Raw genomic sequence first — 56733 nt, 5'->3', positions numbered from 1 at the left:
CAGCTCATTCTGAAACTTGAGGAAGGCGAACAGAACGGCCGGCAAATGCAAAACCGGAAGCAGCGTCTGGAAGCGGAAGAAAGACAGCTGCTGGCAGAAATCAGCCATTTCAGGCAAACTTTGCAATTGGGTGACGGCTTCCGGCCCGGACAGCTGCCCGATGCGTTCCAACTTTTGACGGACTTAAGCGGGAAGTTGCGCGAGCGGTCGCGTATCGAAAAGAAACTGGCGCAGCTTTCCGCCTCTCAGTCGGCATTTGAAGAAAGGATGGAAAACCTGTGGTCCCGGCTCCACGTCAACTGGCCATTGCGCCAGGAAGGTATCTTGCTGTTGCAGCAGGCGTGTGCGGAACAACAGGAAAGAAAAATCCGCCTGCAGGAATGGGAAAAGAAATGTGCCGAGTTGGAAGAACAAGTGCAGCTGCTTGAATCGGAAGCGGAAGCAACAGATAAGGAGATCAAAAAACTTTTTGCCCTTGCCGGTGCCGCGAATGAGGAAGATTTCCGGAAAGCCGGCAGCCTTTTTCAGCAATACGAAAAGTTGACCGGCCAGCTCGAAATCATAGATTTACGGATCAGCCGGGAAGACCTGGAACGGCTCGAAAGGGTAGAAGATGTATCCATATTGGAGCAGGAAAAGCAAAAGCTGGAAGAGAAAATTGCGGAAAAGGCGAACGCGCTTCGCAGCATGAGAAAAGAAGCGGCGGAAATCCGGTTTGAACTGGACAGGCTGGAAAAAGGCGGGACGTTTACCGAAAAACTGCATGAATATTACAGCGCGCTTTCAGATTTCCGGGAAGAAGCTTTCGAATGGGCACGGTTTGCCACGGCGAAACGTTTGCTTTCCGGCATGATGAAGCGGCTCCGGGAAACCCGTTTTCCGCAAGTCCTGAATAAAGCCGAAGCGTATTTGCAATCTTTAACAAACGGATCGTATGTCTCCCTCCATATGGGCGGGGAGGATGGCCGTTTTTACGTTAAACGGCGTGATGATGTGCTGTTTGCCGCAAATGAGCTGAGCCAGGCAACGGCGGAACAGCTGTATATTGCTTTGCGTTTTTCTCTTGCGGAGGCGCTCGGCGGGGAATTCCCGTCCCCGGTTGTCATTGATGACGGTTTTGTTAATTTTGATATTTACCGGACAGAGAAAATGGCCCGCTTGCTCGACCAGGTGAGCGAATCGAGGCAGGTGCTGCTTTTTACATGCCAGCAGCCGATGCTCCGGTTTTTTAAAGGCCATGAGGTGAAAACCTTGGGGGCTATACATGGTCAAGGGCTGACAGGATCCGGAAATATCAGCCGCATTCAGCCGTAAAAAAGAGGGGTGGGACTGACTGCCTGTATTTCAGCACGGCGGTGAAACGCACAGGTAAAGCCAGTTTAGATCAAAAGCGGATTCCGGCCGGATTATGGTATACTTTAAGACAAATCAATCAGGGGTTAGATCGGAGGATTATTATGGCAAAAGGGCTACTCTACTATGAGGTGGGCGAACAGTTTGACGCGTTTTTGCTCATCAAACACGCAACAAAAGGAATTGCGAGCAACGGCAAACCTTTTTTAACATTGATTTTGCAGGACCGGACCGGGGATATCGAAGCAAAACTCTGGGATGCGACCGAACAGGACGAACAAACATATAAACCGGAGACGATTGTAAAAGTAACCGGGGACATTTTAAATTACCGCGGGCGGCTGCAGCTGAAAATCCGCCAGATCCATCCGGCACAACCGGGGGACGGTGTCCGGATTTCCGATTTTATCGAAACGGCCCCGTTATCGCAGGAAGAAATGATGGGGAAAATCACCCAGTACATTTTTGATATGAAAAATCCAAATATCCAAAGGCTCACCCGGCATCTGCTGAAAAAATACCAGAAGCGGTTTCTCGTCTATCCTGCTGCAACGAAAAACCACCACGAATTCGTATCGGGGCTGGCGTACCATGTTGTCTCCATGCTCGACCTTGCCAAGGCAATCGCGGGCCTTTATCCTTCACTCGACCGGGATTTGTTGTATGCCGGTGTCATTTTGCATGATTTGGGAAAGGTGCAAGAACTGTCCGGCCCGATCTCAACAACTTATACGGCTGAAGGGAATTTGCTCGGCCATATCTCGATTATGGTCACAGAAATTGCAAAAGCAGCGGAGGAACTTGGCATTCACGGAGAAGAAGTCATGGTGCTGGAACATATGGTGATCTCCCACCACGGGAAAGCGGAATGGGGGAGCGCCAAGCCCCCGATGATTAAAGAGGCGGAAATTCTTCACTATATTGATAATATTGATGCGAAAATGAATATGCTTGACCGTGCGCTCCGCAATGTCAAACCGGGCGAGTTCTCGGACCGGATTTATGCGCTTGATAACCGTTCTTTTTACAAACCAACGTTTCATCAGTGAGATTCATAGAAACGCAAACGTTTGGAAAGCGCCCGTCCGGTGAAAAACTTTTAAAATGCCTTTCAAAATGAAAGGCATTTTTTAATGGATTCTGCCATACATTATAGCAGGGACAAACCGAAAAGGAGGGGAAAACATGGATTTCCCAATCTGGATTTATTTTGTTGTGGCAGGCATTGTCATATGTGCGTTTATGGCGGTAAAAACAGCCCGGGAAGAACACGAACAGGAACAGGAATGGATTGAAAAAGAAGGGGAAGTTTTTATTGAAAGGATGCATAAAGAAAAAGAATTGCGCAGCGGTGAAGCTGAAAAAGCCCATGAAGCATAACGACCGCAAAAAAACCGCCCCTAACCGGAAGGGCGGTTTTTTGCGGCATTATTTGCTTGATGAAGTCCCGAGCAGGGGATCAAAAGTTGTTTTCAAATCATCATCTTTTACTTTTATGTCAGCTGCTTTTAATTCTTTCTTCAAAACAGACTGGATTTTTTCCGTTGTCACTTTTGATTCTTTATATTGTTTGACGACGTCTTTTTTCATTTCGCTGTACGGTTTTTTCTGTTTTTCGCCGGTCAGCTGAATAATATGGTAGCCGTAAGAAGTCTTAACAGGGCCGCTGATTTCATTGACTTTCAGTTTATAAGCAGCATTTTCAAAATCGCTGTCCATTTCGCCTGCACCGAACCAGCCGAGGTCTCCGCCTTTAGAAGCAGTTGCGGTATCGGTTGAATACTTTTTGGCCAGCGTTGCAAAGTCGGCGCCTTTATCCAGTTGTTTCTTGATATCTTCCGCTTTCGACTTGCTGGAAACAAGAATATGGCGCGCTTTGATTTTCGGTTTTATGTCGTTGTTATAATAATTTTTTAACTGTTTTTCCGTTGGATGGATGGTCGCCTCTGCCGCTTTTTGTTCAAGCAGTCCGACTTTCACGCTGTTGCGGAAATCTTTTTCACTTGCATAACCGTATTGCTGCAGCGCTGTATTAAATGAGCTGCCCAATTGTTTTTTTGTATCGTTTACTTGTTTGTCAACTTCGCTCTTTTTGACAGTGTATTTTTTGGACAGGACTTTTTCAATGGTAAGCTGCTGGAGCACAGTTGAACCATATTTATCCTTCATTGCATTATATAACTCGTCTTTGGTAACATTTCCGGCGTTCGTCTTCACGACGGCGCTGTTGCCGCTGTTGCCGCATGCTGCAAGTCCGAACATGCTGCCTGCCAAAACAAGGGATAGTACCCATTTCTTCATTCAAAAACAACTCCTATTCATTTTGTCGTGCAAGAGAGATTTACAACCACTACTATAACATAAATTGAAAGAGAAAAGAAAGGGATTGCCGGGTTTCTTATGGAATTTTCACACCATGCCAATCTTCTTTTCATATGGGGCAGGCGTTTGGAGAAGGCAGGATGGATGTTTGCTACATATGATATTGCATGGGGTTCCATTGTGAATTTGTGAAATTTAGGTCAGCAAATAGACGGGTGCCTTAACCAATACAGGGGCGGATGAATAATATACTGATGAAACAAGAGGAGGTGGATGGAATGAGCGGAGGAGCAGCTTACGGAGGCGGCTTTGCCTTGCTGGTTGTGTTGTTCATTTTATTGATCATTATTGGTGCATCCTGGGCTTGGTAAAATTAGGGGCCGGCAGCTGCCGGCCTTTCTTGTTGTGTTGTTATTGAGTGCCAAGGTAGGAGGAAAACAGTAAAATGGTCATGAGGATGTTGATCGTCCGAAAAATTCCCGGCTGGTGTTCTTCCGGTATTTCTTTTTTTGTACATAGATGGATTGTCAATACGTTGATAAAGTATAATATAAAGAAAGCGTAACTGTAAAAAAAACAAGCACATACATGCCGGCCGGCCCCCCTCCCGAAAATTTGCAGTAAAATAAAGGCGGAGCGCGCCGGTTTAGAATCTGGATTCGTAACGTTCCGCCTGTCTTTCGGATGGCAAATGTGTAATGCACGCTGGTCTTTTCCATGCAAGGTGGATGAACGATTATTCATTTTTAACAGGCACTGCCTTGCACCGCTCGTGGCGAATGCCACGGGGGAGTTTTTAAAGGCCGGCCGGACAATGGGTCTTGCCGGAAAACACGCCCCTGTCTAAAGCTGAAGCATCCCATGACCGGGGCCGCGCTGTTCTCAGCAGAATCATAAAAACATATAAACGAGGGAACTGAATGGAATCGATTGAACAAAAGCTGGAAAGACTGGAATTTTATCAAACATTGCTTTTAAAAATGATCGGGACCAGCCAATATCCGTTTTTCAGGCTGATTATGGAAAAACAGCTTTCAAAACAGGACATTGAACAATTTTATGCGTTGTGCGATCGTTTGAGCGATGAGCTGAAAGAACAGAAGGCGGACAAATTTGTATTTTTTTATCCGCTTTTTCAAAAGTTTAAGGATTCCCTGCATGAAAAACTGCAGCCGGCGGAAGTGATTGCCGCCTGTTTGCAGCAGGGGTTGTATCCTGAATTAATGAAGGCATTGAAACGGAATTTGTAGCTGCCCGAAACGGGTCAGAAGCGGTTCAGCGAAGGTTTTCCCAACAGTTCCGTTTCAATGACATCATCCAGCTCCCCATTGAAAATGGAATTTTCTACAATGTCCATAAAATCCTGACCATAAATCTGGCGTACGATCGCAGCCAGTTCCATCATATCCGGAAATTTACCGTAGAGATCGTAAAGCGGCATCGTGCCTTGTACGACGGTGCTTTTTTTCGGGTTAAACGCTTCCAATGACTTTAAAAAAATCTCTCTTCCTTTATTGGTTAATTGAATATACGTGTTCCGCTTATCGTTTTCCTTTTTCGAGAATTCGAGCAAGCCACGCTCCTCAAGCTTTTTCGAAAAATTAAAAGCTGTTGATACGTGCATCACCCCGAATTTTGCCACGTCCGAAATCGATGCGCCCTTTAAATGATAGGCAATCCATAAAATATGATGTTCATTGATGTTCAGATCGAAAGGCTTAATCCATTGCTGCCAGTCTTTTTCAATCGTTTTCCAGAGCGCTTTCGACAATTGCGTGACCCTTTTGCAAAATAGAAGATACTCATTGGTCGTCAACATTTGTTCCGTCATATTTTTCCCATCACCCCTTACCCTATATATTATCATTATGCCAGTAAAATAAAAAGTAATAAAAAACAATTTACTAAATTTTTTTGAAAAGAATAGCAAAGAAAAAGCCCGGAAAGCGGTTGTTGCTTTCCGGGCAGCGAAAAGTCAAGAAGATTTTTTCTCCATTTGTTGTTCCATGTTTTCAATCGTTTTCCGGATTTCTTTGATTTCATTTTGCAGGGCGTCTTTGTTTGGCTCAATGCTTTTTTGCCATTCTTCGATACAGTGTTGGATTTCTTCCATTACGTTCGTGGCGACTTTTTTGCCTTCTGTTGAAAAATCTTCGACGGATGCTTTTAAGTCTTTTACATTTTCAGCGATCCTTTTGGCCGATTCAATGAAATCACCGGAATTATTTTTGATGGCTTCCCGTATTCTTTTTCCGGAAGCGGGTGTGGTGAAAAGGACGGAAACAGCGCCTGCTGTTGCTCCAACCAGTAATCCGTAAAATAAACTGGATTTGTTCATGGAATGCACCTCCTGGAATGGTCTTTTATCCTCATGATATAGAATTTGCCATTCTTTTGCAAAGTTCTCTTTCTTTTTTGCCGGGCTCGTCCAAAGCGATATTCCAAGCCTGGCCGCGAGCGGTCCTTCACGGGCGGTATGAAGGACAAAAGAGCGGCCGCCACACATCCAACTGTCTTTCATAAACTCGATGAAAGACAAAACCCCGGCTCCCGCACCGTGGGATGGTCCTTCACAGGCGGTATGAAGGACAAAAGAGCGGCCGCCACACATCCAACTGTCTTTCATCAGCCCGATGAAAGACAAAACCCGGCTCCCGCGCTGTGGAATTGTCCTTCACAGGCGGTATGAAGGACAAAAGAGCGGGTTCTGCGCGTGTCTTCTGTTTGTTCTTTACCCGCATCTGGTACATGTTAATCCGCATCAGGGCATATGATGTAATAGTCCAGGCAGAAAAGAGGGGGAGTTCGTTGGGGCGTGTTGCTTTCTGCTTTTTAATGGCCGGCGTTGTCCTGTTTGCCGCGATGGTCCGGCACATGCTGCTGTACCAGAAAAGAAGAATTTATCCGCCGCGGAAAGTCATAAGAAAAAGGATTGCATTTTTCGGAACGGCCGGAATGGTTTTCCTGCTTCTCGCCGCTCTGTTTCATTTATTTTAGGCTGTGCAAGCGAAAAAAAACCGCCGGAAACCCGGCGGCCATTTTCACGCTTGCATGCTGTGGGCGGCATTTGTGCGCTTTGCAACGGTTGAGATGATCGGAAAAAGAATAAACATCGCAACTGCATTGAGCACGGTTGCCGGCAAAACGACGGTGCCAAACAAAATGGCAAAAGGCCCCGGCAACCCGGCAATAAAGAACGCGGATCCTAAGAAAATGATGCCTGAAATCAGTGTGCCGATGGCCGTGAATACAATCAGTGCCGGCAGCTTTTTTGCCAGTTTTCCGGAAGCGAGAAGCAAACCGTAAAAAGCAAAAGAAGTGATGCATTTATCGATGATGTTCGGGAAAAAACCGCCCGGGAAACTGGTGGTCAGGCCGGAAATGATGCCGGTCAGCACACCAAGCAACAGTACGTATTTTTTCTCCCTGAACAAAATAATGCCGATAAACATCATGGTAAGCATCATATCCGGTTTCATCCCGAACACAAAGCCCGGAATCACCGTGTGTAATACCGTGCCGATCCCAACGAGCAACGCCAAGCTGACAAGTGATTTTGTCTTCATCTGTCTCCACTCTCCTATTCTCATCTCATCTGGTGCTTTCCCGCCATACCCTCATGGCCGGCGGCGAAAGATTAACCTCATTATAGCATGCAGACGGAAAAAGTGGCGCATGTTTTGATCAAATTGGGCGCAACGAAAAATAGCAGCCCAAATGGCCGCTAAAAAAAATAAGCGCGAACCCGGCTGCAAAAACGCAAAAACGGGCTTTTTCAGTGGTGCTGCTTGGTGCGGCTTATATACTTTTGGAAATCTCCGCGGCGATTTGGCGGAGGTCCTCCTGGCTGTAATCTTTTTCATGTGTTTTCCAGACTGCCCCGAACCCGTCTCCTTTTCCATATCGCGGGATCAGGTGCATATGATAATGGAATACAGACTGGCCGGCAATCTCGCCATTATTGTTCAACACATTGAGCCCCACAGGCTGGAATGCCGCTTTCAATGCATTGGCTACGACAGGGACGGATTCAAAGAAATTGCGGGCAATCTCCGGCGTCAGTTCGTAGACATTCTCTTTATGTATTTTCGGGACAATCAGGGTATGGCCCTTTGTCACCTGGCTGATGTCAAGAAAAGCGTATACATGCTCATTTTCGTACACTTTTGCACTCGGGATTTCACCGTTTATAATCTTGCAAAAAATACACATTTTGATCAACCTTTCCATTTTTTTGATTTCATTATAACGGATGAAAAGGCGAAAGAAAAGGAAACGGGGCGGAAACCTGCGTTTCCGCCCCGTTCTGCAGGGTTTTTCAACTAGCCGAAAAGCGCCTTTGATCAACACTTCATTTACGAATGATATGGTTGATAATGGGCTTCCTCAACTTTTTCCAACGCGATCATCCCCTTATTGGGTAACGTTTAAAGTGCATCGCCTTTAAACAGATTCACCGCCAGCACCTCATGTAAAGGGTGCCTGGAAGTCGGTTATGGCTAATGTAAAGCATCGTTACTGGTCTTTGACAACCACCCCGATTGCTTGTTTTTCCCCTGCAAGTATAGGATGGACAAATGGTTGGAATCTATACATGCACATCGCAAAAATTTTTCAGGCGCGCAGTTGGCATTCAGTCACGAACGCTTTCATGGTACAATAACGGGTACAGATCAGAACTTTTGACACAAAGGGGTTCTTTAGATGACATTATTGGAAGTGGCGTCCTTAACAGGTGGATATACGAAAAAACCTGTGATTCAAGATGTTTCATTTACAGTAGAAGCAGGGCAGCTGGTCGGGTTGATCGGCTTAAACGGCGCCGGAAAAAGTACGACCATCCGGCATATTATCGGGTTAATGGAGCCGAAAAAAGGGCGGATCACGATCAACGGCAAAAACTTAAACGAGGATCCGGACGCTTATCGAAAGCAGTTTTCGTACATACCGGAAACCCCGATTTTATATGAGGAACTGACGCTGGAAGAACATTTGAAACTGGCGGCAATGGCATACGGCATCGATGAAAAAACCTATGCGGACAGAACCGCGCCTTTATTAAAGGAATTCCGCCTGCATAAAAAGCTCGGCTGGTTTCCGGCCAATTTTTCAAAAGGCATGAAGCAAAAGGTGATGATTATGTGCGCCTTTTTAGTCGAGCCGAGCCTGTACATTATTGATGAGCCTTTTCTCGGCCTCGACCCGCTCGGCATCCAGTCACTGCTGGATTTGATGGGCACGATGAAGAAAAAGGGGGCGGGAATCCTGATGTCCACCCACATTCTTGCAACGGCAGAACGGTATTGCGACGGATTCATCATTTTGCATAACGGGCGGATCCGCGCGAAAGGAACATTGGAAGAGCTGCAGCAGCAATTTTCGATGCCCGGCGCAACATTGGATGATTTGTATATCCAATTGACAAAGGAAGATGACGATGAACGAAATTGACCGCCTATGGAAAGAAAGATTTGCTTCCTACTTACAAAACTTAAGGCGCTATACACGGTATATTTTTAATGACCATTTGCTGTTTGTACTGATTTTCGGTCTTGGTGCCGCCGCTTTTTATTATAGCCGCTGGGTGAAGCATCTCAGTCCGGATTTTCCCGTTGCTCTTGTAATGGGCCTTTTGCTCGGGCTGTTTCTGGCGGCGAGCCCGGTGTACACGCTGTTAAAAGAAGCGGACCGGGTGTTTCTTATCCCGATGGAAATGCGAATGCGCCCGTTTTTTAAAAAAGCGATCCTGTTTTCCTTCAGCATTCAGGCTTATCTGCTTCTGTTTGTGCTTGCCGCTTTGATGCCGATGTATGCGGCTGTTACGGGGCACGGATTCGGCCATTTTTTTGGCCTGCTGATCCTGCTGCTCGCGTTAAAAATGTGGAACCTGCTTTTAAGCTGGAACGTGTATAAACTGCCGGAGCCGTATGCCCCTGTTTTCGACTGGCTCATCCGGTTTGCATTAAGCGCCGCGTTTGTGTTTCTCGTTGTCAATGAAGCAAATCTCATTCTTGTGGTCATTCTGGCTGCTGTTATGCTCGGTTTGTTTCTGTATTTTTACCGGCTCGCTCAAAAACGGACAATCAGATGGGATGTGCTCATTGAACGCGAAGAAAGGCGGCTGATGGGCTTTTACCGGTTTGCAAATCTGTTTGCCGATGTGCCGGAACTAAAAGGGCAGGTCAAACGGCGCAAATGGCTCGATCCGCTCCTCGCCGGCATCCGGTACGGCCAGGAACATACGTATCAATACTTATTTGCCCGCACGTTCCTCAGGACAAGCCAGTATTTCGGGCTTTTTGTCCGGCTGACCGCGATCGGGGCCGTGCTGTTGTTTTTCAGCCATGAACGGGTGCTTGTGCTCGTTCTTGCCGTCGTGTTTATTTATTTGACAGCTTTCCAAATGATTCCGATGATCGGCTCCCACGATTTAAAAATCTGGCTACGCCTCTATCCGGTGCCCCGCAAGTTGAAAGAAACGTCTTTTATCCGGCTGCTTGCAGTCTGTCTGTATGTGCAGACGGTCATTTTTGCAGCGGCGGCCGCATTGAACGGCTTGTGGATGAACGGTCTTCTCGTCCTTGTAGCAGGCGCTGTATTTTCCTGGCTGCTTGTCGCCTGGTATGTCCCCGGAAAAATTCGGCGCCAGTAACGCCGGCGTAAATTTAAAAATGGCGCAGGCTCTCCATGTAAGCGGCGCAGGTGGAGCCTTCCGTAAACATGAAAAAACGGCACAAGCTTGAGAGCCTGTGCCGTTTTTTCATGTCCAACCGTCCCATTTGAATGCGGCCCGTCTATGGCGTTTTCAGCCACTGGCCAAAAAGCCGCCCCTTGTCTTTAGAGATTGCAGGCTTTTTTAAAAACGAAACTCCACGCCTGCAGCGATTTTTCAAAACGTCCGGATTGCTGGGGAAAGAAAACCAGGCCGGCAACGCGGATGTTTGAGCATTTTCAGACGTTTTGGTACCGGATGGCTGCTGCACCCAAAGTTTTGGCGGCAATGAGCATCGCTTTTTCATGGATGTCAAAGCGCGGATGGTGATGCGGATAGGCCGGGTCGGCTTTTTCCGGGTCCGCCCCTGTAAAGAAAAAGACACCTTTTACATGCTGTAAATAATAGGCAAAATCTTCCCCGATCATTGACGGGTCGACTTCTTCCACATTGGTGACACCTTCGATTTCTTTTGCGCAGTCCGCCAAAAATGCTGTTTCAGCCTCATGGTTCACAACCGGCGGATATCCGCGGAAATAGTGGTAATCATATGTGCAGTCCGCCGCCAGGCATGTGCCTTGGATGATCCTTTCGATTTCTTTTTCCACCCTGTCCCGCACATCTTCGTCAAATGTCCGGACCGTGCCCGTGATTTTCGCCGTATCGGCAATGATATTGAAAGCATCGCCGGATGAAAAGGACCCGACCGTTAAAACCGCGGACCGGATAGGATTAATTCGGCGGCTGATGACTTGCTGAAGATTTGTGACAAGTTGCGCCCCGATGACAACCGCGTCTTTCGAAAGATGGGGCTGGGCGCCGTGCCCGCCATGGCCTTGGATCGTCACTTCAAACCGGTCGGCAGCCGCCATAAACGGCCCTCTCCGGTACTGGATATGGCCAACCGGGACCGTTGCCCATAAATGCGTGCCGAAAATGGCATCCACGCCTTCGAGGCAGCCATCTTCGATCATGGCTTTTGCCCCGCCTGGCGCGTATTCTTCGGCATGTTGATGGATGAAAACATACTCGCCTTCCAATTCATCTTTCAATTCATGTATCGCTTTGGCGAGCATCAGCAGTGTCGCCGTATGCCCGTCGTGTCCGCATGCGTGCATCACACCCGGCACCTGTGATTGATAGGGCACATCATTTTCCTCCTGGATCGGCAGCGCATCAAAATCGGCTCGGAGCGCGATGGTTTTCCCTGGCTTTGCGCCTTTTACACGGGCGACGACACCGTTTCCGCCGACATGTTCGCGCGGCCGGATGCCGAGGTTTTTGTAAAAATCAGCGATATAGCGGGCTGTTTCCACTTCTTTAAAGGACAATTCCGGGTGCATATGGAGATATCTTCTTGTCTCCACCATTTCCGGGTACAAACCGTCCAGTTTTTTATGTATTTTTTCCAACACTGTCATCTGCGATTCCCCCAACCAGTTATTTTTACTATTATACCATAATTGTGAAAAAATCTGCTGCTTTATCGCGGTAACAGCAAAAAGAAAGCGGCACCTGCAGATGCTGGCTGCCGCTGTTGACGCCTTACTACATCATTTACCGCACCGTGTCAAAACGGGCCGCTGTTGGCCTGTAAGCATGGGGAGATCGCAGCTTCAGCTGCCTCGTTTGCGGTCTGTCTGGACATGGACATGGCTCAGATTAGAAACATCGCGACAATGGTTGTCACAATGAGACCGGTGATGACAGGGATTAAATTGCGTCTTGCCAGTTCAAACGGATCGACATTGCAAATGGCAGCCGCCGGAATTAACGCCCACGGAATGATTGTTCCTCCGCCAACGAAAATTGCGGCAATTTGCCCGAGTGCGGTCAGGGTGGCGGCTCCCGAACCAATCGCATGGGCAAACAGCGCTGCAATTGACCCGGCGAGTGAAATGCCGGAAAACCCCGATCCGTCAAGCCCGGTAATGACGCCAACTCCGGCTGTTGTCAGTGCGCCGATTTCTTTTGAGACCGGCATAACCGATGCCAGGGCGCTGCCAAGATCATTCACAATTCCTTGGGAAGCGTCCGGCAGATCGGCATGGATCATCGTATGGAAACCGTCGCCGCCAAGATAGAAAAACGCGGCAATCGGAATGACGGGGCCGAACACCTGGAAACCGAACTGCAGACCGTCTATCAAATATTTTGTTACTTTTTCAAGGCCGTTTTTATGGGAACCGACCATTGTAATGAGAAGCAGGATCATGATTGAGGTGCCGCCAACGAGTGCGGTTGCCGCATCCCCCTGCAAATGAAAAAGAACCATGGCAACGATGTCAAGGATGAAAAAAACAGGAATGAAAAGAGCAAAAAGTTTTTTGTATACCGGCTTAAGCCTGGGGACTTTTGCATCAGGCGGTGCGGTGCGGCCGGCCGGTTTCTCCCCGGTAGCAAGCAAGCCTTTTTTCATATCGCGTTTAAGCAGCAGAAAAGCGGTAACGGTTGTCACCACGCCCATCACGATGACGAGTGGCACGCTTGCTTCTATTACGGACGATACAGGAATGCCGGCACCGTCAGCTGTCAGTTTCGGCGCCCCCTGGATGACATAGTCGCCGGAGAGGGCGATCCCGTGCCCGAACAAGTTCATTGCGACAGCTACACCGATCGCCGGCAGCCCGACCCGGAGTGCAACCGGCAAAAGCACAGCCCCCATCAGTGCGACAGCAGGGGAAGGCCAAAAGAAAGTGGAGATAAACAGCATTAAAAAGCCGATGACCCAAAAAGCGAGATTCGGCCCTTTTATCAGCTTTGCGAACGGGGCCACCATCACATCATTGATCCCGGTATCAAGCATGCTCCTGCTCATTGAGACGATAATGGAAATAACAAGAATGATGGGCAGCAATTCTTTGATCGCAAATACAAAGCTTGTAAAAATACCGCTGACAGACGCAGTGAACGATCCCGTTGCAATCCATGCAATGATGAAAATGCCGGCAATACATACAAGGGACGTATCCTTTTTCAGTACCATCATCAGGATAATGAAAAAAATAAACATCAAATATACAAAGTGAATGGCAGTCAGATCAATGCCCATTTCCATTGCCCCCTTCTTGATGCAGCATATGGCGGGGGTAAGAAATGGGTGACTGTCACGATCAGAGTGCTTATGGCAATATTATCTGCGTAAATCCGAATGGTAACAACAACAGATCCCGGCTGCCTGAGCAGGCGGCCGGGATCTGTTTATCCTTCCTCTTCATCTTGCGGGATGACATATTCTTTTGTAAAAGCAGGGGCATCGTATGTGCTTTTGTTTGTGCCGATTTCATCCAGATCCAGGCTATGGATAAGCAAATAGTCAATGGAACGCTTCCACTTTTCGAAACTTTCTTCGTCTTTCCAGCCGGTAATGGCGATATACGTATCCCCTTTTACCGGGCGGAGGAGCCGGTATGCTGCAAAGCCGGGCTTGCTTTCTATGGCCGGGGTGTTTTTTTTGAAGTGGAATTCGTAAACCGGTTTTCCTTCATCCGGAATCGGAAGATGGGTAAAAATGAAGAATATGCCGTCTTCCAAATTTCCGCTGGAGGCAGCCAGCTGATAACGGCGTGGCGAGGCAAAAACGGTTTTCCCCTCCGTTTCGTGCAACAACAGCGCATGTTCCGGGTTTTGCAACAGCACCATCTTTTCATCGGGATACTTTTCCTTTATTTTTAAGAGAAAAGCATAAGTACCCGTTGTGACGTAGACATTCATTTTGATCACCCCTCTCTACTTCCAGTTTAACCTATATCTTTCCGCTGTTCAATTTGTAAAGTTTTGCAAAATAAAGACGGCGGCCGAAAGCGAATAGAAATAGGAAGCGGCTCACGCCTTTTCATCTTTTCTGTCTGTGCCGGAGAGGCGATGGGGGAAGGAAGCGGCACAAAATGGAATAATAATGAAAAAACCGGGCAAAAATCGGACATAGCCTGTATTTCGCGTACAACCATAAGGAAAAGCAAAATACGGCAAATTTGTGACAGTTGAAAGAGCTGGCTGCACAATGCTTTTTAAAACGATTATAGTAAAAAAAGATATTACCCTTTCAGGATAAAATAGTTTTTATTTGAAAAGAATTATTATAAAATAAATGGTGACTGTGTGGCGTGAGGAGGATAACATTTGAAGAAAAAAATCCTAAACGATTCCCTTTTAAAAGCGGCAAGGGGAGAACAGACAGGCCGCGTCCCCGTCTGGTATATGCGGCAGGCCGGCAGATCCCAGCCGGAGTACCGAAAACTGAAAGAAAAGTATTCTCTGTTCGACATCACCCATCAGCCGGAACTGTGCGCATATGTGACAAGGCTGCCGGTAGAGCATTACGATGTGGATGCCGCCATTCTTTATAAAGATATCATGACGCCGCTCCCCGCCCTCGGTGTGGAAGTTGAAATCCTCAAAGGAGCAGGCCCTGTCATACATAACCCGGTTTCTTCGTTAAAAGATGTGGAAAAATTGGGGGAGTTGCATCCGGAAGAAGATGTTCCCTATGTTCTGGAGACGATCCGGCTGTTGACGGAGGAACAGTTGGCGGTTCCGTTGATCGGATTTTCCGGCGCGCCTTTTACTCTGGCCAGTTATATGATTGAAGGCGGGCCTTCAAAAGATTATAGAAAAACAAAAGCGTTTATGTATACAGAACCAAAAGCGTGGTTTGCGCTGATGGAAAAACTGGCGGATATGATCATCGTGTATGTAAAAGCGCAAATCAAAGCCGGAGCCAGCGCCATTCAAATATTCGACTCATGGGTGGGTGCTTTAAATGCAGCGGATTACCGCTATTATATGAAACCTGTGATGGAACGGATATTTACCGCGCTGCGAACAGAAAATGCCCCGTTCATCCTGTTCGGTGTCGGGGCCGGGCATCTGGCGCTAGAATGGAACAGCCTGCCAATTGATGTGGTTGGCCTCGACTGGCGGCTGCCAATCCAAAAAGCACGCGCGCTCGGCGTGACAAAAGCAATCCAGGGGAATCTTGACCCCGCCGTGCTCTTGGCCCCGTGGGAAGTTATTCAAGAAAAGGCGGCCGCCATACTGGACGAAGGCATGGCACAGCCGGGTTACATCTTTAACCTCGGGCATGGTGTCACCCCTGATGTCCGTCCGGAAACATTAAAAAGGCTGACAACGTTTATTCATGAATACAGCGAAAGAAAACAACAGGAGGAAGCATAATGGAAAAGAAAAAAATCGGACTGCTCGTGATGGCGTACGGCACGCCGTATAAAGAAGAAGATATTGAGCGTTACTATACCCATATTCGGCACGGGAGAAGGCCCCAGGATGAGATGCTGGAAGATTTGAAGCGCCGGTATAAAGCAATCGGAGGTCTGTCCCCGCTCGCCAAAATAACAGAAAACCAGGCATATGCGCTTGAAGCGAGGCTGAATGAACGGACGGACGGAGCGGAATTTAAAGCTTATATTGGCTTAAAACATATTGAACCTTTTATTGAAGATGCCGTCAAACAAATGCATGATGACGGCATTGAAGAAGCGGTATCGATCGTGCTTGCGCCACATTACTCGGCTTTTAGCGTGAAATCATACAACGAAAGGGCGAAAGAAGCAGCGGCAAAACTGGGCGGGCCCGCCATCCAATCGGTCGAAAGCTGGTATGATGAACCGAAATTTGTCGATTTTTGGGCACAGCAACTTCAGAAAACGTATGCTACAATGAGTGAAGAAGAACGCACGTCTTCCTGCTTGATTGTATCCGCCCACAGCCTTCCGGAAAAAATTCTGCAGTACGGCGATCCGTATCCGGAACAAATCCGGGAAACAGCTGATCTGATTGCGGAGGCAGCGGGCGTGCAGACGTATGCAGTCGGCTGGCAAAGTGCAGGCAATACGCCGGATCCGTGGCTCGGCCCCGATGTGCAAGACCTTACAAGAACGCTGTATGAAAAACATCATTATAAAGCCTTCATTTATGCGCCGGTCGGGTTCGTTGCGGAACATCTGGAAGTTTTATATGATAATGATTATGAGTGCAAGGCAGTTTGCGATTCAGTTGGCGCATCGTATTACCGCCCGGAAATGCCGAATGACAACCCGGCTTTTATTGATTCGCTGGCTGAGGCTGTTTTGAAAAAAACAAAATCAGGGTTGCTGCCGCAAGAATAGGCAGCCGCCTGAGATTTTTAACGGATTTCCATAAAACATGACATTATTGCCAAAGAAGGTGCTGACCATGGCCGGAAACAGAAAAAAAGTAGCTGTGCTTGGCGGCGGAATCACCGGCTTGACAGCTGCTTATTATTTGCGGCGCCTTGTTGAGGACCAACAGCTGCCGTTTGATGTGATATTGTTGGAAAAAGGGCGCCGGCTTGGCGGAAAAATCCAGACGGTCAGGCGTGCCGGATTTGTCATTGAACGCGGGCCGGATTCTTTTCTGGCAAGAAAGCAAAGCGCTTTGCATCTGGCAGAAGATCTCGGGCTGTCGCCTTCCCTCGTATCCAATGCGACAGGCAAATCTTATATTTTATTAAACCAACAGCTCTATCCGGTGCCAAGAGGTTCTGTGATGGGCATTCCGACAAGATTGGCGCCTTTTTTTGCTTCCCCTTTGTTTTCTGTTACCGGCAAAATCCGGGCGCTCTGCGATTTGATCCTGCCCCGGAAAAATACCGGCGAAGACCGGTCAGTCGGGGATTTTGTCCGCTACCGGCTCGGTGAAGAAGTGCTGGAAAACCTTGTCGAACCATTATTGTTCGGGGTGTATGCCGGAGATGTCGACGAGCTGAGCGTGCTGGCAACGCAGCCTCAATTTTTCGAGGCTGTCCAAAAACACCGAAGCCTGATCCTCGGCATGAAAAAAGTAGCGGCGGAATTTGCGCAAGACTCCAGGCCAACCCGGAATAAGGGGGCTTTTTTAACCTTTCAAAACGGCCTCGAAACGCTCGTTGAAGCACTTGAGGAAAAAATCGGCGCTGAGGCGGTCATGAAGGGCGTGACAGTGGATACGGTTGAAATGAGTACGGGCGGCGGGGATTACAGGATCACACTGACAAATGGAACCCGCATCACAGCGGATTATATTATCTCGGCCCTTCCTCATTTTTCGCTCCCCCATATTTTTTCAAAGTATGCTTTTTTTGCGCCGCTTGAAAAGGTGCCATCCACATCTGTTGCAACAGTCTCGATGGCGTTTCCGGAGAGCGCGGTGAAAAAAGACATTGACGGGACAGGCTTTGTGGTGACGAGAAACAGTGATTATACAATTACCGCCTGCACCTGGACGCATAAAAAATGGCCGCATACAGCACCGGAAGGAAAGGCGTTGCTCCGCTGCTATATCGGCCGGTCAGCGGAATCCGCGGTCGTCGATCTCGCGGATGACAGGATTCAGAAAATCGTGCTGGAAGATTTAAATAAAATCATGGAAATAACAGCAGAACCGGAGTTTACTGTTGTTTCCCGCTGGAAATATGCGATGCCGCAATATACGGTGGGCCATAAAGCAAGAATCGGGAAAATTTTAGCGGCAGCCAAAAACGAATTGCCGGGCATTTCTTTTGCCGGAAGCTCGTTTAACGGGGTCGGCGTGCCGGACTGCATCTCCCAGGGAAGGGCGGCGGTTGGCGAGATGCTCCGGTACTTCCGGCTTCGGGCTGAATTTTAATAGGTGATGAAGAAAGCGGCATGGTGCATTCGGCTGGCACCTGCCGTTTTTATTGTCACGGAAACGGGAATGAGGGATGTGTAAAATTTTTTCGTCGCGTTGCCATGCAAGTATGGCGCTTCGGGGCACATTCCCCTTTACTTGAAGAAGCAGGCATGAAAAATGCGCCAATGAAAAGCACTGCAGAGACTTGGCCGGAAGCATCATGGTTCCCGGATACAAATACTTGATGTTCAGGGGGAAACGTGGTATATTACTTTTTGTGCGAAAATGACCAAAAAACCAAATCAGTCACTCGTTCTAACGGGAGGTGGAAAGCTTGGAAACGGACCGCAGGCTGCAAATATTAAACGCTGCTACAAAATCTTTTGCCCAGTATGGTTATAAAGCGACAACAATGGATTTGATAGCCAAAATGGCCAATGTCGGAAAGGGGACCATTTATAACTTTTTCCGCAATAAAGAAGAATTATTCCGTGAAATCATTGCCCGCCTGATTGATGAAATGGAACAGGTGGCGGAAGCGTCAATGGATCCGGAAGCTTCTTTTTATGCCAATCTGCATTCCGCCCTGTTCAGCATTCTTGAATTCCGCAAAACCCATCAGCTGACGCTTAAATTATTCGAAGAGCAGAAAGAAATGGGAACGCCGGCCGTCAATGACATGGTCGAGAAAATTGAAGAGAAGATCATTGACTACCTGAAAGGAATGCTGGAACGGGCGATACAGGCGGGGAAAATCAAACCGTGCAATCCGGAGTTGACCGCTTTTATCATGTTTAAACTGTACGTCGCCATTATTTTTGACTGGGAAAAACACCATGATTCCCTGTCGAAGGAAGAAATTGCGGAGGCGTTTGAACTGTATTTGCTAAAAGGGTTGCAGAACTGATTTTTCGGCTGGAAAAGGAGGTATTTTAGATGGACAATTTATGGTTCGCGGAAATACGGAGTATTTTACGTTCGCCGAAAAAGCTGATTGAAACGGCAGCCATTATTCTTGTGCCAATTTTATATGCCGGCATGTTTATCTGGTCTTTTTGGGATCCGTACGGGCATCTCGAAAAATTGCCGGTTGCCGTTGTAAATGAAGACAAAGGGGCACAAATGGAGGGGGAACATCTCGCCCTCGGGGATAAGCTCGTCAAAAATTTAAAAGAAAAGGACAGCTTTGATTTTCACTTTGTCGATCAGCAAACGGCGGAGAAAAAACTGAAAGATAACCAATATTATATGATTATAGAGATCCCTGAAGATTTCTCTAAAAACGCAACCACTTTACTGGATAAAAACCCACAAAAATTGCAGCTGAACTATATTCAAAACCAGGCAATGAACTATACTTCTTCCAAAATTGAAGAATCTGCAATGACAAAAATAAAATCGAGCGTTGCGGAACAGGTGACAAAAACGTATACAGAAGAAGTATTCGGGAAAGTGAAAGAAATGGCAAACGGCTACCGGTCTGCCGGAAACGGGGCAAAAAGCCTTGCCAAAGGAAGCGGCAAACTAAAAGACGGCGCTGTTGTCTTAAGAAAAGGAACGGAAAATTTGTTGACCGGCTCCACCGCCCTGAACGACGGCATCGGCCGGGTCCATAACGGGGCGGCTGATTTAAACAAGGGCGCTTTGAAACTGTATAACGGTTCACGCACGCTCGGCGAAGGGATCGCCCAGGCTGACAGCGGCGCCGTTTCCTTGAAAAACCATTTGGCCCAATTGGCGGCAAGCTCGGTTACTTTTTCAAACGGGCTGTCGGAGGCAAAATCGGGTGCTGACAAGGTAGCAAACGGATCAAAATCGTTGGCCGCAGGCATGAACCAGCTGCAGACAGCAAGCGGCCAGTTGCTTGATGCGTCGAAACAGCTTCAAACAGGAGCCGGCAAGGTGGCAGACGGGAGCGCCAAAGTAAGTAACGGCTTAAATGGGGTAAACAGCCAGCTTCCGGCGTTAACGAGCGGCACCGCCCAAGTGCAAAACGGCGTGAAAGAGCTGCAACAACAGCTGCCTGAAAAGCTTGCAGCGGGCATTGCAACCCAGATGGAGAAAAACATGGAGACCAGGCTTACCGGCCTTCAGCCGCAAATCGATGCGATGAGCAGCAGTATGTTTGACCAGCAAAAAAAACAGGCGGAAAACCTGCTCAGCCAGTTAAAACAAGTGCTGCCGGCCGAAACATATCAGACGGTTTCCAACCAAGTCTTGAGTAATTATACAGATGAAAAGAAACAAACATTCCAGCAAGCATTCCGAGAGCAGGTCAAAAAGCAGCTTTCGGCCTCGTTAACCAGCGGGTCTGCATCTTCGCAAGCCGCTTTGCAAAGCCAGATTCAACAGGCGATTGCTCCATACTTTTCTGATCTGAACGAAGGGCTTGGAAAAGTAGGCAGCGGGCAGCAACAAGTGCAAACCGTTATTGGCGAACTCGCCAAAGGCGCCAATAGTTTGAATGACGGCGCACAGCAACTTGCAAGCGGCCAAAATGCATTCGTCAAAAATGCAACCATTTTTAATGAAAAACTGCAACAAGCTGCATCCGGCGCAAACAGCCTCGAATCCGGGGCAACGGCGGTTGCATCCGGGCTCGGGCAGCTTTCCGGCGGTTCAGGCCAGCTCGTAAACGGAACGAAACAACTGGCAAACGGTTCAAGCGCGCTTGCAGAAGGGACCGGAAAACTGGCAGAAGGTTCAAATGAATTGACGAACGGTACACAATCACTTGCGAACGGCTCAAGCGTGCTCGTAAAAGGCACGTCCCAATTGTTAAACGGCGCAGGCCAGTTGCAAAGCGGAAGCAAGCAGTTGAACAACGGTGCGGGCAGCCTTGTTTCCGGCACGGGCCAATTAAATGCCGGCGCAGATAAACTGAGCAATAAACTTGGCAAAGCGGCTGACCAGGCCGGGGCCATCAATCCGACCGGCGCCACTTATAATATGATGAGCAGCCCGGTCCGGCTGAACCATGATGCTGTGACAAAAGTGCCGAACTATGGTACCGGCCTTGCTCCGTATTTCTTATCGCTCGGGCTTTTTGTCGGCGGATTATTGCTGACAATTATCTACAATGTAAAAACCCCGGCAATCATGCCGAAAAACGGGGTAACCTGGTTTCTTGGAAAATTCGGCGTCATGGCACTGATCGGCATCTTACAATCGCTTTTGGCAGATTTCATTCTGCTTGATCTGCTGAAATTGCATGTGCAAAGTGTGCCGCTGTTTATCATTGCAACCATTGTGACGAGCCTGACTTATATGGCGATCATCCAATTTTTGGTTGCGGCATTCGCGAACCCGGGCAGGTACATTGCGGTCATCATTTTGATTTTGCAACTGACGACAAGCGCAGGCACCTTCCCGCTTGAATTGATTCCAAAGCCGCTTCAGGCTGTCCATGACCTGATGCCGATGACATATTCGCTGCAAATGTTTAAAGCGGTGATTTCAAGCGGCGATTTCAGTTTCATGTGGCAAAATGCCGATAAGCTTTCGGCCTTTTTTGCGGCGTTTATCTTTCTTTCCCTTCTCTACTTTGTTGTGAAATTTAGACGCCTTCATAAGATGGTAGAAAAGGAGGGGGCAGCCTCTCCGGTGGAAGCATAAGAGATTTGCTGTGAAAGCGGCAGGACGAAGCCATTTTGGCCGGTCCTGCTGTTTTTTTTATGGCTGTATTTGTAAACAGAGCTGCATGCCGGTATTTTATATTTCAAGGGGTTGTCGGACATTGCTATAAAAGACAGGTTTCCGCCGTTTTCCATGTGAAGTGATCACAAAAGCAGCCCCTTTTTCGGAAACAATGATAAAACTTTCACAAACTTGTCATGAACGGGTATAAAAGCGCTTTCTTCAGGGGCTTATAATAAGATTAAGGATGGTGTAAAGGAAAGGGTGAGAGAGGTGGGCTACGAACGATTGGCCAGGAAACTGGTGCAGCTTTCGGGAGGCGAGGAAAATATTCAAGCGGTTTTCCACTGTTCAACAAGGCTTCACTTTAAATTAAAAGACCCCGGGCAGGTAAAAAAAGCGGCGGCAGAGGAGCTTGACGGGGTGGTCTCAGCCGCTGTTTCCGGCGGGTATTTTCATATTGTGACAGGGATAAATGCCGGGGAAGTGCACAATGACATGTTAAAATATATGCGTATTGGCCGGATGGAAAGCGGGGATCGGGAAGAAACATCCGGCTTTGAAAACCCGGCCATGCAGCCGGGCAGATCAACCGGACGCCCGGATGCGGCCGAAACATCCGGCCTTGAGGATCAATTGTTTCATCAGATGATGGACACGGCGGCATCCATTTTTAATGCCCGGGGCGGCGGCGAGCCGGTTATGGTTGTTTTATTCGGGTACAAAAACAAAGAACCGGCCGTTGCCGGAGGTATCCCGCATAAGAAAACGGAAGAACCGGTGCGGTATCAGAAAAAGGAAATGATCGCCAGCCCGTTTACAGGAGAAACGATCCCGCTTGAACAAGTCAATGATCCTGCATTTTCTTCCGGCATGCTCGGCAAAGGGGTCGGCATTAAGCCTTCTGTCGGCAAGCTTTTTGCGCCGGTCAGCGGGACGGTAACGGCGGTGTTCCCAAGCGGGCATGCGATTGGCATCACGTCCACAACCGGCATTCAAATTTTGATTCATATCGGCATTGATACGGTCCGGCTCGAAGGAAAATATTATCATGTCCATGTGAAAAAAGGCCAGCCGGTTGAAAAAGGCGAAGTGTTAATCGAATTTGATATCCCTGAAATTGAAGCAGCCGGATATGATTTAACTTCTCCGGTTGTGATCACGAACTCGGATAATTATTTTGAGGTGCTGGAAACCGACCGGAAAAAAGTCGATGCCAGTGACCAGCTGATGACAATTGTCGGTTAAAACACAAACAGGGCGCCGCATGCGGCGCCCTGTTTGTCAGTAAACGATATCCACCTGATGATCTTTGAAAAAACGGAGCCATTCGTCACTCGGTTTTTCATCTGTGACCACAAAGTCAACAGCCGAAAAATCTGCAAAATGGACAAAAGCAATTTTGTCGAATTTACTTTTATCAGCAAGCAGAATGGCTTTATTTGCCTGTTTGAGCATTTCCTTTTTAATATGGCTTTCCGCTTCATTCGAGTCGGTGATCCCCCGCACCATAGAAATGCCTTTGCAACTGAACAGCGCCACATCGACATTGTATTGGCGCACAGAATGCTCAGCAACAGAACCGACCAGTGAATTGGAACGTTTCCGCAGCACCCCGCCTGTTGACAGGAGGCGGATGTTTGACTGGGCCAGTTCGCTTAATGCGATGGCAGAATTGGTTAAGACGACAAGTCCCTCTTTCGTTCTGTTCAACTCTTTTAACGCTTCCAACACGGTCGAGCTCGCATCCGCCACAATCGTATTTCCGTCTGAAATGAGCGGCTGCAGCTTGCCGGCAATGTTTTGCTTTGCTTCCATATTGACGGTGAATCTTGTCTGGTAGGGGAGATCTTCATTTGTGTGGAGATTTAGCACAGCGCCCCCGTATGTCCGCGTCACAATTCCTTCTTTTTCAAGCTTCTCCAGATCCCGCCTGATCGTCTCTTCCGTTACTTGAAACTCCTTTGCCAAATTGGCAACATACACTTTTTTCTCCCGGTACAGCGTATTTAAAATTTTATCTCTCCGTTCAAAAGCCAGCATGTCCCTAACCCCGTTCCTGTTCTGTATCCTTTTCTCTGATAAGCCCATTTTAGCAAAAATCGTCCGTTTAAAAAAGAAAACAACAAAAACCAACAAAATTATAATAAAATAAATAAAAAAATCTTTTTTTATATTGATTTATGTTTGTTTTTTCGCTAGTATAGGAAGTGTGAAGAAGGGTTTTCACAAACCAGTTAAAGAAAGCGGTTTCTGAACCCGATTTTGAAGTGCACGCATGGCGGCTTGTTTGTCCCGCTGCCCAACAATCAATATAACATGGAAGGAATGAGGGCGGCGGAAAAAGCCATACAGATTGCTTTTGATGGTTTGTATATCGGACTGCTGGCGGATTTTTCATCTGGTAATAAGATAGAAAATTTTAAAATAAACGAAAGCGAGGGATAAAACGTGATCAGAAAAGCGAGTGTAATGTTTGTGCATAAGGATCAATATGAGGAATACAAGCGCCGGCATGACCATATCTGGCCGGAAATGGCAAAAGAATTAAAGGCGCACGGGGCCCGTAATTATTCGATTTTTTTGGATGAAGAAACGGGCCGGCTATTTGCTTATTTGGAAGTGGAAGATGAAGCGCTCTATGAAAAAATGGCAGATACAGAGATTTGCAGAAAATGGTGGGACTATATGGAACCATTAATGGAGACCAATCCCGATAACAGCCCGGTGTCTGTCCCATTAATTGAAGTTTTTCACCTGGAATAACAGCCTTCATTTAGAATTGGAAAATCCCAGAAATTCATATTGTAAACGATATCAAATCCTTCATAAAACTGATAACAGAAAGGCGGAGAAGAAATGGCGAGAATAGGAAGCAAAAGCACGACCGGCTGGAAAGCGACAATTTCAGTTGCCATGGCCAATTACATTGAAGCCGGTTCCATTATCGCAGCAGCCAGCAGTTTGACGCTCTGGCAGGCTTACCTGCACTTAAACAGCATTTCCGTGGGCTTGTTAAGCGCCCTCAGTGCCAACGCATTTGGCGCGGCAATCGGAGCACTGTTCGGCGGGTATTTGACCGATAAATACGGCAGAAAATTTATCTACACGTATGATTTGCTTGTATATATGCTCGGTGTGTTTTTGATTGCGGTTTCCGTCAACTTTCCGATGCTGTTAATCGGCACCATTATCACCGGGGTAGCTGTTGGGACAGGGGTGCCTGCTTCGTGGACATATATTGCGGAAGAAGCCCCGCATTCAAAGCGTGCGGCCCACGTAGGTACGGCGCAATTGGCATGGTCAACGGGGCCAATGATCACGTTTCTGCTCGCCGTTTTGCTTGCGCCGCTTGGCCTGCTCGGCAGCCGGATTATTTTCCTCCATCTATTAGTCATCGCATTTATCACTTGGTATATCCGGCAGGGACTTGAAGAATCAGCCATCTGGAAAGAAGATAAAGAAAAAGAAAAAACCGACGCCCAGCTGGGGAAAAAATCAAGAAGCTCCTTGAAAGAATTATTTCGTTTAAAAGTAAACCGCCAGGCCCTCTTTTTACTGATCGGCATTTATCTATTCTGGAACTTAACGGCAGGGGCAATGGGGTACTTTATGCCCTATATTTACCAAAATGTTGGTGGCCTGACGAACGAACAGGCGAACTTGCTGCAAGCTTTCCTCTGGGCGTTAACGGTGCTGACGACATATGTTGTCTTTATGAGGCTGGGTGACCGTTACAGCCGGCGCTTCCTGTTTGGTTTAGGAGCGGTGATGGGCATTGCCGCATGGCTTATTTTGACTTTTACAGGGATGAATTGGTTCTCCCTTTTTGCTTTTGTCATTCTCTGGGGAAGCGCTGCCGGATTTGGCGCCCAGGCATTTTACGGCTTGTGGGCGAGTGAATTGTTCCCGACGCGGTACCGCGCGGGCGCACAGGGGTTCATTTATTTCCTCGTCCGGTTCGGGATTGCCATCTGGTCTTTTCTGCTTCCAACCATTATGGACACGCTCAGTTTTAAAGTAGCGGGGATTGTGATGATCGTATTCCTTGTCATCCACTGTATCATCGGAATCGTTCTCGCGCCGTCTACACAAGGAAAAACGCTGGAAGAAATTGAAAAAGAACGGTTCGGGACCGTTCGGGACGGGGAAAAACGAGCCGTTACACCAACAACTGCAGCGGAACATTTGAATCAGTAAACCAAAAGGCACAAGTGCGGATCACACTTGTGCCTTTTTAAATGAAAAGATTATCTGTTTTTTGCCCGGCTGACCCTGAGTTCGGGCTGTTTGCTTCCGGCCGGCAACAACGTCATCAGCGAACCTGCGACGATCAGGATAATCCCGACCGTAACAGCCGGCGTAATCGCTTCTCTGAGAAAAATGAGGGCCAAAATCGGCGCCAGTGCAGGCTTAATAAAGAAAACCATCGAAGCCATTGATGCACTCGTTACATCCATCGCAAGGAAGTAAAACGCAAACCCGAGCCCAGTGACAAAAATGCCGATATAAATCAGGCTTGGCAGCGTATGCCATGCAATTCCGCGGAACACGGGCACATTTGCAAATTCGCTGAGGCCTATGGAACGCAGCCAGCCCGCAACAAATCCAATTTTCGAAATCAATACAAGCGCAAGGATTTCCATACTGCCGGTAAAAAAGCTCAAACAGGTTAAAATGACACCATCACATTTAAACTGCTGGCTGCCTTTTCTGCCGACAACACTGTAAAGCGCAAACGTAACCGCCGAAAGAAGCGCAACAATGATGCCAAATGGACTTTGGATTTCAAACGGGTTGACGATAAACAAAATGCCGACCAAGCTGATGCCCAATGCAACCAGCGTCCGCTTCGAAAGACGCTCTTTTAAAAGAAAATGGGCGAGCGGAATAACAAACAGCGGGTTGCAACTGAACAAAATCGCAACGGTGGAAGCTTTTGTATAAACAATGGCCAATTGGTAAAATGTCATGCTGATCACAACACATAAAAAGCCGGTTACAACAAAAAATAAAAAATGGTCCTTTGTCATGTGAAAATGATATTTTTTCATATGCTGAAACGCCAATGGCGACAATATAACCGCGCCAATAAAAAAGCGAAGCAGGTTCAATTGGATCGGATGAAACGTACCGGCAACCATTTTTATGGCAATTTCCATCGTGCTGAAAAATACAGCAGACAAAACAATGTACAAAATTCCTTTTTTCATGCTCATTACCTCGATCTCATTCAAAATGTTTAAATGGTTATCCGGTCATCTGATGATCAACCAAAAAAGCAAGGCAAATTTCCCCTATTCCAGTTTTATTCCATCTCCTATTATAATGCTCTTCCGTTCATAAGGAAAAGGACAACTATGTGAACAATAGAACAAATTGGTGGCTGCCGCTTAAAGAATTCGTTTCCTTCCCCTCTCTTCTTATTTTTCCTTTGATTTTCGCTGTTTTCCTTATGGATTTGTTTGCGGAGAAACGGGAAAGCCCATGCGCCCGCAACCCGGTTTCGGACTTGGGAGAGAAGTCCAGCGAATATGAACGATCACGAAGACTTGTAAGAATGGCGGAACTTTAAGTATATGAAAGTGCCACCTTTTTGACGATCTGTTGAATCAATAGACAAAGAACAGCAAAAAACAAACAATATCATAGTTGTATAAATTATGTTTGTTTTATTTGACACCCCAACATAGCCACATTAAAATAAAAGAAGAAACAAAAAATTTCAGATTGAAAGGCTGGGAGAAGATGAAAACGGCTACAAAAACATACCAAATGTATATTGACGGGGAATTTACAGACGCTGCTTCAAAAGAAACTTCCCAAGTCATCAACCCGGCAACAGAAGAAGTGATTTCCGAAGTCCCGAAAGCAACAATCGAGGATGTCAGAAGGGCAATCGATGCGGCAGAACGTGCCCAGAAATCATGGGAAAAACGTCCTTCTTCTGAACGGGGCAAATACTTAACTGCGCTTGCACAGGAAATCCGCCGCAACGCCGATGCTTTGGCGCGCGTGATTTCGGAAGAAGTCGGAAAAACGCTGGAACTTTCCACAACCGAAGTCCATTTTACAGCCGATTATATCGACTACATGGCCGGCTGGGCGCGGCGGTACGAAGGGGAAATCGTGCCAAGCGACCGCCCGAAAGAAAACATTTTCGTCTACAAAGCCCCCATTGGCGTCATTGCCGGCATTTTGCCATGGAACTTCCCATTTTTCCTCATCGCCCGTAAAGCAGCGCCGGCGCTGATTACCGGAAATACGATTGTGATCAAACCGAGCGGGGAATCGCCGAACAATGCGTTGGAATTTGCAAAAATCATTGACAAAATCGGCCTGCCGAAAGGGGTTATCAATATTGTCACAGGCAGCGGAAGCACGCTCGGGGATGAACTGTCCCGCAACCCGAAAGTCGGCATGGTGAGCCTTACCGGCAGTTACAGTGCAGGAGCGGCCGTGATGCGGGCAGCCGCGGACAATATTACAAAAGTTTCGCTTGAATTAGGCGGGAAAGCCCCAACGATTGTGATGGACGATGCCGATATCGATCTCGCCGTCAAATCGGTTGTTGAATCGCGTGTGATCAATACCGGGCAGGTTTGCAACTGCACAGAACGCGTATATGTTCAAGAAAGTGTCGCAGATGTGTTTATCAGCAAAATCGTCAAAGCCATGCAGGACGTCAAATTCGGTGACCCGCTTGCCGAAGAAGGGCTGGATATGGGGCCGCTTGTCAGCAAAAGCGCACTGGAAAGCGTCGATCAAATGGTGAAAAGAGCGGTTGAAGGCGGCGCCAAAGTATTAACCGGCGGCAAACCGGCTGGCAGGGACAAAGGCTACTATTATGAGCCGACCGTGCTTGTCAATGTCGATAACACAATGGAAATCATGCGCGAGGAAATTTTCGGGCCGGTTCTCCCGATTGCCACGTTTAAAACGCTTGATGAGGCGATTGAACTGGCAAATGACTGCCAATACGGCCTGACTTCCGCCATTTTCACTTCCAATGTAGACACGATGATGCGTGCCAGCAATGAATTGAAATTTGGCGAAACGTATGTGAACCGCGAAAGCTTTGAAGCGATCCAGGGCTTCCACGCCGGCTGGAGAAAATCGGGCGTCGGCGGTGCAGATGGTAAACACGGGCTTGAAGAATACTTGCAAACGCATGTTGTATATGTACAATACAAATAATCAAAAGCGCCGGCCGGCAGCCGGCGTTTTTGATTATCGCAGTTTCTCAATTTCTTTCATGATTTTTTCAGCATCAAAGTCCGCACTTCCGTCAAAGTCTTTTATAAGCTCACCGTCTTTATTGACGACATAAAAACTCGTGCCGTGGACAACCTGGTCATTTCCGTCCGATTTAGCGACCGGGTTTTTAAAATTTTTCATCGCAAACTTTTCGATTTTTTTCTGCGAATAGCCGGTAAGGAAATGCCACATGGAAAAATCGCTGTGAAATTGGTTGGCAAATTGTTTCAGCTTTTGCGGCGTATCCACTTCGGGGTCGATGCTGAAAGATACAAGCTCCACATCTTTATAACCTGCTTTTTTAATTTTCTCCTGCAATTCGCTCATATGCATCGTCATCGGGGGGCAAACCGTTTTGCAGCTCGTAAAAATAAAGTCGGCCACCCATACTTTCCCCTTTAAATCGTCCAGACTGAAAGATTTCCCATCCTGGTCCGTAAATTGAAAGTGTTCAACCGGGTCCCCTTTTGGCGCACAGGAGGAAAGCGCCGGAAGCAAAAATACGAACAACACGAGAAGTGCAATCTTTCTCTTCAAATCAGCCTCCCCCTTTACGGATGTAAGCGTTATTTTGTATGATCATTATAACATGTATTTTCAGTATAAACGGTAAAAACAGAAAAAAGAGGGTGGAGTGGTGAAAAAGTGGATTCTGGCGGGCTTGTTCCTGATGGCCGTATCGCTCTTTGCCGGATGCGGAAAACAGGAGACGGCGGCTGTAAAACCGGCGAAAATGGTAAAAGTGCAGCTCATCGTGCCCAAAACCGCTAACGCTGGCACAAGCATCCCGTTAAAGGCGGTTGTCACACAAGGGAAAGAAAAAGTAGACGATGCAGACGAAGTAAAGTTTGAAATTTGGAAGGAAAATTCGGATAAAAACAGCTCGATGCTGGAAGCGAAGCATGATCAGCACGGCATTTATACCGCAAAAACGGTCATTAAAGACCCCGGTACTTATACGGTCCAGGTGCATGTGACAGCGCGGAAAATGCATGTCATGCCTAAAACCACTTTATCCGTAAACTGAAAAACAACCAGGCAGCGTGAAGGCGTTTTTCATCCTTGCGCTGCCCTTTTTGTTATGCATGGCTTTTCACATGCAGGCAGTTCGGGCATGTATTGCCATAGCATTCCGACTGCTCATCGATTTTTTCACCGCATTCTGTGCAATATTTATCAGGCAGGTTTTTGAAAAAGTCTAAAATATTTTGTACCATTTTCACGACTCCTTTGTTATATAACTGTTTATTATGTTTTTAATTGTATTATAACAGTTTTCAAATGTCAATGGCGAAATGGTGAATTTTTTAGAAAAATAGAGAAAAGATCAAAGATTGCCCACGGGCATCCCTTGTTCTATAATGAAAATAAAAGGGATTGCTTTACATTTTGCATAAAGGAGGCGGCATTATGCTGTTTATTGATAACCAGGGCATTACCGACCCGCGCATCAACCTTGCCATCGAAGAGTATGCCCTGAAAAATCTCGATATCAATGAAACTTATTTACTTTTTTACATAAACCAGCCGTCGATTATTATCGGCCGCAACCAAAACACCATCGAAGAAATCAATACGGATTACGTGGACAAAAACGGTGTCATCGTCGTCCGCAGGCTCTCCGGCGGCGGCGCGGTGTACCATGATCTCGGCAACATCAATTTCAGTTTCATCACAAAAGATGACGGCGAGTCCTTCAGTAATTTCCGCAAATTTACCGATCCGGTTGTGCAGGCATTGCGCAAACTCGGTGTAAAGGCGGAATTGAGCGGGCGCAATGACATTCAGGTTGGCGACCGGAAAATTTCGGGGAACGCGCAGTTTTCCACAAACGGGCGCATGTTCAGCCACGGCACGTTGATGCTCAATTCAGAACTTGATAAAGTTGCACAGGCTTTAAAGGTCAGAAAAGAAAAGATCGAATCAAAAGGGATCAAGTCAGTGAGGAGCCGCGTCGCCAACATCTCCGAATTTCTCGACCATCCAATCTCCATGCCGGCATTCAGGCAATTGCTTTTGGAAAGCATTTTCGGTGGCAAGGAAATACCGGAATATAAGCTGACCGAAAAGGATTGGGAAAAAATCCGCCAAATTTCGAAAGAGCGGTACCAGACATGGGAATGGAACTATGGCAAATCGCCGAAATTCAATCTCCGACATTCCCGGCGTTTTCCGGTGGGAACGGTCGATGTGCGCCTTGACGTGAACAAAGGGATCATCGAAAACTGTAAAATTTACGGCGATTTCTTCGGCATCGGGGAAGTAAAGGATATAGAAGAAAAGCTGACCGGCTGCCGTTATGAGCGCGCCGGCATTGAAAAAGCGTTGGAAGACACAGATATCCGGCATTATTTTGGCAACATAACGAAAGAAGATTTTATCAGCCTCATCTATTAAGAACGCGCAAATTCCCGGGTTCCAATGGCAATCCGGGAATTTGTATTGAAATATTTTAATTGTTTTTATATAATAAACGGGTAGAATGAATGATTGTTCACTCAGAAAGGGGAGGGAGAAATTGAATTTACCGTCCAGTTTAAAAAAGACGGCGGAAATGAACGCGGACAAAACAGCTTATATTTTTATGGATCAGCCTGTTACGTACAAGGAACTTGACACGGCCGTTTCAAAGTTTGCGGACGGGCTGAAAAAACTCGGGCTCAAAAAAGGGGATCATATGGCCCTTCTGCTTGGCAATTCACCGCAATTCATAATTGCCTTGTACGGGGCGATGCGGGCCGGCGTGACGACGATACCGGTCAACCCGATTTACACGCCGGAGGAAATCCGCTACATATTGGATAACGGCGATGTGAAAGCAGTCGTGGCGCTTGATTTATTTGTACCATATGTGGATAAGATCGATGCCCTGCTGCCGAAAATGGAGCATTACATCATTTGTGAAACCGATCCGGCAAAAGCGGGAAAATATACGCACCCAAAATTGAAATCGTTTTCACAAATACTGGCGGAAAGTTCGCCGTCCGTCGAAGAAGTGCCGCTTTCTGAAGAGGATACGGCGGTTATTTTGTATACGTCCGGAACGACCGGAAAGCCAAAGGGGGCGATGCTTACGCATAAAAATTTATATTCAAATGCGAGCGATATCGGCTCCTATTTGAAAATGAGCGCGGATGACCGGGTCATTACGGCTTTGCCGATGTTTCACGTTTTCTGCCTGTCGGTTGCTGTGAATGCGCCGCTCATCAGCGGGGCAACGCTGCTCATATTGCCGAAGTTCAGCCCGAAAGAAGTGTTCCGGGTGGCAAGCCGCTACAAAGCAACGATATTTGCCGGCGTGCCGACGATGTACAATTATTTGTTCCAATATGAAGGCGGGGATCCGAAAGACTTCGCCACGCTCAGGCTGTGCATATCCGGCGGCGCTTCGATGCCGGTTGCGCTTCTGAAAAATTTTGAAAAAAAATTCAATGTGCTCATTTCGGAAGGATACGGATTGTCGGAAGCCTCCCCGGTTACCTGCTTCAATCCGCTTGACCGCCCGCGCAAACCGGGATCGATCGGCACCAATATTGTCCATGTTGAAAATAAAGTCGTGGATGAGCTTGGAAATGAGGTGCCTGTCGGCGAAGTCGGCGAACTCGTAGTACGCGGTCCGAACGTGATGAAAGGGTACTATAAAATGCCGGAAGAAACGGCGGCTGCGATCCGGAACGGCTGGCTGCATACCGGGGACATGGCGAGAATGGATGAAGACGGTTACTTTTATATCGTAGACCGCAAGAAAGATATGGTCATTGTCGGCGGTTTTAATGTGTATCCGCGCGAAGTGGAAGAAGTGCTTTACGACCATCCGGATGTCGTGGAGGCAGCTGCAGTGGGCATCCCTGACCCCAATCAAGGGGAAGCCGTGAAAGTATATGTCGTATCGAAAAACAAAAATCTGACGGAACAGGCATTGCTCGATTATTGCAAAGAACGGCTTGCCAAATACAAAGTCCCGAAAGAAATTGAATTTCTGGATGAGCTTCCGAAAAACACAACCGGAAAAATTTTGCGCAGGTCTTTAAAAGAACAGCTGCAAAAACAATCGGCCCGGCCATAAAAAATCGGGATACGGAAAAGCCAAAGATTAGAAAACCGGGCGCACGGTTTCCTAGAAAAATTGCAATATGGAAGTAGGGACTGCTGAAAACGATTAAAAAATCGGCGATAAATGGCAAAAAACGCATGCAAAGCCAATCAGAATAAATCCGCCGCGGAACGGAAAACCGCTCGAAAAAGCCCGAAAGAAACGGCGGGACACCACCATTCATCGTGTCCCGCCGTTTTTTTATTGCATCTTTCTTGATAAACAACACTTTTTCAGTGCCCTTCTGAACGAAAAGCCAGATTTTTGGCATCTTGTTAGAAAAACAGACAAGGCGTATAATAGGAAAATATAAGAATATTGGATCATCATTTCAAAGCTGGGGGGATAAAAGTTGGAAGCAGCATCCATGGCGGAGGAAAAAACAGGCAGTTTCAAACCCGGGCTGCAGGCAGGCGCAAGCATTGCGATCGGATACTTTCCCATTGCGCTCACATTCGGCCTGTTGTCTAAAACAACCGGCCTGACATTGATAGAGACTGTGCTGATGAGCCTGATTGTCTATGCCGGCGCCAGCCAGTATATGGGTTTAAGTTTGATCGCTGCCGGCACAAGCCCGTTTGTCATTATCCTGACCACCTTTGTCGTCAACATCCGCCATTTTCTTATGACTGCCGCCTTGAGCCAAAAAGTGGAAGAACCAAGCAAATGGAAACGCGGATTGTTTGCGTTCGGCATTACGGATGAAACTTTCTCGGTGCTCGCCACGCGGAACGGAAAAATACCGCTCGGCTACGGATTTGGCGTCACTTTTATCGCTTATGCCAGCTGGGTCGTGAGCTCCGGGATCGGGTATGTAATCGGAGCCAATCTGCCGCAATTTTTGCAGGCAAGCATGACGGTTGCCTTATATGCGATGTTTATTGGCCTCCTTGTCCCGTCTTTGAAAAAAAGTGTGAAAGTCCTTTTTCTTGCCGCCCTTTCAGCAGCGTTCAACAGCATTTTTACCGGGTACGGCGTCATGGAGGAAGGCTGGTCCATCATCGTATCCACTTTGTTGTCAGCTGTTTTGGTCGAAATAGCGGAAACATACAAACAGAAAAAGCGGGTGAAAGAAAAATGAGCACCATCCTCCTCGTGATTATCGGCATGGGCATCGTGACGTTTTTGCCGCGGATGCTGCCGCTCGTCCTTTTGCAAAACAAAACGCTGCCGCCGTTTTTGGAAGGCATTTTAAAAAATGTTCCGTACGCCATTTTAGGCGCCTTGATTTTTCCAAAAGTGTTTTTGATCCAAAAAGATCCGCTGTTCGGGGTAATCGGCGCGGGAACGGCCATCCTCCTCGCGTTCATCGGCGCGAATGTCATCATTGTCGTGCTCGGGGCGATTGCGGTGTTGAGCTTTTATTCTTTTCTGTTTTAAGACAAAGCCGTATTGGCTGTTCTAAATGCCTTTTTCCTTGGCTACATATATAGAAGAGGACAAGGAAGGAGTGCATGTGGAGTGAAGATGAAGTGGGCGCTGCGGGCAATTGCGGCATACATCCTGTTCGGCCTTTTGATGTACTGGTATTTGTTTTATTACGCCGATGCTGCTCTTCCCGCCCAATATAAAGGGACAGCCGCAGATCCCGCTACTTTTATGAGCGGCCGCCAATTGTTTTTAAGCGAAGCATACGCAAAAATCAGGAATCTGCTTTTTTTCCTATCCGTGCCGTATGAATGGCTGTTTTATTTTTTGGTACTTGTGCTTGGCATTTCCAAAATGTTTGAAAAATGGGCAGCGGCAGTTTCACGCATCCGCCTCATTCAAACTGCGGTTTATTTCTTTTGGTTTTCGCTTGCATCCTTTTTGTTTACCTTTCCGTTCGGTTATTTGTCCCATCGTTTTTCAAAAGCGTACGGCATTTCCACCCAAGATTTTGCAGGATGGATGAAAGATGAACTGACCGATTTCTGGGTAAACTTTGCCATCATGTTTGCTGTCGTCGCGGTATTGTACGCCTTGATGAAAAAATTCCGGCGGAAATGGTGGCTCCCGGCCTGGCTGCTTTCCATTCCTTTTACGGTATTCATGATGTTTATCCAGCCGGTCGTGATTGACCCGCTGTATAACGATTTTTATCCGTTAAAAGATAAGGCGCTGGAGGCAAAAATTCTGGCGCTTGCGGAAAAAGCGCACATTCCCGCTGATCATGTGTATGAAGTGAATATGTCGGAAAAAACAAACGCCCTGAATGCTTACGTCACAGGCATCGGTTCCAACTCAAGAATCGTACTCTGGGATACGACCCTCAACCGTATGGATGATAAAGAAATTTTATTTGTGATGGCACACGAGATGGGGCATTATGTAGAAAAACATATCTACTTCGGCATCGCGGGCTATATTTTGATGATGCTCATCGGGCTGTGGCTGATTGCCAGGTGGATGAATGCGGTTGGGCGGTGGAAAGAAAGCGGGCGGTGGATGTCCGGGATTTCCAGCATCAGCTCGCTGCCTTTATTTTTGCTCATTTCCTCGGTTCTCCTTTTTGCGTCAAGCCCGCTTACCAACTGGGCATCGCGCTACCAGGAGATGCGGGCGGACCGTTATGCCGTACAGATGACGCATGATAAAAAGTCCGGGGTTGAAACGTTCCAAATTTTAACAAAAGCGGGTTTAAGCGAAGTCAATCCACCGCTTCTTGTCAAAATATTTCGCTATGACCATCCAACAATGCTGGAGCGGATCCGCATGCTGGAAGAATAAGGGATACTGAAAGTGCAGCAGGCGCGGCCTGTTCCGGGCAAAAATCTTTTGGCCGCGCCCTGCATTTGCCATTTTTATGCAAAAGAAAAGCCGTGCAAACGGGCCGGGCCTGTTTGCATGGCCTGTATTTAACCAAATTGCAGGTTGATTTTTTTCAGTTCGTTTGTTAAATGCATGAACTGCTCCTTATCGCGAAGATCAAGTACATGGTCAATTTTTCTTAACAACGCTTCTCTTTTTTTGTTCAGCAGGATCTCATTCAGCAACATGTCCGTGTAAATGTGTTCCACAAATTTCTCCATCTGAATCCGGGACTTCGGGCTTTCTTTCGGCACGTCAGAGAAAGATTTTTTGTTTTCCATGTATGATCACCTTTTTCCGCTTTTTTTTATTATACAGAGCATTTCAATAAAAAGCAATGTAAAAATTGAATTTTTCTGAAACGGTAAACAAGGAAAAAAATGCATATTTTTAGAAAAACGACTAGAAATGTAGGAAATTTGTACTATAATAGAAAGTGAATTATGAGAAAAATAGAATGGGGGAATACTTTATGCAACATGGAGAATTGGACATTCATCCAAATACGATTGCGCTGATTCCTTGCCAGGAGGGAGGAGAAACAGGGACAAAAATACTGGAAGTGGATCGGGAACGATTTGTGCCAGAACTTCCCCTGAGTATCGTGAAAAAAAGCTGTCAATACTTTGGAAGCGATTACGAAGGAAGGAAAAATGCGACAAAAAGCTTGATTCATGTTCGGCACAAGCCGCCGATCCTCGTTGATCCTCATACAGCTACCATAATTTTTCCAACAAAATCGCCCAGCCAGCCGGACTGTATTTGGCTGATCTCCGGGCATATTAAAGACCACACCCCAGAAGGCAAAAAAACTGAAGTGATTTTTTCAAACAATCAATCACTCGTATTGCCAATCAGCTACGGTTCGTTTATTAACCAGTACCATAAAGCAGCTGCTTTGCAGGTTGCTTATGAAATTAATATCCGACGCTCCCGCATGCAATTTTTGAAACAACAGGGATACAGGGCGATGGAAGACAGCGGGCTGTATTGGATTTAAGCTTGGCAGGGAGGGGGTCCCTGCCTTTTCGTCCAATAAAACGAACGCCTGCCCGGGAAATAAAAATGAAACATTGCGAACGGCAAGTCCGTATACAGGGGGTAGTGCAATTTGAGGAGGTTTGGAAATGAACAACCACGATATTGATTTTAAACTGGTCGGGGATGACATGCAGTTTGTTGAAGTCGAGCTCGACCCGCAGGAGACCGTCATCGCCGAGGCCGGCAGCTTGATGATGATGGAAGACGGCATCCGGATGGAAACGATTTTTGGCGACGGCTCGGGCAGCCAAGGCGGCATTATGGGAAAACTGTTCTCCGCAGGAAGACGGCTGATCACCGGCGAAAGTCTTTTTATGACCGCCTTTACGAACGAAGGCCGTGATAAAAAGCATGTAGCGTTTGCAGCGCCTTATCCGGGCAAAATTGTACCGATGGATTTAAGTGAACAAGGGGGAAAAATCATTTGCCAGAAAGATGCATTTTTGGCAGCGGCAAAAGGGGTTTCAGTCGGTGTTGAATTTCAGCGGAAACTTGGAACAGGGTTTTTCGGCGGGGAAGGATTTATTATGCAGAAGCTTGAGGGAGACGGCCTTGCCTTTATTCATGCAGGCGGCACGATCCAGAAACGCGAGCTCGCACCCGGCGAAACATTAAAGGTGGATACAGGCTGCCTTGTCGCCATGTCACGGACGATCGATTATGACATTGAATTTGTCAAAGGGATCAAAACAGCCCTGTTTGGGGGAGAGGGCCTGTTCTTTGCCACTTTACGCGGGCCGGGATCGGTCTGGGTGCAGTCCCTGCCATTCAGCCGCCTGGCCAGCCGCGTATTTGCCGCAATGCCGGCAGCGGGCGGTTCGAAGGATGAAGGCAGCATGGCAAAAGGCTTGTTTAATTTGTTTAACGGGGATTAAGAGGTATAAAAGCACTGCATTTTGCGGGACATTTCCCGGAACATGCAGTGCTTTTTTTCGGCATGTGTAAATATGATAGTCCGGAAGCAGGGAGAGCGCCCTGACGGCGGTTGCGCGGCCCGGCCGGATGGGAAGGACTTTTCTGGGGGCGGGAAAAGGCAGTATTTTACTTGGAAGCGGGGCATCCCCCGGTAGAAAAAACAGGAAGCATATTTTTTAAGCAAAAAGCTTGATTCATAGAAAAATATCCGTTACAATAAAAGAACAAATGTTCCTTGTCCGGCATGTTTCCGGATATGGAGCCAACTGAGCTCATCAAAAGGAAGTGAACCAATTGTCCCTTCGATTTATTACCGGGCGCCCCGGGACAGGAAAGACAGCTTTCATTCACCGTGAAATCAGGCAGAAACTGCTTGGCGATCCGGGCGGGGCACCGCTCATTTACCTTGTGCCGGAGCAAATGACTTTTTTATCGGAAACACGGCTTGCGCATGACCCTGACTTAGGCGGAATGATCCGCGCCCAGGTGTACAGTTTTACGCGCCTTGCCTGGAAAATATTGCAGGAAGTCGGCGGGATCAGCCGCACCCATGTATCGAGCAGCGGGTTAAATATGCTCATTCGGAAAATTTTAGAAGACCAAAAAGAAGAACTTTCGGTTTTCACGCGTGCGGCGGATAAGACTGGCTTTATTGATAATGTTGAACGCATTTTGACTGAATTCAAACGATTTTGCGTCTCGCCTGCACAGCTTCAGGAAAAACGTGCGTCCATCGGGGAAGCGGACGGGGAAAGGGTGCTTTCCGACAAGCTGCACGATTTGGAACGCGTCTATCAGGCATATGAACAAAAACTGGAAGGCAAATACATTGATTCGGAAGATTACTTAAGGCTGCTTGCTTCTGCCGTTGAAAAATCCCGCTATCTGGACGATGCGGAAATTTATATAGATGGGTTCCATACGTTTAACCCGCAGGAATACTTGGTGATCGGGGAACTCCTGAAAAAATGCCGCCGCGTGACGGTTGCACTCACAACGGACCGGGCTTTTCGCGGGATGCAGCCGGATGATTTATACTTGTTTCGGATGCCGGGAGAAGCCTATGCACATATTTATGAACTGGCGCGCACCTTTCAAATTGAAACGGAAGAAGACGTGGCGCTGTATGAACCGGTCCGTTTCCAGCATGAAAGTTTGCGCTTTTTGCAGTCCCGGTTTGAAGAACTCCCGTTTCCTACTTTTCTGGGGGAAAACAGCATCGAAATCTGGCAGGCGAACAACCGGCGGGCAGAAATCGAAGGCGTTGCCCGTTCCATCCGTGAAGCGGTCATGGAAGGCAGCTGCCGCTATCGTGACATTGCCCTCCTTGTCCGCAACGGGGAGGCCTATCAGGATTTAATCGAAACGGTTTTTTACGATTATGATGTGCCGTATTTTATCGACAGAAAACGGCCAATGCTGAATCATCCGCTCATTGAACTGATCCGTTCGACTTTGGAAATCATCCGCGGCAACTGGCGTTATGAACCGGTTTTCCGTGCCATCAAAACAGAATTGCTGTTTCCGCCTGGAGACACCCGTATACTGCGTGAAAAAATGGACCGGCTTGAAAACTATTGTCTGGCTTACGGCATCCAGGGAGAACGGTGGACGAGCAGAAAAAGATGGGAATACCGGCGGATCCGCGGCCTCGAACTGGAAAACCTTCCGCAAACGGATGAGGAAAGAAAAATCGAACAGGAACTGAATGAACTCAGGCTTCTGGTCACGGCGCCGATTTTGCGCCTGTCGCGGCGTTTGAAGCGCGCCCGCACCGGAAAAGCACTTTGCGAAGCGTTGTATCTTTATCTCGAAGAATTGGAGATTCCGGAAAAACTGGAAGCGCTCCGGCTTGAAAAGGAAGAAGCGGGGGATCTTGTTGCTGCCAGGGAACACGACCAGGCATGGGATGAAGTCATGGGTGTATTGGACCAGTATGTTGAAATCCTTGGCGATGAACCTGCTGATGTTGGGAAATTCTCTGCCATTATGGAAACCGGGCTTGAGTCATTAAAATTTTCCATCGTTCCTCCGGCTTTGGACCAGGTGCTCGTAGCGAATCTGGAACAGTCCCGGCTGTCCGATGTCAAACTGGCGTTTATCATTGGGGTCAATGACGGGGTCATGCCGGCGAAAATTTCCGAAGATGGCGTTTTAAATGATGAAGAGCGTGAATATTTAAGGCTTACCGGGCTTGAAATCATGCCCGGCAGCAAACGGCGCCTGCTCGACGAAGAATTTATCTTTTACCGGGCATTGACGACACCGTCTGAAAAACTGGTACTATCTTTTCCGCTTGCTGATGAAGAAGGGAAAGCATTGCTGCCGTCCCCGTTCATCAACCGGATAGAGGACATGTTCCCGGCACGCGGCGGCGCATTATGGGTGAATGACCCGGCGGAACTGGAAGAGAAACAGCAAGCCGCATACATTTCCCACCCGGCGGCTGCCATTGCTTTTGTCACTTCGCAGCTGCAGTTGAAAAAAAGAGGGTATCCGATGGCCGGCTTCTGGTGGGATACGTATAACTTTTATATGGAGAACCCGGAATGGAAAAATCGGGCGGCCCATGCTTTTTCCAGTTTGTTTTACCAAAACAAAGCCCGGAAGCTCTCCGAAAAAACGAGCCGGGAACTGTACGGCGACCATATCCTTGCTAGCGTATCGAGAATGGAGCAGTTTTTCACCTGCCCGTTTTCCCATTTTTCGACATACGGGCTGAGGCTGCGGGAACGGGATGTATTTCGTCTTGATGCGCCGAATATCGGAGATCTTTTCCACGGTGCATTGAAATGGATTTCCGACACACTGCAGCGCGAAGGCATTCCATGGTCAGAGATCACAAAACAACAAAGCATGGAGCTGGCAAAAGCGGCAGTGGACGACCTTGCCCCGAAATTGCAACATCAAATCCTGCTTAGTTCAAAACGCTACCAATATATTAAAAGGAAACTGGAACAGGTTGTCGGAAGGGCTTCTTATATTTTAAGCGTCCATGCGAAACGGAGCGGCTTTGAACCGGTCGCGATGGAACTCGCTTTCGGGCCGAAAAAAGAGCTCCCGCCGCTTTCGTTTACATTGAAAAACGGGGCGAAAATGGAGCTGCAGGGCCGGATTGACCGCGTCGACAAGGCGGAAAGTGAGAACGGTGTGTACGTCAGGATCATCGATTACAAATCAAGTGCGCACAAGCTCGATTTGACAAATGTGTATTACGGTCTTGACCTGCAAATGCTCACCTATCTGGATCTCATTATGACGTATTCGAAACAGCTGACAGGGGAAGAAACGATTCCGGCGGGCGTTTTGTATTTCCATCTTCATGATCCGCTGATTTCGGCGGAAAAAATGTTGACGGCTGAAGAAATTGAAGAAGAAATTTTAAAAGACTTCCGGATGCGGGGACTGTTGCTGGACAGCCCAGAAGTGATCACATTGATGGATCAGTCGCTTGAATCTGGCAACAGTGCGATTGTGTCGGCAGGTTTGAAAAAGGATGGCCAATTAACGGCCCGTTCCGAAGTGGCAAGCAAAGAAGACTTTGAAGCGATCCGCAGCTATGTGCGCAATATTTACACAGAGGCTGGTAATGCGATCCTGTCCGGCACAACGGATATCGCGCCATATAAAATAAAAAAACAGGCGGCGTGCACATTCTGCCCGTTCCGTTCGGTCTGCCAGTTTGACCAGTCGATGGAAGAAAACAATTACCGCCTTATTCACCCGGAAAAACCGGAAGAAATCCTCGCCAAAATGAGAAAGGAGCGCAGAACAGATGAAAATAGCCATTCCGGATAAACCGGCGAATGCCGTCTGGACGGATGACCAATGGAAAGCCGTCATGGCAAAAGGGCAGGACATCCTCGTCGCGGCGGCTGCTGGTTCAGGGAAAACTGCCGTGCTCGTGGAAAGGATTATCCAAAAAATATTGGATGAACACGATCCGCTCGATATTGATGAACTGCTCATTGTCACCTTTACCAATGCTGCGGCTGCGGAAATGCGCCATCGCATCGGTAAAGCGATCGAGGAGGCGATCAGCAGCCGCCCGGATTCGCATCATTTACGGAAACAGCTGAGCCTGCTGAATAAAGCGCCGATTTCCACGCTGCACGCTTTCTGTCTTGAAGTGATCCGAAAATATTATTATTTGATTGACATCGACCCCGGATTCAGGATCGCCGATGATACAGAAGCCGAACTTCTGCGCGATGAAGTGCTGGATGACCTCTTTGAAACGGAGTATGCGAAAGAGGGAAATGACCTGTTTTACCGCACAGTGGATACATTCTCAAACGACCGCAGTGATGACGAGCTCCAGCATCTGATCCGGAAGCTTTACGACTTTTCCCGTTCCCACCCGGATCCGTCTGCATGGCTTGATAAAATGGTCGAACTGTATGATGTCGGGGATGTGGAAGAGGTGGACAGCCTTCCGTTTATGGCAGCGGTGAAAGAAGATATTCACCTCCAGCTGCAGGCTGCCAAAGACATGCTGGAGGAAGCGTATGGACTCGCCTTAGAGCCGGGCGGACCTGCGCCGAGAGCGGAAAATTATCTCGATGACATGAAGATTACAGACAGATTGCTTGCGGCAATTCACGGTCCCTGGCAGGGGCTTTATGAAGAAATGAATGCATGGCAGTTTACACGCGCCAAAGCGTGCAAAGGGGAGGCATATGAAGAGGAGCTCGTCAAAGCAGCCGATGATTTGCGGAAATCTGCAAAGAAAACACTTGAAGATTTAAAAAAAGACTTTTTCTCAAGGAAGCCGGCATCGTTCCTGAAAGACATGCAGGAAATGCGGCCGGTGATTGCGGAACTTAGAACGCTCGTCAAAAAATTTGCGGATGCATATGGCGCGGTAAAAGCGGAAAAAGGGATCGTCGATTTTTCGGACTTGGAGCATTTTTGCCTGGACATTCTTGCTGAAAAAAATGAAGACGGCGCCCTCATCCCGTCAGAAGTGGCCAAAGCTTACCAGCAGCAATTTAAAGAAGTGCTGATTGATGAATTCCAGGATGTCAACATGGTACAGGAAACGATCATGAACCTTGTGGCAAAAGGGGCGGGATTTGACGGCAACCGGTTTATGGTTGGAGACGTGAAACAAAGCATCTACCGGTTCCGGCTTGCTGAACCGAACCTGTTTTTAAAAAAATACCGGGATTTTGATCCGGAAGGCCGGGATACGGGTCTCAGAATCGACTTGTCGAAAAACTTCCGCAGCCGCAAAGAAATTCTCGACGGCACGAATTTTATTTTTAAACAAATCATGGGCCTAAAGGTGGGCGAAATGGCATATGACAGCCAGGCTGAACTTGTGGCAGGCGCATCTTATCCGGAAGGGGATCATCCGGTCAAAGTGGCATTGATTGACCAGGCCGATGAAGCGATTGAAGAAGACATTTCGGATGAAGAAACGCTGGACCGGGCCGAACTGGAACAATCCCAGCTTGAAGCCCGTTATCTTGCCCGTGAAATAAAAAAACTGATCGGCGAAGAACAGGTTTACAATCCGAAAACCGGCACATCCCGCCCGATCCGGTACAAAGATATCGTTATCCTGATGCGTTCCATGGCATGGGCGCCGACCATAATGGAAGAGTTGAAACAGGCGGGCATCCCGTTGTACACGGAACTTTCAACTGGATATTTTGACGCGACGGAAGTATCCATCATGCTTTCTTTATTAAAAGTAATTGACAACCCGTATCAGGACATTCCGCTTGCAGTCGTGCTCCGTTCCCCGATTGTCGGGCTCGATGAAGAAGCGCTTGCCCTTATCCGCATTCATGAAAAGCGGGGTCCGTATTATGAAGCGGTGAAAAAATTTATAGCAGACCGGCCGGATCCTGAGGAAGAAGAAGCACATGAGAAAGTGTCCAGATTCATGGAAAAATTGTCGGTGTGGCGGTCTGTTGCAAGGCAGGGGGATTTGTCCTCCCTCATTTGGCAGCTGTACCGGGACACGCAGTTTTATGACTTTGCCGGCGGACTACCCGGAGGAAAGCAGCGGCAGGCCAATTTGCGGGCTTTGTATGACCGGGCGCGGCAATATGAAGAAACGTCTTTCAGGGGGCTGTTCCGGTTTTTGCGCTTTATCGAACGCATGCAGGAGCGCGGGGATGACCTCGGAACAGCGAGGGCATTGAGCGAACAGGAAGATGTCGTCCGCCTGATGACCATCCATGCAAGCAAAGGGCTCGAGTTCCCGGTTGTGTTCGTGGCCGGTCTCAACAGGAAATTTAATATGCGCGATATCAGCCAGGCGTTTCTTCTTGATAAAGATTTCGGGTTCGCCTCAAAGTATATTCATCCGGAAAAACGGATCACATACCCGTCTTTGCCGCAGCTTGCTTTTAAAAGAAAGAAAAAGCTGGAAATGCTGGCTGAAGAAATGCGCGTCTTGTATGTCGCGCTCACAAGGGCAAAAGAAAAACTGTATTTGGTCGGGACGGTGAAAAATCTTGGCAAGCGCCTGGAAAAATGGGGGAAAACGAGGCGGCAGGAAGGCTGGCTGATGCCAGACCATGTGCGCGCAGCGGCCGGCACTTACTTGGACTGGATCATTCCTTCGCTCAGCAGGCATGCGGACGGAACAGTGCTTTTCGGGGATGACGGCCGGGTGGTGCTGGATGATCCGTCCAAATGGCAGATCGCCGTTTTGCCGAAAGAACAGTTTGCCGATATCCAGGAACCGGAACAAGTTGGGGAAGTGGACTGGCAGCATCAAGTGAAAGCCGGCCTCCCGGTTGCGGCGGAATCCGCTTATAAAGCGCAAGTTTTCGAGCGTTTAAGCTTCCGGTACAGCAATGAGCCGGCAACATTCCGGCGTGCCAAACAATCGGTATCGGAATTGAAACGGATGCATGAAGAGCATGACGAAACGAATGGTACCCGGTTTATTCCGAATGCGGAAAAACATATCTTTGACCGTCCCCGTTTTATGCAGGAAAAATCGATTACGCCGGCTGAACGCGGGACAGCGATGCATATGGTGATGCAGCATATCCCGTTTGATGCGCCCCCGACTTATGCTTCCGTTGAGGCGCTGGTTGAAGAGATGGTGAAACAGGAGCTGCTCACGGAAGAACAGGCGGATGCCATTGCGGCTGAACAGCTTGTCCGCTTTTTTGAAACGGATATCGGCCGCCGTATTCTGGCAGCCGGCCGGGTGATGCGGGAAATGCCGTTTAGTTTGTCCGTTCCCGCAGCAGAAATTTACCGGGATGCATCCCTTGCGGAAGAACGTGTTCTTATTCAGGGCATATTTGATTGCGTGGCAGAGGAAAAAGATGGCCTCGTATTGCTCGATTTTAAGACAGACAATATCCACGGCAGGTTTAAAGGTGGATTTGAAGAAGCAGAGCCTGTTCTGCGCAAACGTTATGAAGTCCAGCTGGCCCTTTATTCAAGGGCGCTGGAAACCATTTTAAAGAAAAAGGTAAAAGCGCAATACTTGTATTTCTTTGATGGCGGGCATCTTCTCCAAATCCAATCATAAATGGGCCCCCCTTTAAGGGAGCCCATTCTTGCCATAGCTATAGCAACACATAAAAATTTATCTTTCCATTTTGAAGGCAGCGAGGTAGCGGAAAATTTGCCTGCCCTCTTTGCCTTTCTAATGGTTTCCTGCAGATGGCTGGTCGACAACACTGCCGTTAGCCGTATTGTTTGCACTGAGCGCGTTGTTTGTAATGACAAATGCGGAAGTGGAAAGAGAACCGGAGCCGGTAGATGTTTTCGAACTTGTTTTCGGTGAGATGACAGCCGTGTCTCCAAAATGGACAATGCCGCTTCCAACATTATAGATTTGTAAAGGGCCTACAATGGCCGGCATTTTGATCACCTGCTTTCCGGATTAATCTGGCATGACGCTGCTTTCCTGGCTGACGGCAACGGTGCGCGGGGGAACACGGCCGCCAAGCTTCAGAATATTCGGGTCTAGCTGACGGGTATGGTGGACCCTTGATTCAAGGGCGATTGATTTAGTGCTCCCGATTTGCATGACGGTTGAAGTCGACATCCCAATGATATCTACATTCGAAACTTTTATGACCGGATTTTCTTGGTAAACCTGAAACCGGATTTGTTCTGTTACTGGCGGAATCGGAACGGCCAGGCTGAAAATGGGAAAAGTTTGAAACGGCGCTTCAAATCCGTAGTACAATTCCTGCTGGCGCTGGATCGCAAGGACGGTGGCAGACATCTGGATCCGCTCGGAGTCTCCAACAATAACGTTCGACCCAAATATGACGGTTTTGACCCGGAGCGTATCCACAAAGGAGTTTCTTTGCATCCTGTTATCCCCTCGGTACAAACGGCACGTACGGGCTGATAATCAGGGATTCCGGCGGCGTATCAAAGGCCGCTCCCTGCTGAATCGTTTCCGTATCGCCAATGAGGAAAACCGAGGCACTCGAAATGCCGATAATTTGGACATAATCGACACAGATTTCACGGTTTGTGACGTTCAGTTCCATCGCTGGCACCTCCGTTCATTTGCGGCGGCAAATGGGAAATAAAAACTTGTACGGCATGCGCCATATCCGCCTTGATTTGCCCAAGCAATTTGTCAAACCATTCGCCTTCAACGGGCCCGGTTGGATTGAGCTGGTTGATATAATAATCAATGCGCTGCGGAAGTTGGTTTTTTAAGTCATTTTTTATAAAATTATGATATTCTTGATTTAGGCGGACTTTGAATTGCCGCTCATTGTCGGTGATCGTTGTTGGGAGTTCTTTTTCCAAATATTCCATCAGTTTTTCGGTAAGCGCCTGTTTTAAAGCAGCACGGTGTTCATTGTTGGCATGGGGGATGCCCTGCGTTTGGGGGATGGCTGCATCCTCTATACTGGACAGGTCAGACGGATTAATGCCGATATTCAAGGTGCCATCTAGTGTTTCAATTTTCAGCTGATCAAATGCATATTCGATCCGGTCCACCCGGACAGGCGGCCTTGCTTTCAGCTGCTCAATCTCCTCCATGAGGGAGGCAAGCGTCTTTTCCATTTTCGCCAACTTCGCTTCATGGTGTTGAAAGTATTGGTAAAGCTGCCGGAGTTCGGCAAAAAGGTCTGGCATTCAAAAACCCCCTTCTGGCTTAAAGCCCGGCAGTGACCGCCGGCTTGGATCGGAACGAAACCTGAGCTTAAAGCAAAGCATCGGTGTGCAGCGTCAATGCTGAACCTGGCGTAGGGTCCGGAAAGAACATGCAGGTTCAGCACACGTGTACATACCTGAAGTTGCTGCCGTCTAAATGTGGCCGGAAAGAAATACCGGTTTCAGCACAACGCCGGGAAAACCGGGACCGCGCTTTCTATCTTGAGCTTGAAGCGGCAGCGCCGGACTGCATGGGAACTGTCACATTCGGATTATAAGGCTGGTCTGCAGCGGCAGAAGGAGCCGGCGCGGAAAAATTCCCGGTATTATACAAATAAGCTGCCGGCTTGATGATGCCGGACGTGCCGATTTGAAAGACGGAAGAATTTGTAATGCCGCCGATCTTGATCATGCGGATGTGGATACTTTGTTGCACGTAAAAATTCATTTGTTTTCACCCGTTACAAATTAAAATTGTTTCCCTGGTCAATGACATCAAAATCATACGTATTTGTATTTGACTGGTAGTTTGTAATGGACAGGTTTTCACCGGTGTTAAAGGACCCTGCCCCGGCAAACGTTTTGGAACTGGCAACCGGCTGAATCAGGAATACGTCACCGACATTAAAGACGCCGCTTGATCCGATACTGATAATTTGGACGGCGCCGACAAAACCGGGCATGGCGCGCACATCCTTCCTTGGTCAGTGGCAATTGACTTTTTCATGCTTCATTGTATGAAAAAAACGAAAAAAGGGTGATTCATCCGCCTAACGGGCAAAAACAAAAAAGGAGCGTTGCAATGGCTGAATGGGCGCCAATCCGTGAAAAACGGCGGAATCCTGCAATTGACATATTGAGGGGATTTTCCCTTTTTGGCATTCTTATGGTAAATATGCTTTCTTTTCTGTCCCCTTATCTTTATATAAATCCGTATGACTGGTTCAAAGCGGAGGATCGGGCAATCGTGACGTGGATTGAGGTGTTTTTCCAGTCCAGTTTTTATCCCATTTTTGCGTTTCTTTTCGGATATGGGCTGATGGTGCAGAAACGGCGGGCGGAAAAGGCAGGGGTCGGGGTTTATCAGTTTCTTTTCCGGCGCCTTTCCGTTTTGCTTGTTCTCGGCCTTGCCCATGCATGGCTCATCTGGCCAGGGGACATTTTAGCGGCTTATGCGGTCTTTGGCATGATGCTTTTGCCTTTTCTGAAACAGGGAGGGAAAACTTTGATTTTTGGCGGGGCTGCCCTCTTTTTCATCTCGCATTTGCTGATAAGTTTTTATTTGATGGTGATGGCCATCCGGTTGCCGGACGCTTCACTTTTGTATACTGACTGGCACAATGCCACTGCTTCATTGCAGGTGTATGCAAACGGGAGCTTTATCGACATTACGAAAAGAAGGTGGCTGGACTGGTATGCGGTATACGGACCTCCCGGCACATGGCATGCTTTTCTGTCTGTTTTTCCGCTGATGATGGCGGGGGCGGGCGTTTGCAGGGAAGGCTGGCTTACAAAAGGGAGGATTCCGGCAAAAAAATGGCTGCTGTTTTTTTGTTGCTGCTTTGCTTTTGGCCTGTTTTGCAAACTGTTGCCGGTTATTGTCTCCCCCATCCTGCCTTTTCTGTATATCCGGGAGACGATCGGCGGCGTCATTTTAAGCGGTGCTTATGTTGCACTTATTGAGCTCTGTGTAAAGCACCGGCTGGCGGATTTTCTCAGGCCGGTTGCAATGGCCGGGAGGATGTCGCTTTCCAATTACATCAGCCAGTCTGGTTTAGCCTCTTTGATCTTTTACGCCTACGGTCTCGGGCTTTACGGAAAGCTGTCTGTGTCAAGCGGGGTATTGCTTGTTGTTTTGATTTTTCTTATGCAAGTGCTGGTTTCTGACATTTGGCTGCATCGCTTCCGCTACGGGCCGCTTGAATGGGGCTGGCGGCGACTCAGTTATCGAAATGACAAAAAAGGATGAGGTGTATACGATGAAATTCATGAGCTTTGTTTGGCAAGACCAGGTACAATACGGTGTGCTTTATAATGAAACAACGATTTTAAATTTACGGGCTTTGGATGGTTTTCCGCCATCTTTGCTTGAAGGCATCCGGGCGGGCGAGGCGTTTACCGGCCGTGTCCGGGAAGAATTGAAAAAACCGGAAGCAACCCTTGAAGGCGCGCTCGTTCCGCTTCACGAGGTTTCCTGCCTTCCCCCGATTCCGGACCCGGTGAGAAACATGTTGTGTGTCGGCAAAAATTATCGGGAGCATGCAATTGAAATGGGGAGCGCGGAAGATATTCCTGAACATATTATTATGTTTACAAAAGCGACGACAACTATTAATGCACATGAAGCGTCGGTTGATTCACATCGGGCGGTTACCCGCGAGTTGGATTACGAAGGGGAGTTGGCCGTCGTGATCGGGAAGGAAGGGAAACAGATTGCAAAAGAAAATGCTCTTTCCCATGTGTTTGGGTATACCATTTTAAACGATATCACAGCAAGGGATCTTCAACGGAAGCATAAGCAATATTTTATCGGGAAAAGCCTGGACGGATCCTGCCCGGTTGGTCCGTGGGTTGTCGATCGTTCCGAAATCGAAAATCCGAATGCGCTTGATATCGTGACAAAAGTAAACGGGGAAGTCCGCCAGCAGTCCAATACATCCCGCTTCATTTTCCCGGTTGAGGAGATTATATCCGAATTGTCGAAAGGGATGACGCTTTTACCCGGGGATATCATTGCAACGGGCACCCCAGCCGGCGTCGGCAACGGGTTTCATCCGCCGCGTTTCTTGAATCCTGGTGATGAGGTTGAAATTACGGTTGAAAAGGTGGGAACTTTGCGAAACACCATCAAATAAAGTAAGATGGGTATAAGACAGATAAAGAAGCAAAGGAGAAGATCGAACGATGTTAACCCGGACAGATGCGCATGTCACAACATGGGTCATTGCGATCCTTTTGTTTATTTTGGCCTTGTTCCTCCATCGCGCAGGAAAAGAAAAGGCGTTTAAAACGGTCCAGATGGTTTTAAGGCTGTTTTACATACTCGTCATCGTCACAGGTGCGCTGCTCTTTTTCCATAACCAGCGCCTTGATCCTGCCCTGTACGGCCTTAAACTGCTCGGCGGGATTCTCGTGATTGGGATGATGGAAATGATTACGCTGCGGCTTTCTAAAAGAAAAAGTACGGGAATCCTCTGGGTTTTGCTGATCATCTTTTTCGCCGCCGTCCTGTATCTTGGGCTGCGCCTGCCGATGGGATGGCATCCTTTTTATTGATGCCTATGTGGTGCCGGTGTAGTTTTTCAGGATAGAAATGGAGAAGGGAGGCAAGGGCCGGCTTGCCTTCCTTTTTACATTTTTTTCAAAAGCATGCGCCTTCCGTCACTCCATGTACACTCGAACCACTCGTCCGCTTGTTTGCCCAGCCGGAAATGGTGGTGGACGGATAAAATAGCCTCTCCGTTATCAAACAGCATGAAATTCACGCCTTCTTTTTTCTCCAGGTTGACGAGGCATGATAATACGTTATGACAATAGATACAATCATAAATAGAAAAGCCTGCCCCGTTTAAGAAAGAGACGAAGCGGTGAAACAGGCCGTCCTCCCACTCTCCGAAGAGCATCTCAAGCGAAAAATTGACCGGCTTCGGAATCCGCAAGCTTGCTTTTTCTTCAAGAAGAAGCATTTTCCCATCTGACATGACGGTTTGATCTTCTGTTAATATGCCTTTTTTCCAACGCCCGGAATGGAAGATTTCAATTTTTTGGCCAACAAACTCCTCAAGCATCGATGCCTCATCAGATATATCATCAAAAAACACCCATTCTTCATTCAGCTTCTCGATTGAACCTGTTAAAAAAGCGCGGGACTGGCATTCCATGATTTTTAATCTGAATTGTCCGTCCATTTGCGGCCCTCCTTCCCGAGCATCATTTCCTTATTTGTTTTTGACAAGGGGAGGGGTTTTCATACCTTTATAAGCAGAAAGAAAAGGGTCCGGAGCTAGAGATTTTAGCCCGTAAAAATGTTCACTGTTTTGCATCAAGAGACTTTGGTCCGGGGAAATGTACGCCGGTATCGTGCGCGCCTTTTTTAAGCAAAAAGAAAACCGGAAAGGAATGTGCCTTTCCGGTGTGCGCGTCAGCCGTTGATCACGGTGCCGCCGTTTACGTGGATGACTTGCCCGGTCACATAGCTTGAGTCGTCGGACGCAAGATAGACATAGGCAGGTGCCAGTTCGGACGGTTGGCCGGGGCGTTTCATTGGGACGTCGGAACCGAATTTTTCAACCTGGTCTGCCGTAAAGGTTGACGGGATAAGCGGCGTCCAGATCGGCCCCGGGGCCACGCCGTTCACGCGGATGCCTTTTGATACGAGCGCCTGTGACAAAGAGCGTATGAATGCTGCGATGGCGCCCTTTGTTGCCGAATAATCAAGCAGCTGCGGGCTGCCTTGATAAGCCGTAATCGAAGTCGTGTTAATAATGGAGCTGCCTTCTTTTAAGTGCGGCAGTGCGGCTTTCACCATGAAAAATTGTGAAAAAATATTGGTCCGGAATGTTCTCACAAGCTGTTCTTCCGAGATATCCAGAATGCTTTTTTGCGGGTGTTGTTCGGCCGCATTATTCACCAAAATATCGAGCCGGCCGAATGTGCTGACCACTTTTTCCACTGCGTCCCGGCAATGCTGTTCGTCCCCGATATCGCCCGGGATGATCAGGCATTGGCGCCCCTCTTTTTCCACCAGTTCTTTTGTTTGTTTTGCATCCTCATTTTCATTCAGATAGCAAATGGCGACATGCGCGCCCTCTTTTGCAAAATAAATGGCGACAGATTTTCCGATCCCGGAATCCCCACCGGTAATGAGCGCAATTTTTCCATCTAGTTTGCCGCTTCCTTTGTAGTTGTCTTTTACATTTTTCGGCTGCGGGTTCATTTCCGTTTCAGTGCCGGGCTGCCTGTTCTGGTGCTGGGCGGGTAAAGTTTTCTTGGAAGCATTTTGTTCGTTCGCCATTTTTACCACTCCTCGTTCAATTTTTAAACGGAACGGCAATCCGGAATTTGGATTGACCGGCCATCACCATTAGTCTATACCCGTCCAAAATTTCTATTAACCGGTATACCCGGAAAAAAGTTGGAAGGCGTTATGGCAGCTCATTCAGGAAAAAGACGGATATTGTGCCAGGCCCGGCGTGCGACCCGATCACGGCGCCGATTGTGTTGATCAAGAATTGTTTTGTACCGAAACGTGCTTCAATCAGCTGTTTCATTTCTTCTGCAGCCGTTTCATCATCGCCGTGGCAGATGCCGATCAGCTGGTGTTCAAGGTCTGTGCCGCGTTCTTCCATGATATCGAGCATACGGTGCAACAGTTTTTTCCGCCCGCGGATTTTTTCAATCGGAATCAGCTTCCCGTCCTCTACATCGAGGATCGGTTTAATATTCAGCAAGCCGCCGAAAAATGCGCTTGTTTTCGATAGCCTGCCGCCTCTGGCAAGAAAATCAAGATCGGGGACTGTGAAAATATGCTCCATATGTTTGCTGCGGAATGCGGCATCCCGGATGATTTCCTCTTTTCCTGCCCCGTTTTTCCGTAAATCGGCGGCTGCTTTTACAACGAGGCCGTAACCGATCGAAGCACATTTTGTATCGAGTACCGTTAAATCAAGATTGGGATAGGCTTCTTTCACTTGGTCGGCGATCATGGCCGCCGTTTGGTACGTGCCGGACAGCTCGGACGAAAAAGCCAGGTAAATACCGGTATCTCCTGATTTGGCAAGATCGGTAAAAAGTTTTTCAAAATATTGCGGTGACGGTTGCGACGTTTTTGTACCCACCCCCGCGCGAATCAAGCGGAACACTTCTTTCGGGTCAATGCCGACAAGGTCGTCATAGGATTTGTCCTCTACATACACGGTCAACGGAATCAAGTGTACATGGTTTTCTTTGAAAAAAGACAGCGGCAAGTCGCTGGCACTGTCAGCAAAAATTTGAATGCCCATCGTTTTCACCCTCACAATCAGTTCTGTCTTTAGTTTACCGATTTTCCCCGTTTTGCACAATTTCAAGCAGATGCTTCAAGTGAGGAAAAATGAATCTTGGGGCGCTGCCGAAAAGAAAACCCGTTTCAGGAAGACGATAAGCAAAACCGATGCAGAAGACAACAAGCGAAACCACATGGCAAAGACAGCAAGCAAAACCGATGCAGAAGACAACAAGCGAAACCACATGGCAAAGACAGCAAGCAAAACCGCTGCAGAAGGCAACAAGCGAAACTACATGCCAAAGACAACAAGCAAAACCACATAAACAAAAGGAATAGCTGCCGGAAGTCGGCAGCTATTCCAATTTTCCAAGTTCATGCTGCATGTCGCGCAGCTGTGCTTTTTCTGCAAGTGTCGTGTTGGCATATGCACTGGATAAGGCGTTTTTCGCTTTTTGCACCATTTCGTTTTTTTCTTGTTCCGTTCCGAAAGCAGCCGTCTCTTTCGCCAGTTCGACAAATTGCCTGGCCTCTTGAAACAGTCGGTTCGCCATTATAAGATGCCTCCCGAATTGCCTTCTTCGCTCCTGTTCGCTTCTGCTTCGGCCAATGTGGAGTGATACGGGAAACGCTCGCTATACTTTTTCACTGCATCTTTTCCCTGATGGACAAAACGTTTCGATTTGCTGCTTCTGCCCAAACGAAACACCGCCTTTACGGGAAGGGTGCACGGGGTGCCGCGCCCATTTATAGTGTTGGAATTCCCGGCGCTGATTATGCGTTTTTCAGGAGATGGCTTTCAAATTCAGCGCTTCTTCAAGAAAAAGGCCAATGCCGTCTTCCGTATTGGAAAGGGTGATTTCATTTGCGATTGCTTTTAAGGCCGGAATGGCATTTCCCATCGCAACCCCCGTCCCCGCGTATTCAATCATTTCCAGGTCGTTGTCTTCATCCCCGAAAGCAATGATCCGTTCTTTCGGTATTCCGTAGGCGTCGGCGACTTTTTTCATGCCGGCCGCTTTATTCAGCCCGGCTTTAATGATCTCGATGATGTGCCACGGTGCCCCCCAGCGCCTGTGGTCGATCACTTCGGCATGGACATCGCTTAAGTAGCTGCGGATCAACGGCACGTCTTCCTTTGCTGCATGGATCAGCATGGACGTCGGCTCGTCTTTTAAAAAGCGCATTAAATTTCCGGTTGTGACATGCGGGTTTCCAATTTGAAAAATATTGAGCAGTTTTTCGTCGTGATAATGGAGGTACACCTCATCTTTCACTTCTGCTACAATATTATACAGCCGGAAATCGCCGCATGTTTCAACGATCGATTTTGCTACTTGAAGCGGCATCGGTTCATGATAGATGCCAAAGCCCGTATTTTTCGGATGGTGGACAAAAGCGCCGTTAAAATTGACAATCGGCGTATCGAGTCCAAGTTCTTCATAATACGGCTGGCTGGAGCGGAAAGGGCGGCCGGTAGAGATGATGACCTTATGGCCGGCTTTGATTGTTTTTTGCAGAACGGATTTTGTTTTCGGGGAGATGGTCTTTTCATCATTTAACAATGTGCCGTCAAGATCCAATGCAATTAAATAAGGTTGAGGCATTTGAATTTCTCCTTTTTCTCGAAATGATTCAGTTTACATGCAATTTTCGTGATGATCCATTATACTAAATAATATAACATTTTCCCAGCTTAAAAACCTGCTGTAAAGCATTTTTATCTTGCATACCGTTTTGTTATGATAGTTACGGAGGAGGTTTGAAAACCATGGATGAAGCATTGAAAGAAAACATTATGGGCGCGCTTGAACAAGTGATTGACCCGGAAATTGGCATAGATATTGTAAACCTCGGGCTTGTGTATGATCTCGACCTAGATGAGGAAGGCTGCCTGACGGTGACCATGACCCTGACCGCAATGGGCTGCCCGCTCGCGGGAATTCTCGTTGACCAGGTGCAAATGGCGGTACAGGACATTCCTGAAGTGAAGGACACCCATGTCAATATCGTCTGGAACCCGCCGTGGACAAAAGACCGCATGTCGCGTTATGCCAAAATTGCGCTCGGAATTAACTGATTAAACAGCCCCCTCTTCGCCGTTGTATTTTTTGGCTGGCAAAAATAAGCGCTCATGCTTTAACAAGATCAGCCCAAACTAATGCTGACGATAAAAAAAGGGGGCGTTACTTTGGGGCAAAGCAACCTGTTTCACCCCGGAAGCAAAGCACCGAATAATGGGGTTTATGTAGAAGTTGGCGAAAATGGCGACCCGGTCGTAAACCCGAAAAGCGCCCATCTTAGCAGGGGCGACCGCTTTCCGGAAACAACGAACGATGCCCGCCATTGGAGGCGCAAACGCAAACCTTAAAATCAAAACGGGGAGCTATCCCCGTTTTTTTGCTGTCTTTAAAGGAAAAACGGTAAAATAAGGACAGGTGCCCGCGCCGCGTTAAACGGTACGCGCCATTCGGAGGTGGAATGGATGGATATCAACCGCATGACTTTTACGGTACAGGAAGGGTTGGCGGAAGCCCAGCAGCTGGCCGCTCAAAAACATCACCCGGAACTCGATATTGCCCATTTATGGAAAACGTTAATGGAAAAGCCGGACAGCCTGCTTCCTGAGATATATAACGGCCTTGGCTTAAGCAAGGAAGAAATTGGAAAAATTGCAGATGGGATTCTCGCGAAAAAGCCGGAAGTGACCGGGCAAAGCGCGCCGTATTTGTCTGCGGCGCTGATCGAGCTGTTCAGACTCGCGGAAGAAGAAATGCGCGCGCTCCAGGACGAGTACATTTCGGTTGAACATCTGGCCCTTGCTGTCATGGATGTCGAACACGATGACCTGTCCCGGTATTTGAAAAGCAGGATCACGAAACAGCAACTGCTTCAGGTGATCAAAAACATAAGGGGGAATCAAAAAGTGGCCTCGCAAAACCCGGAAGCAAACTACAATGTTTTAAAAAAATACGGCACTGACCTTGTTGAAGCCGTTAAAGCCGGAAAAATCGACCCTGTTATCGGCCGGGATGCGGAAATCCGGAACGTCATCCGGATTTTATCACGGAAAACGAAAAACAACCCTGTTCTGATCGGCGAACCCGGCGTTGGGAAAACGGCCATTGTCGAGGGGCTTGCCCAGCGGATCGTCAGGAAAGATGTCCCGGAAGGCTTAAAAGACAAAACGATTTTTTCGCTCGACCTCGGGGCGCTTGTTGCAGGCGCCAAGTTCAGGGGGGAATTTGAAGAACGGCTGAAGGCGGTATTGCAGGAAATTAAAAAAAGCAACGGGCAAATTTTGCTGTTTATCGATGAACTGCACACGATTGTCGGCGCCGGCAAAACAGAAGGGGCAATGGATGCCGGCAATATGCTGAAGCCGATGCTTGCCCGTGGTGAACTGCACTGTATCGGCGCGACGACCCTGAATGAATATCGGCAATATATTGAAAAAGATGCGGCCCTCGAACGCCGTTTCCAGCAAGTGCTCGTCCAGGAGCCGGATGTGGAGGATACGATTTCGATTTTAAGAGGGTTAAGGGAACGTTTTGAAATCCACCACGGCGTCCGCATCCATGACAAAGCGCTTGTCGCTGCAGCCACACTATCAAACCGTTATATTACCGACCGTTTTTTGCCGGATAAGGCGATCGATCTTGTCGATGAGGCCTGCGCAAACATCCGTGTTGAAATGGATTCCATGCCGACGGAACTTGATGAAGTGACAAGGCGCGTTATGCAGCTGGAAATTGAAGAAGCCGCTCTGCAAAAAGAAACGGATGAAGCAAGCAAAGCCCGTCTTGGCATTTTGCAAAAAGAGCTTGCTGATTTGAAAGAAGAAGCGAACCGGATGCGCGCCAAATGGCAGGCTGAAAAAGCGGAATTGCAAAAAGTACAGGAAAAACGGGAATT

Annotated in this window: 59 protein-coding genes (2 of these 59 cut by a window edge); 34 read left to right on the top strand and 25 right to left on the bottom strand. The window is 47.9% G+C overall.

Features of this window, described 5'->3' with window-relative positions; genetic code table 11:
* The 3 genes from ABR335_RS12950 to ABR335_RS12940 form a co-directional block, all read left to right on the top strand.
* On the top strand, positions 1–1314 hold the final stretch of the coding sequence (locus ABR335_RS12950; RefSeq protein WP_350346226.1) for an ATP-binding protein. The gene continues 1674 nt to the left of window position 1, outside the view; only the last 1314 of its 2988 coding nucleotides appear in the window; the start codon falls outside the window, past its left edge; it ends in the stop codon at positions 1312–1314.
* Between the two features lie 143 nt (positions 1315–1457).
* Positions 1458–2402, top strand: a complete 945-nt coding sequence (yhaM, locus tag ABR335_RS12945; RefSeq protein ID WP_014095797.1) for a 3'-5' exoribonuclease YhaM — start codon at positions 1458–1460, stop codon at positions 2400–2402.
* A gap of 136 nt (positions 2403–2538) precedes the next feature.
* Positions 2539–2733 carry a sporulation YhaL family protein gene (locus ABR335_RS12940; RefSeq protein ID WP_013858718.1) on the top strand — a complete coding sequence of 65 codons (195 nt, stop codon included), beginning with the start codon at positions 2539–2541 and terminating at the stop codon, positions 2731–2733.
* Positions 2734–2781: 48 nt separating this feature from the next.
* Here the strand turns inward: ABR335_RS12940 and ABR335_RS12935 are convergent, their stop codons facing one another.
* Entirely contained in the window at positions 2782–3654 is an 873-nt protein-coding gene (locus ABR335_RS12935; RefSeq protein ID WP_350346225.1) for a peptidylprolyl isomerase, read from the bottom strand.
* A 299-nt stretch (positions 3655–3953) separates the two neighbouring features.
* Between ABR335_RS12935 and ABR335_RS12930 the strand changes: the two genes are divergently transcribed.
* Positions 3954–4046, top strand: coding sequence for a YjcZ family sporulation protein (locus ABR335_RS12930; RefSeq protein ID WP_017550228.1), 93 nt, complete (start codon positions 3954–3956; stop codon positions 4044–4046).
* 549 nt (positions 4047–4595) lie between these two features.
* Positions 4596–4925 (top strand): YhaI family protein, encoded by a 330-nt coding sequence (locus ABR335_RS12925; RefSeq protein WP_071451788.1) that lies wholly within the window; start codon positions 4596–4598, stop codon positions 4923–4925.
* A gap of 14 nt (positions 4926–4939) precedes the next feature.
* Here ABR335_RS12925 and ABR335_RS12920 read toward each other — a convergent pair whose 3' ends face one another.
* On the bottom strand, positions 4940–5506 hold the full coding sequence (locus ABR335_RS12920) for an HTH-type transcriptional regulator Hpr (RefSeq protein WP_014095794.1): 567 nt from the start codon (positions 5504–5506) through the stop codon (positions 4940–4942).
* A gap of 144 nt (positions 5507–5650) precedes the next feature.
* The gene (locus ABR335_RS12915; protein WP_026683723.1) at positions 5651–6013 is read right to left on the bottom strand and encodes a YtxH domain-containing protein; all 363 of its coding nucleotides are present in this window, start codon (positions 6011–6013) and stop codon (positions 5651–5653) included.
* 470 nt (positions 6014–6483) lie between these two features.
* On the opposite strand from ABR335_RS12915, the gene ABR335_RS12910 reads away from it, so the two are divergent.
* Positions 6484–6672, top strand: a complete 189-nt coding sequence (locus ABR335_RS12910; RefSeq protein WP_026683724.1) for a hypothetical protein — start codon at positions 6484–6486, stop codon at positions 6670–6672.
* Between the two features lie 44 nt (positions 6673–6716).
* Here ABR335_RS12910 and ABR335_RS12905 read toward each other — a convergent pair whose 3' ends face one another.
* Together ABR335_RS12905 and ABR335_RS12900 are read right to left on the bottom strand one after the other, a co-directional pair.
* Complete coding sequence (locus ABR335_RS12905; RefSeq protein ID WP_014095792.1) at positions 6717–7241, bottom strand: tryptophan transporter; 525 nt, start codon at positions 7239–7241, stop codon at positions 6717–6719.
* A gap of 232 nt (positions 7242–7473) precedes the next feature.
* Complete coding sequence (locus tag ABR335_RS12900; RefSeq protein ID WP_061577717.1) at positions 7474–7887, bottom strand: HIT family protein; 414 nt, start codon at positions 7885–7887, stop codon at positions 7474–7476.
* 492 nt (positions 7888–8379) lie between these two features.
* On the opposite strand from ABR335_RS12900, the gene ABR335_RS12895 reads away from it, so the two are divergent.
* Both ABR335_RS12895 and ABR335_RS12890 read left to right on the top strand, forming a co-directional pair.
* Positions 8380–9126 carry an ABC transporter ATP-binding protein gene (locus tag ABR335_RS12895; protein WP_350346224.1) on the top strand — a complete coding sequence of 249 codons (747 nt, stop codon included), beginning with the start codon at positions 8380–8382 and terminating at the stop codon, positions 9124–9126.
* Positions 9113–10327: an ABC transporter permease gene (locus tag ABR335_RS12890; RefSeq protein WP_350346223.1), complete on the top strand. Its 1215-nt coding sequence runs from the start codon at positions 9113–9115 to the stop codon at positions 10325–10327. The genes ABR335_RS12895 and ABR335_RS12890 overlap by 14 nt, the downstream gene beginning before the upstream one ends.
* 299 nt (positions 10328–10626) lie before the next feature.
* Here the strand turns inward: ABR335_RS12890 and ABR335_RS12885 are convergent, their stop codons facing one another.
* From ABR335_RS12885 to ABR335_RS12875, 3 genes are all read right to left on the bottom strand, one after another.
* Positions 10627–11808, bottom strand: coding sequence for a M20 metallopeptidase family protein (locus ABR335_RS12885; protein WP_350346222.1), 1182 nt, complete (start codon positions 11806–11808; stop codon positions 10627–10629).
* A gap of 236 nt (positions 11809–12044) precedes the next feature.
* Positions 12045–13439 (bottom strand): hypothetical protein, encoded by a 1395-nt coding sequence (locus ABR335_RS12880; RefSeq protein WP_350346221.1) that lies wholly within the window; start codon positions 13437–13439, stop codon positions 12045–12047.
* A 149-nt stretch (positions 13440–13588) separates the two neighbouring features.
* Positions 13589–14101, bottom strand: coding sequence for an antibiotic biosynthesis monooxygenase family protein (locus ABR335_RS12875; RefSeq protein ID WP_350346220.1), 513 nt, complete (start codon positions 14099–14101; stop codon positions 13589–13591).
* Between the two features lie 408 nt (positions 14102–14509).
* On the opposite strand from ABR335_RS12875, the gene hemE reads away from it, so the two are divergent.
* From hemE to ABR335_RS12845, 6 genes are all read left to right on the top strand, one after another.
* Complete coding sequence (gene hemE / locus ABR335_RS12870) at positions 14510–15565, top strand: uroporphyrinogen decarboxylase (protein ID WP_350346219.1); 1056 nt, start codon at positions 14510–14512, stop codon at positions 15563–15565.
* On the top strand, positions 15565–16515 hold the full coding sequence (gene hemH, locus ABR335_RS12865) for a ferrochelatase (protein WP_350346218.1): 951 nt from the start codon (positions 15565–15567) through the stop codon (positions 16513–16515). Before hemE ends, hemH begins: the two co-directional genes overlap by 1 nt.
* Positions 16516–16582: 67 nt before the next feature.
* On the top strand, positions 16583–18013 hold the full coding sequence (gene hemY, locus ABR335_RS12860; RefSeq protein WP_350346217.1) for a protoporphyrinogen oxidase: 1431 nt from the start codon (positions 16583–16585) through the stop codon (positions 18011–18013).
* 319 nt (positions 18014–18332) lie between these two features.
* Positions 18333–18905 (top strand): TetR/AcrR family transcriptional regulator, encoded by a 573-nt coding sequence (locus ABR335_RS12855; RefSeq protein WP_350346216.1) that lies wholly within the window; start codon positions 18333–18335, stop codon positions 18903–18905.
* A 29-nt stretch (positions 18906–18934) separates the two neighbouring features.
* Positions 18935–21613: a YhgE/Pip domain-containing protein gene (locus tag ABR335_RS12850; RefSeq protein ID WP_350346215.1), complete on the top strand. Its 2679-nt coding sequence runs from the start codon at positions 18935–18937 to the stop codon at positions 21611–21613.
* Positions 21614–21922: 309 nt separating this feature from the next.
* On the top strand, positions 21923–22882 hold the full coding sequence (locus tag ABR335_RS12845; protein WP_350346214.1) for a glucose PTS transporter subunit IIA: 960 nt from the start codon (positions 21923–21925) through the stop codon (positions 22880–22882).
* 36 nt (positions 22883–22918) lie between these two features.
* Here the strand turns inward: ABR335_RS12845 and ABR335_RS12840 are convergent, their stop codons facing one another.
* On the bottom strand, positions 22919–23677 hold the full coding sequence (locus tag ABR335_RS12840) for a DeoR/GlpR family DNA-binding transcription regulator (RefSeq protein WP_350346213.1): 759 nt from the start codon (positions 23675–23677) through the stop codon (positions 22919–22921).
* 408 nt (positions 23678–24085) lie between these two features.
* Here ABR335_RS12840 and rhaM point away from each other — a divergent pair, with 408 nt between their 5' ends.
* Together rhaM and ABR335_RS12830 are read left to right on the top strand one after the other, a co-directional pair.
* A complete protein-coding gene (rhaM, locus tag ABR335_RS12835; RefSeq protein ID WP_350346212.1) occupies positions 24086–24400 on the top strand; it encodes an L-rhamnose mutarotase in 315 nt (104 codons plus the stop codon).
* Between the two features lie 93 nt (positions 24401–24493).
* Entirely contained in the window at positions 24494–25834 is a 1341-nt protein-coding gene (locus tag ABR335_RS12830; RefSeq protein WP_350346211.1) for an MFS transporter, read from the top strand.
* Between the two features lie 50 nt (positions 25835–25884).
* Here the strand turns inward: ABR335_RS12830 and ABR335_RS12825 are convergent, their stop codons facing one another.
* A complete protein-coding gene (locus ABR335_RS12825) occupies positions 25885–26853 on the bottom strand; it encodes a DMT family transporter (RefSeq protein WP_350346210.1) in 969 nt (322 codons plus the stop codon).
* 529 nt (positions 26854–27382) lie between these two features.
* On the opposite strand from ABR335_RS12825, the gene aldA reads away from it, so the two are divergent.
* Complete coding sequence (gene aldA, locus ABR335_RS12820) at positions 27383–28831, top strand: aldehyde dehydrogenase (protein WP_350346209.1); 1449 nt, start codon at positions 27383–27385, stop codon at positions 28829–28831.
* 33 nt (positions 28832–28864) lie between these two features.
* On the opposite strand, the gene ABR335_RS12815 is transcribed toward aldA, so the two are convergent.
* Positions 28865–29428, bottom strand: coding sequence for an SCO family protein (locus tag ABR335_RS12815; protein WP_326244229.1), 564 nt, complete (start codon positions 29426–29428; stop codon positions 28865–28867).
* Between the two features lie 100 nt (positions 29429–29528).
* Here ABR335_RS12815 and ABR335_RS12810 point away from each other — a divergent pair, with 100 nt between their 5' ends.
* A complete protein-coding gene (locus tag ABR335_RS12810) occupies positions 29529–29918 on the top strand; it encodes a FixH family protein (RefSeq protein ID WP_350346208.1) in 390 nt (129 codons plus the stop codon).
* A gap of 52 nt (positions 29919–29970) precedes the next feature.
* On the opposite strand, the gene yhfH is transcribed toward ABR335_RS12810, so the two are convergent.
* Positions 29971–30108, bottom strand: coding sequence for a protein YhfH (gene yhfH, locus ABR335_RS12805; protein ID WP_350346207.1), 138 nt, complete (start codon positions 30106–30108; stop codon positions 29971–29973).
* Positions 30109–30301: 193 nt separating this feature from the next.
* Here yhfH and ABR335_RS12800 point away from each other — a divergent pair, with 193 nt between their 5' ends.
* From ABR335_RS12800 to ABR335_RS12780, 5 genes are all read left to right on the top strand, one after another.
* Positions 30302–31288, top strand: a complete 987-nt coding sequence (locus tag ABR335_RS12800; protein WP_350346206.1) for a lipoate--protein ligase — start codon at positions 30302–30304, stop codon at positions 31286–31288.
* A gap of 121 nt (positions 31289–31409) precedes the next feature.
* On the top strand, positions 31410–32957 hold the full coding sequence (locus ABR335_RS12795) for a fatty acid--CoA ligase family protein (protein ID WP_350346205.1): 1548 nt from the start codon (positions 31410–31412) through the stop codon (positions 32955–32957).
* A gap of 379 nt (positions 32958–33336) precedes the next feature.
* Complete coding sequence (locus ABR335_RS12790; protein ID WP_434063160.1) at positions 33337–34065, top strand: AzlC family ABC transporter permease; 729 nt, start codon at positions 33337–33339, stop codon at positions 34063–34065.
* Positions 34062–34364: an AzlD domain-containing protein gene (locus ABR335_RS12785; protein WP_014095768.1), complete on the top strand. Its 303-nt coding sequence runs from the start codon at positions 34062–34064 to the stop codon at positions 34362–34364. Before ABR335_RS12790 ends, ABR335_RS12785 begins: the two co-directional genes overlap by 4 nt.
* A gap of 81 nt (positions 34365–34445) precedes the next feature.
* Positions 34446–35693, top strand: a complete 1248-nt coding sequence (locus ABR335_RS12780; protein WP_350346204.1) for a M48 family metallopeptidase — start codon at positions 34446–34448, stop codon at positions 35691–35693.
* Between the two features lie 128 nt (positions 35694–35821).
* On the opposite strand, the gene ABR335_RS12775 is transcribed toward ABR335_RS12780, so the two are convergent.
* Positions 35822–36055, bottom strand: a complete 234-nt coding sequence (locus tag ABR335_RS12775; protein WP_026683745.1) for an IDEAL domain-containing protein — start codon at positions 36053–36055, stop codon at positions 35822–35824.
* 155 nt (positions 36056–36210) lie between these two features.
* On the opposite strand from ABR335_RS12775, the gene ABR335_RS12770 reads away from it, so the two are divergent.
* From ABR335_RS12770 to addA, 4 genes are all read left to right on the top strand, one after another.
* Entirely contained in the window at positions 36211–36774 is a 564-nt protein-coding gene (locus ABR335_RS12770; protein WP_225620975.1) for a competence protein ComK, read from the top strand.
* Between the two features lie 127 nt (positions 36775–36901).
* Positions 36902–37690, top strand: a complete 789-nt coding sequence (locus tag ABR335_RS12765) for a TIGR00266 family protein (protein WP_350346203.1) — start codon at positions 36902–36904, stop codon at positions 37688–37690.
* A 334-nt stretch (positions 37691–38024) separates the two neighbouring features.
* The gene (gene addB / locus ABR335_RS12760) at positions 38025–41528 is read left to right on the top strand and encodes a helicase-exonuclease AddAB subunit AddB (RefSeq protein WP_350346202.1); all 3504 of its coding nucleotides are present in this window, start codon (positions 38025–38027) and stop codon (positions 41526–41528) included.
* Positions 41506–45237 (top strand): helicase-exonuclease AddAB subunit AddA, encoded by a 3732-nt coding sequence (gene addA, locus ABR335_RS12755; RefSeq protein ID WP_350346201.1) that lies wholly within the window; start codon positions 41506–41508, stop codon positions 45235–45237. Before addB ends, addA begins: the two co-directional genes overlap by 23 nt.
* 117 nt (positions 45238–45354) lie before the next feature.
* On the opposite strand, the gene ABR335_RS12750 is transcribed toward addA, so the two are convergent.
* The 6 genes from ABR335_RS12750 to ABR335_RS12725 all read right to left on the bottom strand — a co-directional run bounded on the left by ABR335_RS12750 (position 45355) and on the right by ABR335_RS12725 (position 47518).
* Positions 45355–45573 (bottom strand): spore germination protein, encoded by a 219-nt coding sequence (locus ABR335_RS12750; RefSeq protein ID WP_013858756.1) that lies wholly within the window; start codon positions 45571–45573, stop codon positions 45355–45357.
* A gap of 21 nt (positions 45574–45594) precedes the next feature.
* Complete coding sequence (locus ABR335_RS12745) at positions 45595–46032, bottom strand: spore germination protein GerPE (protein ID WP_350346200.1); 438 nt, start codon at positions 46030–46032, stop codon at positions 45595–45597.
* A 4-nt stretch (positions 46033–46036) separates the two neighbouring features.
* Positions 46037–46216 carry a hypothetical protein gene (locus ABR335_RS12740; RefSeq protein WP_014095760.1) on the bottom strand — a complete coding sequence of 60 codons (180 nt, stop codon included), beginning with the start codon at positions 46214–46216 and terminating at the stop codon, positions 46037–46039.
* Positions 46191–46817 (bottom strand): spore germination protein GerPC, encoded by a 627-nt coding sequence (locus ABR335_RS12735; protein WP_350346199.1) that lies wholly within the window; start codon positions 46815–46817, stop codon positions 46191–46193. The genes ABR335_RS12740 and ABR335_RS12735 overlap by 26 nt, the downstream gene beginning before the upstream one ends.
* A 235-nt stretch (positions 46818–47052) precedes the next feature.
* Positions 47053–47283: a spore germination protein GerPB gene (locus tag ABR335_RS12730; RefSeq protein WP_017550199.1), complete on the bottom strand. Its 231-nt coding sequence runs from the start codon at positions 47281–47283 to the stop codon at positions 47053–47055.
* A gap of 13 nt (positions 47284–47296) precedes the next feature.
* A complete protein-coding gene (locus ABR335_RS12725; RefSeq protein ID WP_017550198.1) occupies positions 47297–47518 on the bottom strand; it encodes a spore germination protein in 222 nt (73 codons plus the stop codon).
* A 119-nt stretch (positions 47519–47637) separates the two neighbouring features.
* On the opposite strand from ABR335_RS12725, the gene ABR335_RS12720 reads away from it, so the two are divergent.
* Genes ABR335_RS12720 through ABR335_RS12710 form a run of 3 tightly spaced genes read left to right on the top strand, consistent with a single transcriptional unit; the run spans position 47638 to position 50111 of the window.
* The gene (locus ABR335_RS12720; protein ID WP_350346198.1) at positions 47638–48804 is read left to right on the top strand and encodes a DUF418 domain-containing protein; all 1167 of its coding nucleotides are present in this window, start codon (positions 47638–47640) and stop codon (positions 48802–48804) included.
* A gap of 10 nt (positions 48805–48814) precedes the next feature.
* Positions 48815–49690 carry a fumarylacetoacetate hydrolase family protein gene (locus ABR335_RS12715; RefSeq protein ID WP_350346197.1) on the top strand — a complete coding sequence of 292 codons (876 nt, stop codon included), beginning with the start codon at positions 48815–48817 and terminating at the stop codon, positions 49688–49690.
* Positions 49691–49739: 49 nt separating this feature from the next.
* Entirely contained in the window at positions 49740–50111 is a 372-nt protein-coding gene (locus ABR335_RS12710; RefSeq protein WP_014095756.1) for a YisL family protein, read from the top strand.
* Positions 50112–50185: 74 nt separating this feature from the next.
* Here the strand turns inward: ABR335_RS12710 and ABR335_RS12705 are convergent, their stop codons facing one another.
* From ABR335_RS12705 to ABR335_RS12695, 3 genes are all read right to left on the bottom strand, one after another.
* Positions 50186–50743 carry a DUF2777 domain-containing protein gene (locus ABR335_RS12705; protein WP_350346196.1) on the bottom strand — a complete coding sequence of 186 codons (558 nt, stop codon included), beginning with the start codon at positions 50741–50743 and terminating at the stop codon, positions 50186–50188.
* 233 nt (positions 50744–50976) lie between these two features.
* Entirely contained in the window at positions 50977–51849 is an 873-nt protein-coding gene (locus ABR335_RS12700) for an SDR family oxidoreductase (protein WP_014095754.1), read from the bottom strand.
* Positions 51850–51979: 130 nt separating this feature from the next.
* Positions 51980–52837: a DegV family protein gene (locus ABR335_RS12695; protein ID WP_014095753.1), complete on the bottom strand. Its 858-nt coding sequence runs from the start codon at positions 52835–52837 to the stop codon at positions 51980–51982.
* Positions 52838–52916: 79 nt separating this feature from the next.
* On the opposite strand from ABR335_RS12695, the gene ABR335_RS12690 reads away from it, so the two are divergent.
* A complete protein-coding gene (locus tag ABR335_RS12690; RefSeq protein WP_350346195.1) occupies positions 52917–53144 on the top strand; it encodes a hypothetical protein in 228 nt (75 codons plus the stop codon).
* Positions 53145–53174: 30 nt separating this feature from the next.
* Here ABR335_RS12690 and ABR335_RS12685 read toward each other — a convergent pair whose 3' ends face one another.
* The 3 genes from ABR335_RS12685 to ABR335_RS12675 form a co-directional block, all read right to left on the bottom strand.
* Complete coding sequence (locus ABR335_RS12685; RefSeq protein WP_014095752.1) at positions 53175–53372, bottom strand: DUF3813 domain-containing protein; 198 nt, start codon at positions 53370–53372, stop codon at positions 53175–53177.
* Entirely contained in the window at positions 53372–53518 is a 147-nt protein-coding gene (locus tag ABR335_RS12680; RefSeq protein ID WP_017550193.1) for a hypothetical protein, read from the bottom strand. Before ABR335_RS12680 ends, ABR335_RS12685 begins: the two co-directional genes overlap by 1 nt.
* A gap of 85 nt (positions 53519–53603) precedes the next feature.
* On the bottom strand, positions 53604–54425 hold the full coding sequence (locus ABR335_RS12675) for a Cof-type HAD-IIB family hydrolase (RefSeq protein ID WP_341289347.1): 822 nt from the start codon (positions 54423–54425) through the stop codon (positions 53604–53606).
* 164 nt (positions 54426–54589) lie between these two features.
* Here ABR335_RS12675 and ABR335_RS12670 point away from each other — a divergent pair, with 164 nt between their 5' ends.
* The 3 genes from ABR335_RS12670 to clpB form a co-directional block, all read left to right on the top strand.
* A complete protein-coding gene (locus ABR335_RS12670) occupies positions 54590–54898 on the top strand; it encodes a metal-sulfur cluster assembly factor (protein ID WP_014095750.1) in 309 nt (102 codons plus the stop codon).
* 111 nt (positions 54899–55009) lie between these two features.
* Positions 55010–55189 carry a YjzC family protein gene (locus tag ABR335_RS12665; protein WP_014095749.1) on the top strand — a complete coding sequence of 60 codons (180 nt, stop codon included), beginning with the start codon at positions 55010–55012 and terminating at the stop codon, positions 55187–55189.
* Positions 55190–55303: 114 nt separating this feature from the next.
* A protein-coding gene (clpB, locus tag ABR335_RS12660; RefSeq protein WP_350346194.1) for an ATP-dependent chaperone ClpB crosses the window boundary here: on the top strand, positions 55304–56733 show its 5' portion. It continues 1153 nt past the right edge of the window; only the first 1430 of its 2583 coding nucleotides appear in the window; the start codon lies at positions 55304–55306; its stop codon lies beyond the right edge, outside the window.

This window comes from Heyndrickxia faecalis (genome assembly GCF_040267745.1).
GTDB lineage: Bacteria > Bacillota > Bacilli > Bacillales > Bacillaceae_C > Weizmannia > Weizmannia faecalis.
This window is presented reverse-complemented; position numbering and strand designations above follow the sequence as displayed.

What these genes read in the sequence shown, in the direction of transcription:
- ABR335_RS12895 (WP_350346224.1), top strand. Translation starts at nt 8,380, where the DNA reads ATGACATTATTGGAAGTGGCGTCCTTAACAGGTGGATATACGAAAAAA.
- ABR335_RS12765 (WP_350346203.1), top strand. Translation starts at nt 36,902, where the DNA reads ATGAACAACCACGATATTGATTTTAAACTGGTCGGGGATGACATGCAG.
- ABR335_RS12905 (WP_014095792.1), bottom strand. Translation starts at nt 7,241, where the DNA reads ATGAAGACAAAATCACTTGTCAGCTTGGCGTTGCTCGTTGGGATCGGC.
- ABR335_RS12850 (WP_350346215.1), top strand. Translation starts at nt 18,935, where the DNA reads ATGGACAATTTATGGTTCGCGGAAATACGGAGTATTTTACGTTCGCCG.
- ABR335_RS12715 (WP_350346197.1), top strand. Translation starts at nt 48,815, where the DNA reads ATGAAATTCATGAGCTTTGTTTGGCAAGACCAGGTACAATACGGTGTG.
- addA (WP_350346201.1), top strand. Translation starts at nt 41,506, where the DNA reads ATGAAAATAGCCATTCCGGATAAACCGGCGAATGCCGTCTGGACGGAT.
- ABR335_RS12915 (WP_026683723.1), bottom strand. Translation starts at nt 6,013, where the DNA reads ATGAACAAATCCAGTTTATTTTACGGATTACTGGTTGGAGCAACAGCA.
- ABR335_RS12720 (WP_350346198.1), top strand. Translation starts at nt 47,638, where the DNA reads ATGGCTGAATGGGCGCCAATCCGTGAAAAACGGCGGAATCCTGCAATT.
- ABR335_RS12705 (WP_350346196.1), bottom strand. Translation starts at nt 50,743, where the DNA reads ATGGACGGACAATTCAGATTAAAAATCATGGAATGCCAGTCCCGCGCT.
- ABR335_RS12935 (WP_350346225.1), bottom strand. Translation starts at nt 3,654, where the DNA reads ATGAAGAAATGGGTACTATCCCTTGTTTTGGCAGGCAGCATGTTCGGA.
- yhfH (WP_350346207.1), bottom strand. Translation starts at nt 30,108, where the DNA reads ATGGTACAAAATATTTTAGACTTTTTCAAAAACCTGCCTGATAAATAT.
- yhaM (WP_014095797.1), top strand. Translation starts at nt 1,458, where the DNA reads ATGGCAAAAGGGCTACTCTACTATGAGGTGGGCGAACAGTTTGACGCG.
- ABR335_RS12885 (WP_350346222.1), bottom strand. Translation starts at nt 11,808, where the DNA reads ATGACAGTGTTGGAAAAAATACATAAAAAACTGGACGGTTTGTACCCG.
- ABR335_RS12710 (WP_014095756.1), top strand. Translation starts at nt 49,740, where the DNA reads ATGTTAACCCGGACAGATGCGCATGTCACAACATGGGTCATTGCGATC.
- aldA (WP_350346209.1), top strand. Translation starts at nt 27,383, where the DNA reads ATGAAAACGGCTACAAAAACATACCAAATGTATATTGACGGGGAATTT.
- ABR335_RS12685 (WP_014095752.1), bottom strand. Translation starts at nt 53,372, where the DNA reads ATGGCGAACCGACTGTTTCAAGAGGCCAGGCAATTTGTCGAACTGGCG.
- ABR335_RS12940 (WP_013858718.1), top strand. Translation starts at nt 2,539, where the DNA reads ATGGATTTCCCAATCTGGATTTATTTTGTTGTGGCAGGCATTGTCATA.
- ABR335_RS12670 (WP_014095750.1), top strand. Translation starts at nt 54,590, where the DNA reads ATGGATGAAGCATTGAAAGAAAACATTATGGGCGCGCTTGAACAAGTG.
- hemY (WP_350346217.1), top strand. Translation starts at nt 16,583, where the DNA reads ATGGCCGGAAACAGAAAAAAAGTAGCTGTGCTTGGCGGCGGAATCACC.
- hemH (WP_350346218.1), top strand. Translation starts at nt 15,565, where the DNA reads ATGGAAAAGAAAAAAATCGGACTGCTCGTGATGGCGTACGGCACGCCG.
- ABR335_RS12735 (WP_350346199.1), bottom strand. Translation starts at nt 46,817, where the DNA reads ATGCCAGACCTTTTTGCCGAACTCCGGCAGCTTTACCAATACTTTCAA.
- ABR335_RS12730 (WP_017550199.1), bottom strand. Translation starts at nt 47,283, where the DNA reads ATGAATTTTTACGTGCAACAAAGTATCCACATCCGCATGATCAAGATC.
- ABR335_RS12785 (WP_014095768.1), top strand. Translation starts at nt 34,062, where the DNA reads ATGAGCACCATCCTCCTCGTGATTATCGGCATGGGCATCGTGACGTTT.
- ABR335_RS12930 (WP_017550228.1), top strand. Translation starts at nt 3,954, where the DNA reads ATGAGCGGAGGAGCAGCTTACGGAGGCGGCTTTGCCTTGCTGGTTGTG.
- ABR335_RS12695 (WP_014095753.1), bottom strand. Translation starts at nt 52,837, where the DNA reads ATGGGCATTCAAATTTTTGCTGACAGTGCCAGCGACTTGCCGCTGTCT.
- ABR335_RS12830 (WP_350346211.1), top strand. Translation starts at nt 24,494, where the DNA reads ATGGCGAGAATAGGAAGCAAAAGCACGACCGGCTGGAAAGCGACAATT.
- ABR335_RS12745 (WP_350346200.1), bottom strand. Translation starts at nt 46,032, where the DNA reads ATGCAAAGAAACTCCTTTGTGGATACGCTCCGGGTCAAAACCGTCATA.
- ABR335_RS12840 (WP_350346213.1), bottom strand. Translation starts at nt 23,677, where the DNA reads ATGCTGGCTTTTGAACGGAGAGATAAAATTTTAAATACGCTGTACCGG.
- ABR335_RS12925 (WP_071451788.1), top strand. Translation starts at nt 4,596, where the DNA reads ATGGAATCGATTGAACAAAAGCTGGAAAGACTGGAATTTTATCAAACA.
- ABR335_RS12775 (WP_026683745.1), bottom strand. Translation starts at nt 36,055, where the DNA reads ATGGAAAACAAAAAATCTTTCTCTGACGTGCCGAAAGAAAGCCCGAAG.
- ABR335_RS12725 (WP_017550198.1), bottom strand. Translation starts at nt 47,518, where the DNA reads ATGCCCGGTTTTGTCGGCGCCGTCCAAATTATCAGTATCGGATCAAGC.
- ABR335_RS12750 (WP_013858756.1), bottom strand. Translation starts at nt 45,573, where the DNA reads ATGCCGGCCATTGTAGGCCCTTTACAAATCTATAATGTTGGAAGCGGC.
- ABR335_RS12675 (WP_341289347.1), bottom strand. Translation starts at nt 54,425, where the DNA reads ATGCCTCAACCTTATTTAATTGCATTGGATCTTGACGGCACATTGTTA.
- ABR335_RS12880 (WP_350346221.1), bottom strand. Translation starts at nt 13,439, where the DNA reads ATGGGCATTGATCTGACTGCCATTCACTTTGTATATTTGATGTTTATT.
- ABR335_RS12875 (WP_350346220.1), bottom strand. Translation starts at nt 14,101, where the DNA reads ATGAATGTCTACGTCACAACGGGTACTTATGCTTTTCTCTTAAAAATA.
- ABR335_RS12740 (WP_014095760.1), bottom strand. Translation starts at nt 46,216, where the DNA reads ATGGAACTGAACGTCACAAACCGTGAAATCTGTGTCGATTATGTCCAA.
- ABR335_RS12890 (WP_350346223.1), top strand. Translation starts at nt 9,113, where the DNA reads ATGAACGAAATTGACCGCCTATGGAAAGAAAGATTTGCTTCCTACTTA.
- ABR335_RS12900 (WP_061577717.1), bottom strand. Translation starts at nt 7,887, where the DNA reads ATGTGTATTTTTTGCAAGATTATAAACGGTGAAATCCCGAGTGCAAAA.
- ABR335_RS12800 (WP_350346206.1), top strand. Translation starts at nt 30,302, where the DNA reads ATGCTGTTTATTGATAACCAGGGCATTACCGACCCGCGCATCAACCTT.
- ABR335_RS12825 (WP_350346210.1), bottom strand. Translation starts at nt 26,853, where the DNA reads ATGAGCATGAAAAAAGGAATTTTGTACATTGTTTTGTCTGCTGTATTT.
- ABR335_RS12700 (WP_014095754.1), bottom strand. Translation starts at nt 51,849, where the DNA reads ATGGCGAACGAACAAAATGCTTCCAAGAAAACTTTACCCGCCCAGCAC.
- ABR335_RS12920 (WP_014095794.1), bottom strand. Translation starts at nt 5,506, where the DNA reads ATGACGGAACAAATGTTGACGACCAATGAGTATCTTCTATTTTGCAAA.